At 46.3% G+C, this 57,671-nt stretch carries 61 protein-coding genes and 1 rRNA gene (1 of these 62 running past the window's edge); 23 read left to right on the forward strand and 39 right to left on the reverse strand.

Translation table 11 applies throughout. From position 1 onward, the window contains the following. Positions 1-725, reverse strand: a 16S ribosomal RNA gene (locus L4D09_RS16240); the annotation flags it as partial. A gap of 423 nt (positions 726-1,148) precedes the next feature. On the opposite strand from L4D09_RS16240, the gene L4D09_RS16245 reads away from it, so the two are divergent. Beyond that, positions 1,149-1,697 carry a gamma carbonic anhydrase family protein gene (locus tag L4D09_RS16245; protein WP_428458560.1) on the forward strand — a complete coding sequence of 183 codons (549 nt, stop codon included), beginning with the start codon at positions 1,149-1,151 and terminating at the stop codon, positions 1,695-1,697. Here the strand turns inward: L4D09_RS16245 and L4D09_RS16250 are convergent. The 4 genes from L4D09_RS16250 to tsaC form a co-directional block, all read right to left on the reverse strand. Further along, positions 1,694-1,963: a DUF1488 family protein gene (locus L4D09_RS16250; RefSeq protein WP_428458561.1), complete on the reverse strand. Its 270-nt coding sequence runs from the start codon at positions 1,961-1,963 to the stop codon at positions 1,694-1,696. The two genes, L4D09_RS16245 and L4D09_RS16250, sit on opposite strands and share 4 nt — an antisense overlap. A 12-nt stretch (positions 1,964-1,975) precedes the next feature. Beyond that, positions 1,976-2,797 (reverse strand): shikimate dehydrogenase, encoded by an 822-nt coding sequence (gene aroE / locus L4D09_RS16255; protein ID WP_428458562.1) that lies wholly within the window; start codon positions 2,795-2,797, stop codon positions 1,976-1,978. Between the two features lie 97 nt (positions 2,798-2,894). Continuing rightward, positions 2,895-3,800, reverse strand: coding sequence for an oxygen-dependent coproporphyrinogen oxidase (gene hemF, locus L4D09_RS16260; protein ID WP_428458634.1), 906 nt, complete (start codon positions 3,798-3,800; stop codon positions 2,895-2,897). Between the two features lie 6 nt (positions 3,801-3,806). Continuing rightward, a complete protein-coding gene (tsaC, locus tag L4D09_RS16265; RefSeq protein ID WP_428458563.1) occupies positions 3,807-4,364 on the reverse strand; it encodes an L-threonylcarbamoyladenylate synthase type 1 TsaC in 558 nt (185 codons plus the stop codon). A 204-nt stretch (positions 4,365-4,568) separates the two neighbouring features. Here tsaC and purE point away from each other — a divergent pair, with 204 nt between their 5' ends. Together purE and L4D09_RS16275 are read left to right on the forward strand one after the other, a co-directional pair. After that, positions 4,569-5,057 carry a 5-(carboxyamino)imidazole ribonucleotide mutase gene (purE, locus tag L4D09_RS16270; RefSeq protein WP_428458564.1) on the forward strand — a complete coding sequence of 163 codons (489 nt, stop codon included), beginning with the start codon at positions 4,569-4,571 and terminating at the stop codon, positions 5,055-5,057. Next, positions 5,057-6,172 (forward strand): 5-(carboxyamino)imidazole ribonucleotide synthase, encoded by a 1,116-nt coding sequence (locus tag L4D09_RS16275; RefSeq protein WP_428458565.1) that lies wholly within the window; start codon positions 5,057-5,059, stop codon positions 6,170-6,172. Before purE ends, L4D09_RS16275 begins: the two co-directional genes overlap by 1 nt. Before the next feature lie 70 nt (positions 6,173-6,242). Here L4D09_RS16275 and L4D09_RS16280 read toward each other — a convergent pair whose 3' ends face one another. Genes L4D09_RS16280 through L4D09_RS16295 form a run of 4 tightly spaced genes read right to left on the reverse strand, consistent with a single transcriptional unit; the run spans position 6,243 to position 9,461 of the window. Further along, the gene (locus L4D09_RS16280; protein WP_428458566.1) at positions 6,243-6,803 is read right to left on the reverse strand and encodes a DNA topoisomerase family protein; all 561 of its coding nucleotides are present in this window, start codon (positions 6,801-6,803) and stop codon (positions 6,243-6,245) included. Between the two features lie 36 nt (positions 6,804-6,839). Next, entirely contained in the window at positions 6,840-7,313 is a 474-nt protein-coding gene (locus tag L4D09_RS16285; protein WP_428458567.1) for a DUF494 family protein, read from the reverse strand. A gap of 2 nt (positions 7,314-7,315) precedes the next feature. Continuing rightward, complete coding sequence (gene dprA, locus L4D09_RS16290; protein ID WP_428458635.1) at positions 7,316-8,410, reverse strand: DNA-processing protein DprA; 1,095 nt, start codon at positions 8,408-8,410, stop codon at positions 7,316-7,318. Beyond that, complete coding sequence (locus tag L4D09_RS16295; RefSeq protein ID WP_428458568.1) at positions 8,403-9,461, reverse strand: LysM peptidoglycan-binding domain-containing protein; 1,059 nt, start codon at positions 9,459-9,461, stop codon at positions 8,403-8,405. The genes dprA and L4D09_RS16295 overlap by 8 nt, the downstream gene beginning before the upstream one ends. Before the next feature lie 294 nt (positions 9,462-9,755). Here L4D09_RS16295 and def point away from each other — a divergent pair, with 294 nt between their 5' ends. The 5 genes from def (at position 9,756) to L4D09_RS16320 (ending at position 15,624) form a co-directional block, all read left to right on the forward strand. Continuing rightward, complete coding sequence (gene def, locus L4D09_RS16300) at positions 9,756-10,265, forward strand: peptide deformylase (protein WP_428458569.1); 510 nt, start codon at positions 9,756-9,758, stop codon at positions 10,263-10,265. Between the two features lie 14 nt (positions 10,266-10,279). After that, positions 10,280-11,224 carry a methionyl-tRNA formyltransferase gene (fmt, locus tag L4D09_RS16305; protein ID WP_428458570.1) on the forward strand — a complete coding sequence of 315 codons (945 nt, stop codon included), beginning with the start codon at positions 10,280-10,282 and terminating at the stop codon, positions 11,222-11,224. Between the two features lie 107 nt (positions 11,225-11,331). Then, positions 11,332-12,612: a 16S rRNA (cytosine(967)-C(5))-methyltransferase RsmB gene (gene rsmB / locus L4D09_RS16310; RefSeq protein WP_428458571.1), complete on the forward strand. Its 1,281-nt coding sequence runs from the start codon at positions 11,332-11,334 to the stop codon at positions 12,610-12,612. A 184-nt stretch (positions 12,613-12,796) separates the two neighbouring features. Then, entirely contained in the window at positions 12,797-14,173 is a 1,377-nt protein-coding gene (gene trkA, locus L4D09_RS16315) for a Trk system potassium transporter TrkA (RefSeq protein ID WP_428458572.1), read from the forward strand. Between the two features lie 5 nt (positions 14,174-14,178). Beyond that, the gene (locus L4D09_RS16320) at positions 14,179-15,624 is read left to right on the forward strand and encodes a TrkH family potassium uptake protein (RefSeq protein WP_428458573.1); all 1,446 of its coding nucleotides are present in this window, start codon (positions 14,179-14,181) and stop codon (positions 15,622-15,624) included. Between the two features lie 85 nt (positions 15,625-15,709). Here the strand turns inward: L4D09_RS16320 and trhA are convergent, their stop codons facing one another. The 3 genes from trhA to L4D09_RS16335 all read right to left on the reverse strand — a co-directional run bounded on the left by trhA (position 15,710) and on the right by L4D09_RS16335 (position 18,120). Next, positions 15,710-16,369 carry a PAQR family membrane homeostasis protein TrhA gene (trhA, locus tag L4D09_RS16325; protein ID WP_428458574.1) on the reverse strand — a complete coding sequence of 220 codons (660 nt, stop codon included), beginning with the start codon at positions 16,367-16,369 and terminating at the stop codon, positions 15,710-15,712. A gap of 106 nt (positions 16,370-16,475) precedes the next feature. After that, a complete protein-coding gene (locus L4D09_RS16330; RefSeq protein ID WP_428458575.1) occupies positions 16,476-17,264 on the reverse strand; it encodes a sporulation protein in 789 nt (262 codons plus the stop codon). 178 nt (positions 17,265-17,442) lie between these two features. Then, entirely contained in the window at positions 17,443-18,120 is a 678-nt protein-coding gene (locus L4D09_RS16335; RefSeq protein WP_428458576.1) for a FadR/GntR family transcriptional regulator, read from the reverse strand. A gap of 342 nt (positions 18,121-18,462) precedes the next feature. On the opposite strand from L4D09_RS16335, the gene L4D09_RS16340 reads away from it, so the two are divergent. The 5 genes from L4D09_RS16340 to L4D09_RS16360 all read left to right on the forward strand — a co-directional run bounded on the left by L4D09_RS16340 (position 18,463) and on the right by L4D09_RS16360 (position 22,546). Further along, the gene (locus L4D09_RS16340; protein WP_428458577.1) at positions 18,463-18,648 is read left to right on the forward strand and encodes a hypothetical protein; all 186 of its coding nucleotides are present in this window, start codon (positions 18,463-18,465) and stop codon (positions 18,646-18,648) included. A 131-nt stretch (positions 18,649-18,779) separates the two neighbouring features. Next, positions 18,780-19,046: a YihD family protein gene (locus L4D09_RS16345; RefSeq protein ID WP_428458578.1), complete on the forward strand. Its 267-nt coding sequence runs from the start codon at positions 18,780-18,782 to the stop codon at positions 19,044-19,046. Between the two features lie 270 nt (positions 19,047-19,316). After that, on the forward strand, positions 19,317-20,738 hold the full coding sequence (gene ccoG, locus L4D09_RS16350) for a cytochrome c oxidase accessory protein CcoG (RefSeq protein WP_428458579.1): 1,422 nt from the start codon (positions 19,317-19,319) through the stop codon (positions 20,736-20,738). Between the two features lie 157 nt (positions 20,739-20,895). Further along, positions 20,896-21,885 carry a serine/threonine protein kinase gene (locus tag L4D09_RS16355; protein WP_428458580.1) on the forward strand — a complete coding sequence of 330 codons (990 nt, stop codon included), beginning with the start codon at positions 20,896-20,898 and terminating at the stop codon, positions 21,883-21,885. Positions 21,886-21,943: 58 nt separating this feature from the next. Beyond that, positions 21,944-22,546: a thiol:disulfide interchange protein DsbA/DsbL gene (locus L4D09_RS16360; protein ID WP_428458581.1), complete on the forward strand. Its 603-nt coding sequence runs from the start codon at positions 21,944-21,946 to the stop codon at positions 22,544-22,546. 58 nt (positions 22,547-22,604) lie between these two features. On the opposite strand, the gene cueR is transcribed toward L4D09_RS16360, so the two are convergent. Then, a complete protein-coding gene (cueR, locus tag L4D09_RS16365) occupies positions 22,605-23,009 on the reverse strand; it encodes a Cu(I)-responsive transcriptional regulator (RefSeq protein WP_428458582.1) in 405 nt (134 codons plus the stop codon). A 246-nt stretch (positions 23,010-23,255) separates the two neighbouring features. Here cueR and L4D09_RS16370 point away from each other — a divergent pair, with 246 nt between their 5' ends. Both L4D09_RS16370 and L4D09_RS16375 read left to right on the forward strand, forming a co-directional pair. Beyond that, a complete protein-coding gene (locus L4D09_RS16370; protein ID WP_428458583.1) occupies positions 23,256-23,450 on the forward strand; it encodes an SHOCT domain-containing protein in 195 nt (64 codons plus the stop codon). Between the two features lie 88 nt (positions 23,451-23,538). Beyond that, complete coding sequence (locus tag L4D09_RS16375) at positions 23,539-23,781, forward strand: DUF2933 domain-containing protein (protein ID WP_428458584.1); 243 nt, start codon at positions 23,539-23,541, stop codon at positions 23,779-23,781. A gap of 98 nt (positions 23,782-23,879) precedes the next feature. On the opposite strand, the gene L4D09_RS16380 is transcribed toward L4D09_RS16375, so the two are convergent. After that, complete coding sequence (locus tag L4D09_RS16380) at positions 23,880-25,412, reverse strand: YifB family Mg chelatase-like AAA ATPase (RefSeq protein WP_428458585.1); 1,533 nt, start codon at positions 25,410-25,412, stop codon at positions 23,880-23,882. Between the two features lie 399 nt (positions 25,413-25,811). On the opposite strand from L4D09_RS16380, the gene ilvG reads away from it, so the two are divergent. The 5 genes from ilvG to ilvA all read left to right on the forward strand — a co-directional run bounded on the left by ilvG (position 25,812) and on the right by ilvA (position 32,130). Then, complete coding sequence (gene ilvG, locus L4D09_RS16385; protein WP_428458586.1) at positions 25,812-27,458, forward strand: acetolactate synthase 2 catalytic subunit; 1,647 nt, start codon at positions 25,812-25,814, stop codon at positions 27,456-27,458. Further along, positions 27,458-27,706 carry an acetolactate synthase 2 small subunit gene (ilvM, locus tag L4D09_RS16390; protein ID WP_428458587.1) on the forward strand — a complete coding sequence of 83 codons (249 nt, stop codon included), beginning with the start codon at positions 27,458-27,460 and terminating at the stop codon, positions 27,704-27,706. Before ilvG ends, ilvM begins: the two co-directional genes overlap by 1 nt. A gap of 21 nt (positions 27,707-27,727) precedes the next feature. Next, positions 27,728-28,666, forward strand: a complete 939-nt coding sequence (locus L4D09_RS16395) for a branched-chain amino acid transaminase (RefSeq protein ID WP_428458588.1) — start codon at positions 27,728-27,730, stop codon at positions 28,664-28,666. Positions 28,667-28,728: 62 nt separating this feature from the next. After that, a complete protein-coding gene (gene ilvD, locus L4D09_RS16400) occupies positions 28,729-30,570 on the forward strand; it encodes a dihydroxy-acid dehydratase (protein ID WP_428458589.1) in 1,842 nt (613 codons plus the stop codon). 6 nt (positions 30,571-30,576) lie between these two features. Continuing rightward, a complete protein-coding gene (gene ilvA, locus L4D09_RS16405; protein ID WP_428458590.1) occupies positions 30,577-32,130 on the forward strand; it encodes a threonine ammonia-lyase, biosynthetic in 1,554 nt (517 codons plus the stop codon). A 52-nt stretch (positions 32,131-32,182) separates the two neighbouring features. Here ilvA and L4D09_RS16410 read toward each other — a convergent pair whose 3' ends face one another. From L4D09_RS16410 to L4D09_RS16530, 25 genes are all read right to left on the reverse strand, one after another. Next, positions 32,183-32,539, reverse strand: coding sequence for a helix-turn-helix transcriptional regulator (locus tag L4D09_RS16410; protein ID WP_428458591.1), 357 nt, complete (start codon positions 32,537-32,539; stop codon positions 32,183-32,185). Between the two features lie 234 nt (positions 32,540-32,773). After that, complete coding sequence (locus L4D09_RS16415; RefSeq protein WP_428458592.1) at positions 32,774-33,151, reverse strand: helix-turn-helix transcriptional regulator; 378 nt, start codon at positions 33,149-33,151, stop codon at positions 32,774-32,776. A 421-nt stretch (positions 33,152-33,572) separates the two neighbouring features. Then, positions 33,573-34,934 carry a bifunctional UDP-N-acetylglucosamine diphosphorylase/glucosamine-1-phosphate N-acetyltransferase GlmU gene (gene glmU / locus L4D09_RS16420; RefSeq protein ID WP_428458593.1) on the reverse strand — a complete coding sequence of 454 codons (1,362 nt, stop codon included), beginning with the start codon at positions 34,932-34,934 and terminating at the stop codon, positions 33,573-33,575. A 215-nt stretch (positions 34,935-35,149) separates the two neighbouring features. Further along, positions 35,150-35,572, reverse strand: coding sequence for a F0F1 ATP synthase subunit epsilon (locus tag L4D09_RS16425; RefSeq protein WP_428458594.1), 423 nt, complete (start codon positions 35,570-35,572; stop codon positions 35,150-35,152). Between the two features lie 17 nt (positions 35,573-35,589). Continuing rightward, positions 35,590-36,996: a F0F1 ATP synthase subunit beta gene (gene atpD / locus L4D09_RS16430; RefSeq protein ID WP_428458595.1), complete on the reverse strand. Its 1,407-nt coding sequence runs from the start codon at positions 36,994-36,996 to the stop codon at positions 35,590-35,592. 32 nt (positions 36,997-37,028) lie between these two features. Next, the gene (gene atpG / locus L4D09_RS16435) at positions 37,029-37,895 is read right to left on the reverse strand and encodes a F0F1 ATP synthase subunit gamma (RefSeq protein WP_428458596.1); all 867 of its coding nucleotides are present in this window, start codon (positions 37,893-37,895) and stop codon (positions 37,029-37,031) included. Positions 37,896-37,939: 44 nt separating this feature from the next. Continuing rightward, a complete protein-coding gene (gene atpA, locus L4D09_RS16440; protein WP_428458597.1) occupies positions 37,940-39,481 on the reverse strand; it encodes a F0F1 ATP synthase subunit alpha in 1,542 nt (513 codons plus the stop codon). Positions 39,482-39,497: 16 nt separating this feature from the next. Continuing rightward, entirely contained in the window at positions 39,498-40,031 is a 534-nt protein-coding gene (gene atpH / locus L4D09_RS16445) for a F0F1 ATP synthase subunit delta (protein WP_428458598.1), read from the reverse strand. 16 nt (positions 40,032-40,047) lie between these two features. Further along, positions 40,048-40,518, reverse strand: coding sequence for a F0F1 ATP synthase subunit B (atpF, locus tag L4D09_RS16450; RefSeq protein ID WP_428458599.1), 471 nt, complete (start codon positions 40,516-40,518; stop codon positions 40,048-40,050). A 48-nt stretch (positions 40,519-40,566) separates the two neighbouring features. After that, positions 40,567-40,824, reverse strand: a complete 258-nt coding sequence (gene atpE, locus L4D09_RS16455; RefSeq protein WP_005372317.1) for a F0F1 ATP synthase subunit C — start codon at positions 40,822-40,824, stop codon at positions 40,567-40,569. 67 nt (positions 40,825-40,891) lie between these two features. Then, entirely contained in the window at positions 40,892-41,680 is a 789-nt protein-coding gene (gene atpB / locus L4D09_RS16460; RefSeq protein ID WP_428458600.1) for a F0F1 ATP synthase subunit A, read from the reverse strand. Positions 41,681-41,688: 8 nt separating this feature from the next. Next, entirely contained in the window at positions 41,689-42,078 is a 390-nt protein-coding gene (locus L4D09_RS16465; RefSeq protein WP_428458601.1) for a F0F1 ATP synthase subunit I, read from the reverse strand. Positions 42,079-42,256: 178 nt separating this feature from the next. Beyond that, on the reverse strand, positions 42,257-43,144 hold the full coding sequence (locus L4D09_RS16470; protein WP_428458636.1) for a ParB/RepB/Spo0J family partition protein: 888 nt from the start codon (positions 43,142-43,144) through the stop codon (positions 42,257-42,259). A gap of 15 nt (positions 43,145-43,159) precedes the next feature. After that, the gene (locus tag L4D09_RS16475; protein WP_428458602.1) at positions 43,160-43,954 is read right to left on the reverse strand and encodes a ParA family protein; all 795 of its coding nucleotides are present in this window, start codon (positions 43,952-43,954) and stop codon (positions 43,160-43,162) included. Between the two features lie 16 nt (positions 43,955-43,970). After that, positions 43,971-44,591 carry a 16S rRNA (guanine(527)-N(7))-methyltransferase RsmG gene (gene rsmG / locus L4D09_RS16480; RefSeq protein WP_428458603.1) on the reverse strand — a complete coding sequence of 207 codons (621 nt, stop codon included), beginning with the start codon at positions 44,589-44,591 and terminating at the stop codon, positions 43,971-43,973. A gap of 9 nt (positions 44,592-44,600) precedes the next feature. Beyond that, positions 44,601-46,490, reverse strand: a complete 1,890-nt coding sequence (gene mnmG, locus L4D09_RS16485; RefSeq protein ID WP_428458604.1) for a tRNA uridine-5-carboxymethylaminomethyl(34) synthesis enzyme MnmG — start codon at positions 46,488-46,490, stop codon at positions 44,601-44,603. Positions 46,491-46,918: 428 nt separating this feature from the next. Next, entirely contained in the window at positions 46,919-47,365 is a 447-nt protein-coding gene (gene mioC, locus L4D09_RS16490; protein ID WP_428458605.1) for an FMN-binding protein MioC, read from the reverse strand. Positions 47,366-47,536: 171 nt separating this feature from the next. Then, positions 47,537-48,904 (reverse strand): tRNA uridine-5-carboxymethylaminomethyl(34) synthesis GTPase MnmE, encoded by a 1,368-nt coding sequence (gene mnmE / locus L4D09_RS16495; protein ID WP_428458606.1) that lies wholly within the window; start codon positions 48,902-48,904, stop codon positions 47,537-47,539. 143 nt (positions 48,905-49,047) lie between these two features. Continuing rightward, a complete protein-coding gene (yidC, locus tag L4D09_RS16500) occupies positions 49,048-50,661 on the reverse strand; it encodes a membrane protein insertase YidC (protein WP_428458607.1) in 1,614 nt (537 codons plus the stop codon). A 2-nt stretch (positions 50,662-50,663) separates the two neighbouring features. Beyond that, entirely contained in the window at positions 50,664-50,921 is a 258-nt protein-coding gene (gene yidD, locus L4D09_RS16505; protein ID WP_428458608.1) for a membrane protein insertion efficiency factor YidD, read from the reverse strand. Next, complete coding sequence (gene rnpA / locus L4D09_RS16510; protein ID WP_428458609.1) at positions 50,888-51,244, reverse strand: ribonuclease P protein component; 357 nt, start codon at positions 51,242-51,244, stop codon at positions 50,888-50,890. Before rnpA ends, yidD begins: the two co-directional genes overlap by 34 nt. Before the next feature lie 12 nt (positions 51,245-51,256). Next, on the reverse strand, positions 51,257-51,391 hold the full coding sequence (rpmH, locus tag L4D09_RS16515) for a 50S ribosomal protein L34 (protein ID WP_006233350.1): 135 nt from the start codon (positions 51,389-51,391) through the stop codon (positions 51,257-51,259). A gap of 186 nt (positions 51,392-51,577) precedes the next feature. Next, positions 51,578-52,315, reverse strand: coding sequence for an amino acid ABC transporter ATP-binding protein (locus L4D09_RS16520; RefSeq protein WP_428458610.1), 738 nt, complete (start codon positions 52,313-52,315; stop codon positions 51,578-51,580). Then, entirely contained in the window at positions 52,312-52,983 is a 672-nt protein-coding gene (locus L4D09_RS16525) for an amino acid ABC transporter permease (RefSeq protein WP_428458611.1), read from the reverse strand. The genes L4D09_RS16520 and L4D09_RS16525 overlap by 4 nt, the downstream gene beginning before the upstream one ends. A 97-nt stretch (positions 52,984-53,080) precedes the next feature. Beyond that, the gene (locus L4D09_RS16530; protein ID WP_428458612.1) at positions 53,081-53,836 is read right to left on the reverse strand and encodes an amino acid ABC transporter substrate-binding protein; all 756 of its coding nucleotides are present in this window, start codon (positions 53,834-53,836) and stop codon (positions 53,081-53,083) included. A 317-nt stretch (positions 53,837-54,153) separates the two neighbouring features. On the opposite strand from L4D09_RS16530, the gene dnaA reads away from it, so the two are divergent. The 3 genes in view from dnaA to recF are tightly spaced (at most 3 nt apart) and all read left to right on the forward strand, a layout consistent with a single transcriptional unit that may run on beyond the window. Then, on the forward strand, positions 54,154-55,566 hold the full coding sequence (gene dnaA, locus L4D09_RS16535; protein WP_428458613.1) for a chromosomal replication initiator protein DnaA: 1,413 nt from the start codon (positions 54,154-54,156) through the stop codon (positions 55,564-55,566). A 1-nt stretch (position 55,567) separates the two neighbouring features. Next, positions 55,568-56,668 (forward strand): DNA polymerase III subunit beta, encoded by a 1,101-nt coding sequence (dnaN, locus tag L4D09_RS16540; protein ID WP_428458614.1) that lies wholly within the window; start codon positions 55,568-55,570, stop codon positions 56,666-56,668. A gap of 3 nt (positions 56,669-56,671) precedes the next feature. After that, a protein-coding gene (recF, locus tag L4D09_RS16545) for a DNA replication/repair protein RecF (protein WP_428458615.1) crosses the window boundary here: on the forward strand, positions 56,672-57,671 show its 5' portion. 80 nt of this gene lie beyond the right edge of the window; only the first 1,000 of its 1,080 coding nucleotides appear in the window; its start codon is at positions 56,672-56,674; the stop codon falls past the right edge of the window.

Raw genomic sequence — 57,671 nt, forward strand, 5'->3', positions numbered from 1 at the left:
TCCTTCAGATCTCTACGCATTTCACCGCTACACCTGAAATTCTACCCCCCTCTACAAGACTCTAGTCTRCCAGTTCAAAATGCGGTTCCGAGGTTGAGCCCCGGGCTTTCACATCTTGCTTAACAGACCGCCTGCATGCGCTTTACGCCCAGTAATTCCGATTAACGCTCGCACCCTCCGTATTACCGCGGCTGCTGGCACGGAGTTAGCCGGTGCTTCTTCTGTCGCTAACGTCAAGGGCAGCCACTATTAATGACTACCCCTTCCTCACGACTGAAAGTACTTTACAACCCGAAGGCCTTCTTCATACACGCGGCATGGCTGCATCAGGGTTTCCCCCATTGTGCAATATTCCCCACTGCTGCCTCCCGTAGGAGTCTGGACCGTGTCTCAGTTCCAGTGTGGCTGATCATCCTCTCAAACCAGCTAGGGATCGTCGCCTTGGTGAGCCATTACCTCACCAACTAGCTAATCCCACCTGGGCTAATCTTAGCGCGAGAGGCCCGAAGGTCCCCCTCTTTGGTCCGAAGACATTATGCGGTATTAGCTATCGTTTCCAATAGTTATCCCCCACACTAAGGCATATTCCCAGGCATTACTCACCCGTCCGCCGCTCGCCGCCCAACAAATCATCCGAAGACTCAATGTTGTCGCTGCCGCTCGACTTGCATGTGTTAGGCCTGCCGCCAGCGTTCAATCTGAGCCATGATCAAACTCTTCAATTAGAATTTTTGTGGTCTCTCGACCGGCTCAACGAATACTGATTGAACATCAATAACTAGAAGCTAGTCATGACATTCGAATTGACTGTGCCAAAGTTTCGTTATCTACAAGARATAGCGTYACCTTGTATTGGTCACTCAGTTCATTGATAAATCTTTTGACTTAACTTTTTCACGAGTGCCCACACAGATTGCATGGTCAAATTGTTAAAGAACAAACTGATTGGTTAGCGGCTTAAGTTGCCGTGCTCCGTGTCAGTGAGGTCGCATTATAGAGACTTCGATCACGTTAGCAAGGGGCTTTTTTAAATAATTATGACATTTCTGTTTAAGCGCTCAACTATCACACAATAACGTCATTTTTAGGTATAAATCACACTGCTGGAAGGCTATTCTTTTTATTTTTATCACACAGTAGATTACGCCATGCCAAATTCCATACGCTCCTTTCAAGGAAAAGTCCCTCAATTAGGCATTAATACTTATATTGATGCATCTGCCGTTATGATTGGCGATATTACATTAGGTGACGAATCGAGCATTTGGCCTTTGGTTGCCGCGAGAGGGGATGTAAATCATATCATCATCGGCAAACGCTCCAATATTCAAGATGGTTCAGTGCTTCATGTAAGTCGCACTACAGATACGAACCCTAAAGGCCATCCCTTGATCATTGGTGATGATGTGACAGTTGGGCATAAAGCAATGCTTCATGGCTGCCAAGTAGGTAATCGTATATTAATAGGGATGGGAGCCATCATTTTAGATGGAGCCATCATTAATGATGACGTCATTATAGGGGCAGGGAGCTTGGTGCCTCCGGGAAAAGTTTTAGAGAGCGGCTTTCTATATATAGGTAGCCCCGTAAAACAAGCACGCCCACTTAACGAGAACGAGCGGGCATTTTTGCCCACATCGGCCAATAACTACGTTCAGCTTAAAAACGAGTATCTCGCAGAAGCGAAGATCACTTAATCGACATCAATAACGACATCGCCATTTTCGTTGAATGTTTCATCTTCAATGAGTGCTTCTGCCAACTCTTCGAGATCAAATCGGTTGGCAGTAAAGGCCGCTAAAATGTCGATTTCATTCGTTAATACAGCCGATGATTGCTGTTGCAACCAACCTAATGACACCCAACAAGTGATCAAAGCACCCGCCTGCTGTGCCGGAAAATTCACAGCTTGTTTTTTTTGATCCCACATTTGAAGATCTGCGAATAGAATATTTTGATTCATTGCCTTCTCTATCTATTGCTGTAACAACCGACGTAATTCATGCTGCACTTGTTTTGCCTCTGGGCGGATACCGCGCCAAAGCATGAAGCTTTCTGCAGCTTGACCGACCAACATCCCAAGACCATCTAACGTTTTACCCGCACCATGATCGTATGCCCATTGGTTAAATGCCGTAACTTGGGCACTATAGACCATGTCATAGCAAGTTATCTCTTGCTGGATAATGGTTTCAGGCAACGCAGGCAATTGCCCACTAAGTCCGGCAGATGTTGAATTAATGATGATGTCATATTCTGATTTTGATAAATCGTCCATGCTGATATGTGCAACAGGACCGTAAGGTGAAAAAAGGGATGCTAATTGCTCTGCTTTTTCTGCCGTACGGTTAGCGATTACCAGTGATTTAGGGTTTTGCGCCAATAACGGCAATACAACACCGCGAGCAGCTCCACCAGCCCCAACTAATAGAATCCGTTTACCTTCTATCTGAACTTGATTTTGGAGTAAGTCCTGCACCAGCCCCTCACCGTCAGTGTTATCACCAATTATGGCTCCATCATCTAACTTTTTTAATGTATTCACGGCACCAGCCAACTTGGCACGCTCTGTTAGCTGTGATGCAAACTGATAAGCATCTTCTTTAAAAGGCGCAGTCACATTACATCCGCGCCCACCAGAACTGAAAAAGGCCTCTGCAGCGACAGTAAAGCCATCGACCTCAACAAGTTGTGCCTCATAAACCATTTCTTGGGCAGTCTGCCGAGCAAATAGCGAGTGAATAAAAGGGGATTTACTTTGGCCAATAGGATTACCAAAGACAACATACTTATCCATGCAAAAATTCCATGTTATTTCAGCGTATCGAAATAGGATAGGGGCTTAATCATTGCCCCTCGGTAAAATCTATTTCATCTATATAAAGGAGGCAGTATTACCATTCACGCGGTTTGAGGTAATCCTCATAGAGTGCCGCTTCTGCAGATCCTGGCTGTGGTGTGTAGCTGTATTCCCAACGGGCTAGAGGTGGCATCGACATTAAAATCGATTCAGTACGACCACCACTTTGTAAGCCAAATAATGTGCCTCGGTCATAAACTAAGTTAAATTCAACGTAACGACCACGGCGGTAAAGTTGGAACTGTCGCTCACGCTCGCCATAAGCAAGCCCTTGTCGCTTTTCAACAATCGGTAAATAGGCATCGAGATAACCATTACCAACAGCCTGCATATAAGCAAAGCTTTGCTCAAATCCCCATTGATTCAGATCGTCAAAAAACAGACCACCGACACCACGGGTTTCATCACGATGCGGTAAAAAGAAGTATTTATCACACCACGCTTTATGATCAGGGTAAACCGTATTGCCAAACGGTGCACAGATTTGCTTAGCCGTATCATGCCAGTGTTGGCAATCATCTTCGAACGGATAAAACGGCGTTAAATCGAATCCACCACCAAACCACCATACTGGTGATTCACCTTCTTTTTCTGCAATAAAGAAACGAACATTAGCATGTGATGTTGGTACGTATGGATTACGGGGGTGGATCACTAACGATACCCCCATGGCTTCGAAACTACGGCCAGCTAACTCTGGCCTGTGAGCGGTTGCAGATGCAGGCATTTTAGTACCAAACACATGTGAAAAATTCACCCCAGCCTGTTCAAACACCTGCCCGTCACGTAAAACTCGACTACGGCCGCCGCCACCTTGTTCACGTTGCCATTCATCTTGTTCGAAGGCCACACTGTCATCTTGCTGCTCTATGGCTTGGCAAATACGCTCTTGAAGATCTAACAAGAAAGCTTTTACTGCTTCTTTATTTACATCTTGCATCATCATTTATCCTTGTCGGAAAACATTGCCTGTTATCGCATCCCTAATTTCAGATGGATTTTCACGACCACCAGTATCACCTTTCAAAATCGCAGCAAGGTGATCGCCTAACTGTTGCTCAACGTCAGTAGCTGTGCGACCTGGTTCTAGTCCACTCAAATTAGCACTTGTCGATGTAATTGGCTTACCAAACGCCAAGCACAATGCTTGAACCTGAGGGTGATCACTAACACGTACCGCAATCGTGTCGTACTGCCCAGTCAAAAAGTGGGGAACACTCGCTTTTTTAGGCATAACCCAAGTAACAGCTCCAGGCCAAGACGCGAGGATCAGTCGTTTTTGTTCATCACTCAGCAGACTATCGTCAATATAAGGCAACAACTGCTCATAATTAGCAGCAATTAAAATAAGCCCTTTTTCGATAGGTCGCATCTTTAATGCGAGCAATTGATGAACAGCTTGCTCATTATCAGGATCACATCCCACGCCAAACACAGCTTCTGTTGGGTAGGCAATGACTTTTCCTTGCTGCAAAGCGGCTACAACTTGTTTTAGGTTTTCCACATCACCCTCATTCTTGATTCTGGCCTAGACCGTTTTGTAACTTTCTATTTACCTATATTACCGACTCCTTAACCACAACTCCATGATCCCCTTTGATTGTTTCATTTTCACCGACGCAAACGTTTTCCTTCACAAAAAATCTCCGTATAATGCAGCCAAACGCATCTATAAACTTCACTATTTAGTTACCCAAAGGAGATCGGGATGAAAGTTGGAATCATCATGGGCTCAAAGTCTGACTGGCCAACCATGCAACATGCCGCTGAAATGCTAGATCGCTTCAATATTGCTTATGAAACGAAAGTTGTTTCGGCTCACCGTACTCCTCATCTGCTAGCTGAATATGCAGAACAAGCCCATGACCGAGGTATCAAGGTCATTATCGCTGGCGCAGGTGGCGCTGCTCATTTACCTGGAATGACAGCCGCTTTTACCAGTCTTCCTGTATTAGGGGTGCCTGTACAATCTCGAGCACTAAAAGGAATGGACTCACTCCTTTCCATCGTACAAATGCCTAAAGGTATCGCCGTCGGTACTTTAGCGATTGGTGAAGCTGGTGCAGCAAACGCAGGTTTACTCGCGGCACAAATAATTGGTACTCAAGACAGCAATGTAATGGCGGCTGTTGATAGCTTCCGCAAAGAGCAAACCGATACAGTGTTAAGCAACCCAAATCCTGCAGAGGATGCATAATGAAAGTTTTGGTTCTTGGTGCCGGTCAATTGGCTCGAATGATGGCATTGGCTGGAGCTCCATTAAACATCGAAGTGTTTGCCTACGATGTTAGTACTGGTAACGTTGTTCACCCTTTAACCCAGCACCTAATGTTAAAGGGCTTAGATACCGCGATCACCTATGCGGATGTGATCACCGCAGAGTTTGAACACGTTCCTCACGAAGTTCTCGACATTTGCCAAGCCAGCGGAAAGTTCAAGCCAACAGCAGAAGCTATTAAAGCAGGTGGCGATCGCCGCTTAGAAAAAGCATTACTTGATACCGCCAATGTTGCAAATGCCAAATACCATCTTGTTAGCAGCTTTGATGAACTTCAAACCGCAATTGAACATGTTGGCATACCTATGGTGCTAAAAAGTGCACTTGGAGGCTACGATGGAAAAGGGCAGTGGCGCCTTAAAACGCTAAATGATGTCGAACCAGTTTGGGCTGAAATTACACAATTCCTTGCCGACTCCCCAGATCAAGCTATTGTCGCTGAAGAGTTCGTTGCTTTTGACCGTGAAGTTTCATTGGTTGGCGCTCGTGATATAAACGGTAACATTGCGGTTTATCCACTTGCCGAAAATATTCATACTGATGGTGTTCTGAGCCTGTCAACCGCTCTCCCTGATAGCGATGCATTGCAGGCACAAGCCGAAGCTATGTTTCATTCACTCGCACAATCGATGGATTATGTCGGCGTGTTAGCCATTGAGTTTTTTGATGTAAATGGCACGCTACTGGTTAATGAGATAGCCCCACGAGTTCATAACTCAGGTCACTGGACCCAACAAGGCGCAGAAACTTGCCAGTTTGAAAACCATTTGCGTGCCGTTACAGGCCTTCCTCTTGGTAGCACAGCTTTATTGCGCCCAACAGCAATGTTGAACATTCTTGGTGAAAACAAACTACCAGCAGCTATATTGGCAGCACCACAGTGCCATGTTCATTGGTATGGAAAAGAAAAACGCCCAGGTAGAAAAATGGGGCATATCAATATTTGCGCCGAAACAACTCAGGCATTACAAACAGTATTGGAAGAGTTAGCCGCAGAGCTCAACGCTGAAACTTTCCCAGTGCTTCACCACTAAGAAGCATTAGATACAGATAAAAAAGCCAGCATTCTATGCTGGCTTTCTTATATCTGGCTTAACAAACCGCTTATGTTTGATAAGCATGACATTTACGGTCGGCACACTGCAGTTTATTTCCACTCGCTAACTTTTTCTCAAGTAACAGAGCAAACCCGCATGTCTGGCATTCACCCGCGACGGGTTTATGGTTAATCGCAAATCGGCAAGCTGGGAACTGGTCGCAGGCATAAAAGACTTTGCCATAACGAGATTTACGTTCGATCAAGCTTCCCTTACTGCACTCAGGGCAAGTTAAATGTGTACTTTCCGTATTTTTCTTTTCTGGTGATTCAATATGCTGGCACTCAGGGTAACCACTGCAGCCAATGAACATGCCATAGCGTCCTTGGCGTAACAGTAACTCTTCACCACAGTCTGGGCAAGGCTGACCAAGGTATTTTACGATGTGTCCATCATTTTGATTTAGCGGCTTTATATAGTCACATTCAGGGTAGCTTGTACAACCAAGAAAAGGCCCGCGCTTACTGTTTCGGATCACCAGTTCAGCTCCGCAACTTGGACACTCTTTTGGGTGTACCAAGGCATGCTCATGGGCAGAAAAGAGTTGCTCGTTTATTTTACCAGACATACAGCTCGACTATCTTCAACGGCCAAGGCCTGTTAATTAATGGATATACCCGTCTTCAATACCATAAAGCAGCTCTTCCATTTGGCTATACGCACTTTCATTTCCGGGTGCATTGAATAGTACCATCAGGATAATCCATTTCAGATCATCCAAAGAAAAGTCCGCAGTATCAAGCTCCATGACACGATCAATCACCATTTCTCGTGTATCGGCACCAAGTACGTGAATTTGTTCTAGGTATGTCAAAAAGCCACGACAGGTTATATCTAAACGAGTCATTTCTTGCTCAGTATAGATACGAACCGATGTCATGGCACTGGTATTCATATAAGGTGTGGTTTCAGTTTCTTGTAATGCAGCTAGTTTTTCAAGCCATGATAACGCTTTATAGATATCTTCCTGATGAAACCCTGCACGCAGTAATTCTTCAGAAAGCTCGTCTTGATCAACCATCAATTCAGCATCACTCTGAATATAAGTTTCAAACAGGTACATGAGAACATCCATCATAACTAGCCCCTCCTCGTTTTGATATAGCCACCTGGTACCGAAGTGACAACCCCGAGCAACTCTAATTCGAGTAACTGTATCATGACCTCATGAATGGGTTGTCCACAACGTTCAGCAACTACATCTACGGGTGTTGCCTCACTGCCTACGTTAGCCAACAGCGCTGGAAATGGCAATTCTTCATTTTCAGGTTGTGGCAACTGCAAGTCTAACTGATTACTTTTCACACACTCTGTCAGTACACCGACCTCTTCAAAGATATCGACCGGCGTTTCTACCAATTTAGCACCGTTTTTTATTAACGCATTACCACCTCGACTACCAGGGTGACGAATAGAGCCTGGTAAGGCGAAAACTTCTCGCCCTTGTTCAAGCGCATAATTAGCGGTAATTAAAGATCCACTTTTTTGTGCCGCCTCTACCACTAATACGCCAACTGACAATCCGCTGATCACTCGGTTACGCCGAGGGAAATTTTGTGGCCTTGGTGATTCATCAGGCCAAAATTCAGAAACTAAAGCACCTTGTTCTGGGATCAGCTTAGCAAGATCTCGGTGACGAGCCGGATAAACTTTATCTAACCCAGAGCCCAGTACCGCAATCGTCGCCCCGCCATTTTTCAAAGCTCCAAAATGTGCCTGCCCATCAATACCGAGCGCAAGCCCACTCGTTACAACATAATTAGCCGCAGCCAGTGATGCGGCGAACTCATAAGCCGACTCACGACCATCAATACTGGCACTACGGCTGCCAATGACGGCTAACTGAGGTTCTGAAAGCCAGTGAGGCTCACCTCGAATAAATAAAACCGGGGGCGGTGACGCGATTTCTTTCAGTAAAGAAGGGTAAGCAAGGCTATTCATCGTCAAGATATGTTGATTCATTTGCTCAGCCCAACGCAAAGCTTGAGCGATTCGAGCTTTATTGGGGTGCAACAGTCGCTCAGCCTGTCGAGCTGTCACACCAAGAGCAAGAAGTTCAGGTAATGGCATTCGACATATCTCAACAGCGGTCGCCTGCTGAAGTAAACGACGGATCCTACCACCACCCAACGAAGGGACACTCGCAAGTTGTAGCCAAGCTTCAAGTTCAGTCATTTGATGAGGGGGGTAATGCCATGACACCAGCAGCGAAAGGTTCAATTGCTTTGGTAACAACCGCAAGGCTAAAACGCTCATAAGGACGAACCACGACAATCTCGCCAATCGGAACGTTACGTAGTGAATAGGTTGTTTTACTGTTTAGCGCCTGATAATGATAGTCTCCTTTTTTCCCTGATACGTCGGCACCTTCTCGATGAAGTTGGAATACATTACCAGCTTCTACGCCATCTAAATGCCCTAAATCAATCACCACCGCATCGTAAGTCGCAATATAATTCATATGGCTAAGGTGGCCTAAAACAACAGCCTTACTTGATGGAGGGGGAGAGGATGGATAAAAGCTCATATCCAGTATTTCACTGGCTAAAGGGGCAGGCAACAAAACATCATTTTGCCTTACTTCACGATGAAAAGACGTCAGCTCAATCGCACTCTGGCCTTCGGTGTATTCAACTACGGTTCCTTTAGCAATCTCTTTCAAAGCAATAACACGGCTGACGCCTTCACTTTCAATATCACGACGAAATGATTTATCTGGACGGTAAACCCACCACTCTTCACCTTGCTCTAATTCGGTATCAACCCATAAGGTATCCCCTTTTTCCATATAGCCTTTTGCTCGGCTTTCGCCCGTAATTTGCGGCAGGCGAGCTAAGCTTTCTGGCGTGAGAAGCTTATCATGAGCCAAATAAGGCAACATCAAGGTCGATTGGATGGTTGTGATTGGCGCGCGGATCACCCGAATTTCAGGTGACAGCTTGACTGTCTTTTTCAATCGCAACTGAGGATGGCCATTGACCCAAACCAAATGTATTTGATCGCCGGGATAAATGAGGTGAGGGTTTTTAATATAGCTATTAGCCTGCCAAAGTTGAGGCCATAGCCAGGGGCTTGACAAAAAATAGGATGAAATATCCCATAAAGTATCGCCTTTTTTAACTGTGTAGACCGATGGCGCGCCATCTATAACCTTAAGTTGTTGGCCCATCGCTCCACCGATAAAACTGAAGCAAGCCAATATCAACACCAAGACACGCAACAGCATGTTCTCCATCCTTTATTATTCAACACATTTCCCAATTGATTCAGGCTGTCACTGCTAATAGCGGCTGTCTAGCGCCAGTGATTATCAAGTAGCAAGTTTTCGGCAGATCTCTCCTTTCATATATTGCTGTTGCATTATTCACGTAATTGCCCGTTTAATACGAGAGGGAAATAAAAAATCCACCAGTGATTAACAAGGAAGCTATCGAGTACTGTTCTTTGACCGCTAAAATGACTAGAATTAGAGCAACTAAGTGACCCCTGTTATCAGTACTGTCTTTTAAAACGAGTAACTATGTCTTTATTGCAAGTATTAACATTCCCTGACGAGCGCCTACGTACCGTTGCTAAACCCGTTGAAGCTGTCACCCCTGAGATCCAGAAAATTGTCGATGACATGCTAGAAACCATGTACGACGAAGAAGGTATCGGCCTTGCAGCAACTCAGGTGGACATCCACCAGCGTATCGTGGTGATCGACCTGTCGGAAGAGCGCAATGAACCGATGGTACTGATTAACCCTGAAATCACTGAAAAACGTGGTGAAGACGGTATTGAAGAAGGTTGTCTATCCGTACCAGGCGCCCGCGCCCTCGTGCCTCGCGCAGCAGAGGTTTCGGTGAAAGCCCTTGACCGTGATGGTAACGCGTTCACTTTCGAAGCCGATGATCTACTGGCAATTTGTGTTCAGCATGAGCTTGATCACCTTGCAGGCAAGCTATTTGTTGACTACCTATCACCGCTTAAACGCCAGCGTATCAAGCAAAAGCTTGAAAAAATTCAGCGTTTTAACGAAAAAAACTAGTCATAGAGGCCTCCTTGAGCAAATCACTACGTATTGTTTTTGCTGGTACGCCAGACTTCGCCGCCCGTCATCTGGCGGCGTTGTTGTCTTCACAGCATGAAGTTATCGCCGTTTATACTCAACCCGACCGCCCTGCGGGCCGTGGTAAAAAATTAACTGCAAGCCCAGTTAAAAACATTGCCGTTGAGCATAACATTCCAGTTTATCAGCCAGCCTCTCTACGCAATGAAGACGCACAGCAGGAGCTTGCTGCTCTTAATGCTGACATCATGGTTGTTGTTGCTTATGGTCTGCTGCTACCGACAGAAGTACTAGAAACGCCGAAACTAGGTTGTATCAATGTCCATGGCTCAATCTTACCTCGCTGGCGTGGTGCCGCCCCAATCCAACGTTCAATTTGGGCAGGGGATACCGAAACTGGCGTTACTATCATGCAGATGGACGAAGGGCTAGACACTGGCGACATGCTGAGCATAGCCACCTTGCCAATCGAAGCGACTGACACCAGTGCAACGATGTATGAAAAGCTAGCAGGTCTAGGCCCTGATGCGCTTATCGCATGTCTTGCTGATATCGCATCGGGCAGTGCCGTTGCTGTTAAGCAAGATGATGAACAAGCTAACTACGCCAAGAAACTCAGTAAAGAAGAAGCCAAGATTGATTGGAACATGGATGCAACCGCTATTGAGCGCTGTGTTCGTGCATTCAATCCGTGGCCAATGAGCTATTTCACCGTGGCCGAACAGAATGTCAAAGTATGGCAGGTGGCCGTTGTCGACGGTGAGCATGGTAAAGCCCCTGGCACCATTATCTCTGCCGACAAACAAGGTATTATTGTTGCAACAGGTAAGGGGGCACTTCGCCTTATCGAAATTCAACCACCAGGTAAAAAAGCGATGCAAACACAAGATTTGCTTAACTCGCGCCGAGAGTGGTTTGAACCAGGCACTATCTTATAAGCACCGCCAAGGCCAGTGCAAACACTGGCCTTCTTTTTACTACCGAATACGACACCTAGCCAATACGCTGCCAGTAAAGGGTGGGTCGAGAACATCAGGAAAACCGCATGAATGTAAGAGCCGCAGCGGCCAAAGTTATCTATCAGGTTGTTGATCAGGGTCAGTCCCTATCAAATGCGCTTCCTGCTGCCCAGCAAGACATAAAAGAACGCGATCACGCCCTATTACAAGAAATATGCTACGGCGTACTTCGCTGGCTGCCTCGCCTAGAGTCGGTTACTAACCAGTTGATGGATAAGCCACTCAAAGGCAAGCAACGGGTTTTCCACCACTTAATTTTGGTTGGCCTCTATCAGCTAGGCTATATGCGCATTCCTGCTCACGCAGCGGTGGCAGAAACCGTTAACGCCACTAAAAACTTGAAAAAGCCTCAACTTCGCGGCTTGATCAATGCCATCTTGCGTAATTACCAGCGCCAGCAAGACACACTCGACCAACAAGCGATTAGCCATGATGCAGGCCGTTACGGCCACCCAAGCTGGCTACTTAAGCTATTAAAGAGCAGCTACCCAGAGCAGCTGGAAGCGATTGTTGAAGCAAACAATACCAAAGCACCGATGTGGTTACGGGTAAACCGTCAGCACCACGGCCGTGACAGCTACCGTGCGCTACTGACGGCAGAAGGTATCGAGACCGATATTCACCCTGAAGCGCCTGATGCGCTGAAGCTACATAAGCCTTGTGATGTTACCCTATTACCCGGTTTTGCCGACGGTTGGGTTTCAGTACAAGATGCTGCGGCTCAGTTATCGGTTGAATACCTTCAACCTCAAGCGGGAGAGCTGATCCTTGATTGCTGCGCCGCTCCAGGTGGCAAAACAGCCCACATAATGGAACGCCAGCCAACGACCCAAGTTGTTGCGATTGATTGCGATGACAATCGCCTGAAGCGCGTGCACGAAAACCTTCAGCGTTTGAAGCTGGATGCCAAAGTACTCTGTGCTGACGCTCGCTACCCAGAAGAATGGTGGCAAGGTGAGAAATTCGACCGTATTTTGCTTGACGCCCCTTGCTCGGCAACCGGTGTTATTCGCCGTCACCCTGATATTAAATGGCTACGTCGTGCAGATGATATTGAAGCACTCGCGCAATTACAGTCTGAAATTGTTGACGCCATGTGGCACCAGCTAAAGCCTGGTGGCACCTTGGTATACGCCACTTGCTCTATCACACCACAAGAAAACAGCGAGCAGGTAAAAGCATTCCTTGAACGTACATCTGGTGCTGAACTTGTTGGCAGCGACCGTAACAATCCTGGCCGCCAAATCCTACCGGGTGAGCATGATATGGATGGGTTTTACTACGCTGTTATAAAAAAAGTAGTCTAAATTAGCTCGCAATAAAAAGCGGAACTTGGTGACCAAGTTCCGCTTTTTTGCCATAAGAATCAATTAAAACATCACTATTTACCGCAACAGTGAAAACTAAGTTACTCTAAATGGGAGGTGTTCTGAATGATCCCTACCCAGAAGCGTAGTAATCTACAACGACTCAATTAATCAGGCATATGCTATGAAAATTATCATTCTCGGGGCTGGTCAGGTCGGTGGCACATTAGCCGAAAACCTGGTTGGCGAGAACAACGATATTACTATCGTCGATAAGGATCCAGAGCGCTTACGCGAACTACAAGACAAATACGATCTTCGTGTCGTTCAAGGGTTTGCAAGCCACCCTCGCACTTTACGTGAAGCTGGGGCACAAGATGCTGATATGTTGGTATCGGTCACCAATTCCGATGAAACCAATATGATCGCTTGTCAGATCGCGTTTACTCTATTTAATACTCCAAACAGAGTTGCACGTATTCGTTCTCCTGAATACCTCAAAGAAAAAGAGTTTCTGTTCCAATCAGATGCCGTGCCTGTTGATCACCTGATTGCACCTGAAGAGCTCGTTACGGGCTACATTGAGCGCCTCATTGAGTACCCGGGAGCGTTACAGGTTGTCGGCTTTGCAGAAGATAAAGTCGGCCTTGTTGCCGTCAAAGCTTATTATGGTGGCCCACTGGTAGGTAATGCGCTTTCGGCACTGCGTGAACACATGCCACACATTGATACCCGCGTTGCGGCCATTTTCCGCCAAGGCCAACCTATTCGCCCGCGTGGTACCACGATTATCGAGGCTGATGACGAGGTATTCTTTGTCGCGGCAAGTAACCATATTCGCTCGGTAATGAGTGAACTACAACGCCTCGAAAAACCTTATAAGCGCTTGATGATAGTCGGCGGGGGTAATATCGGGGCAGGCCTTGCTCGACGTCTCGAGCAAAACTACAGTGTAAAGCTCATCGAACGTAACTCAGATCGCGCTGAAAGCCTGTCGGAAATGCTCGAAAACACCATAGTTTTCTGCGGGGATGCATCCGATCAAGAACTGCTGAGTGAAGAACATATCGAGCAAATTGACGTTTTCATTGCCGTTACCAATGACGATGAAGCCAACATCATGTCCGCGATGCTTGCCAAGCGCATGGGCGCCAAGAAAGTCATGGTACTGATCCAACGCGGCGCATATGTCGACTTAGTCCAAGGCGGTACAATCGATATTGCGATATCTCCTCAACAAGCGACAATATCAGCATTACTGACCCACGTACGTAAAGCCGATATCGTTAATGTTTCATCGTTGCGTCGCGGTGCTGCCGAAGCTATCGAAGCCATTGCTCATGGTGACTCCAGCACATCTAAAGTCGTCGGGAAAGCAGTGGGAGAGATCAAGCTGCCACCAGGCACAACCATTGGTGCCGTTGTCAGAGGAGAGGAGGTGCTTATCGCCCATGACCGAACGGTTATCGAACAAAATGACCATGTCGTGATGTTTTTGGTCGACAAAAAGTACATCCCAGACGTTGAACGTCTATTCCAGCCAAGTCCATTCTTCCTATAAATACTATGGTCAACTATCGTCCTATTTTGTTCGTGATCGGGCTGGTCTTATCCAAGATAGCCCTGTTCATGTACGTCCCCACGCTAGTGGCTTTTGTCACTGGCACTGAGGGGTTTATCGACTTTGCCACTGCCGTGCTAATTACCCATGCAGTCGCGTTCATGTGCCTTACCTTTGGCCGAACAAGTGAATTTAAACTCGGCGTGCGAGACATGTTCCTGATCACCACCTTAGTGTGGAGTATCGCCAGTGCATTCGCCGCTCTGCCATTTGTGTTTATCAACCACATCAGTTTTACCGATGCTTACTTTGAAACCATGTCGGGGATCACCACCACAGGCTCAACCGTACTCAGTGGCCTCGATACCATGGCACCAAGTATTCTGCTGTGGCGCTCAACACTGCAATGGCTCGGCGGTATAGGGTTTATTGTTATGGGGGTTGCGATTTTACCTATGCTCAATGTCGGGGGGATGCGTCTATTCCAAACAGAATCATCCGATTGGTCAGATAAAAGCTCACCTCGAACCAAAAGCGTGGCGAAGAATATCGTCAATGTGTATCTCAGCCTGACAGGGCTGTGCTTTCTTGGTTACTTATTTACGGGAATGAATACATTCGATGCGATAAACCACGCTTTTACCACGCTATCAACTGGAGGCTACTCGACGTCAGATGGTTCGATGAATCATTTTTCTAACAGCGCCCACTGGGTAGCGATTGCCTTCATGTTTGCGGGTGGTCTGCCATTCCTTTTGTTTGTCCAAGCCATACGTAAGAAAGACACACGTTCAATTCTGGAAGATGCCCAAGTAAGAGGCTTTACCTTATTGGTTTTCAGTGCTGGCTTAGCCGTTGCTTTATGGCTTACATGGCAGCAAGACTACACCTTTATTGACGCGTTCAGGGTATCGCTATTCAATATTATTTCAGTGGTGACCACTACGGGGTTTGGTTTAGATGACTTTACTGCATGGGGGCCATTTCCAACGATCATCTTTGCTTTCATTATGCTGGTTGGTGGCTGCTCGGGCTCGACCTCTGGTGGGATCAAAATCTTCCGTTTTCAGGTGGCTTTTGCTTTACTGCGCAAGCAGATGATGCAGTTGATCCACCCTTCGGGGGTATTTATCCAGCGCTACAATGGCCGACCAGTGACGGATGGTATTGTCCGCTCAGTGGTCGCTTTCGCCCTCACGTTTATCCTCACCATTGTGGTTGTCGCGGCAATTTTAGGCATGCTGGGGCTTGATGCCGTCACCAGTATTACTGGCGCAGCGACGGCGGTTGCCAATGTAGGGCCTGGGATGGGCAATATTATTGGCCCGACGGGAAATTTCGCCTCCCTGCCTGATTTGGCAAAGTGGACGCTCAGCTTCGGTATGCTGATGGGCAGACTAGAGATCCTTACCGTATTGGTCGTGTTCTTTCCTGCATTTTGGCGTGACTAGTTGCAGGGGCAGCGAAGTAAGTAACCGCTAACTTAATCACAACAAAAAAGAGAGCCTCGGCTCTCTTTTTCAATGAACTCATAAATTAGATAGGTTTGACATAAAAGTAGATGGCAAAGAAATGGCAAACGGTGCCACCTAGAACAAACAAGTGCCAAATGGCATGGTTATAAGGAATCCGCTTATTCACATAAAACACGACACCCAAGGAATAAATAATCCCCCCAAGCCCGAGTAATACCAAGCCTCCCGTCGAGAGCGAAAGCGCTAGCTGATAAACAGCAATTAATGATAACCACCCCATGGTTAGGTAAGTCACCAAAGACAAGCGCTTAAAGCGATAGACAAAGACAATTTTCAGGGCAATACCGATAAATGCAATCCCCCAAATCACCGCCATCAGTGTCATCGCCAGCGGCGTGCGTAGGGTGATTAGAAGAAAAGGGGTATAAGTACCAGCGATCAAAAGATAGATCGCGCAGTGGTCAAAGGTTTTCAGTGCTCGCTTTGCGCGCTCAAAAGGAATTGCATGATATAGCGTCGAAGCAAGGTACAGCACAATCATGCTTACGCCATAAATGCTCAAACTGGCAATACTCAGCATATCGGCATTCGCCTGAGTCGCCTGAATTAATAGCAACACCAAGCCAACAATACCAAAAACCATGCCCAGCCCATGACTTATGCTGTTAGCTACTTCCTCTTTAATCGAATAGCTCGAACTTGCAGCTTGCTGCTTATCCATTTGTTTAATCCCATAAATAGAGTTAAAGCTCAATAGATAAGCAGTATGTCACAGTTTAGCTTACATGTGTACGCTGAGATTGTTTTTGTTTTAACCGGTAGCTGGTTTAGGTTACCTGATCTAAATACGCTATTACTTGCTCACCCGCTTGCTGGGGGTGTAAATCCGCAGGGAGTACACAATGGCGCTTCAGCTCCCCCCGACCTAATAAACCCGCTAACATGCCAGATAAGCCCTGTTGACGTCGGTCGACTTCAAACCATAACTGCAGCTTATCTTCATCCCGGTAAGCAACCACTTCAAGTTCACGCCAGCGACCATGATAAGGCCCAGACACGGGGACAAATTCAAATTCTTGAACAAAGGGGAGAGCAAAGCCATCAGCCGCTTCACATTCAACTTGGCGGATGCGCAAGCCCGCCAATTCTAATGCCGTAAAAACACCATCCATTAGTGGATCAGGGCGGACAGTTAAGCTATCCCTGTCTTTAGGATCGATAGCCATTGGTATATCAAGTTGAGTTTCTAGCCACACCTTGGTATCACCAATAGTGATAGGGGTATTAAAAGGTAACGACAGCGCCACCTCAAAGTGCCGCTCTTCCTCAGCCGAAATGGTGATGGCATAAGGCAAAGACCACTCTGCTAGGGTACATGTTTGACTAACTTTTTCTTTACGGTGCTGGCTCTCGCCACGGCTAACCTCAACCTCTTCTTCATAACAGCAGCAAAGGCGAAGATGTATATTATCAATGTTCTGCTCAACCTTTCCGCCATACACTTGAACATCGACATTAAGAATATCACCAGGGATCAGTACATCATGCTGCACTACGGCATCAACACGTGCAGCACCAACCCCAACACTGGCTAGGCTTTTCCGAAACAATGACATTTAAAGCATCTCCTTTGCTTAGCTACGCAGCCCATATAGCTGTCATACTAAAAAGATATGAAAGTTAATTAATATCTCAGACAATCGACCATTGCTGCAACTACTTCCTATGCGATATATCACAGATATAAAAAAACGAAGCAATGGCTTCGTTTTTCACGGTTCGGCTAAGGGCAAACTACTTTAGTAATTCAATCGTTGCCTGGCGAGCAACATCAGGGTTTCGCTCCATGATGCCGTCAACTATCCGCTGATGTATATCAAGCTTTAATAATCGTTCACGGGTAATGATCCGGAAGTAACTTTCAAATACAGCTTTAAACAGATTACCAAACGGGCTAATAAAGTGATTCCCCGAAGCAAAATAGATTAATTGATGAAAACGGGTATCGACCTCAATCCAACGTTCTTGATCAAAGTGCTGCCCCAGAGCATGCATTTCTTCCATCAATGCACATAACTCTTCTCGATCTTCATCACTTGCATTCACCGCGGTCAAAGCTGCCGCTTCCGGCTCGAGTGAAATACGTACACTCTGAAACTCACTGACCAAATCTTCATGCTGGTCGAAGTTCAACCAAGCTAATAAGTCCTGATCCAAATAATTCCAGTTACGTTTTGGTAGTACCCGAGTACCAATGCGGGGCCGTGGCAATACCATCCCTTTAGCCGCCAACATTTTTATCGCTTCTCGTATGGCAGTTCGACTTACCCCATACATTTCCCCGAGCTCCACTTCACCAGGCAGAATCTCCCCAGGTGCTGTCTCACCACGTAGAATTTGCTGCCCAATGGACTCAGCTAATTTGTAAGACAGGTTACGGCTGGTTACCAAACGCGGTTGATTCTGTTCCATCATTCCCTCCAAGGCTGTAGTTATTGTTCTGCCAAGTTTCGTTCCAAGCAGACATTTATTGCCAGCAAGGCTGCATTAGACCATAAAGTACAAAGCGATAAACAACTAATCTTCACAGATGAGTAGCTCGCTAACATTTATCCTTTTTATCATTTTAAAAACAGAATAAATCACCCCATAAAACGGTCAATAAACCCTCGACTTGAGAATAGCTTATTGCTATTCTCGCGGCGAAAAAACAACCCATCAGTATTCCCGTATAGGATCGGCATTGCCAACAATCAGCAAGCGGGAACTGTGTTATTAACTTTGGCCATGGAAGTGCCTGACTATAGGTGAATCATGCGCCCAGCCTCTTTTGTCAGGACCTGCGCTCCTCGCAGCCCTTCACGTTTACGTACTACCTCTCATGCTCCGGTTTTCAAAGCAAAAAAAACAACGGCTTCCGTTGAAGTGCTCTCGACAAACCCGGTCAAAAAGACACTGACCCCATCAACCCGACTCTGTGGTGATGAGCAGGCAGCGTAAGGCATAAAGGCAGCCAGACAAGGCTGCCTTTTATTTGTATCGCGATCCGGTTTGTTATACCGTTACCCCTACAAAAATTATGATTATAGAATCCCAGAGATTCACTCAGCCTTTATTTTGTGGAGTAGATAATGAAAACCCACCGCGTTAACGAATTAATAGAGCTTTTACACCCTGAATGGCAAAAAGACCCTGATCTTAATCTCGTCGAATTCCTGCTAAAACTCGCACAAGAAGCTCAGTACCAAGGTAAGCTTGAAGCATTAACCGATGATGTATTGATTTATCACCTTAAAATGCGAAATAGCGACAAACAGGAAATGATCCCTGGCATTGCGAAAGATTGCGAAGATGATTTCAAAACCGCCATTTTACGTGCTCGTGGCATCATCAAATAGTATAACTTAGATATAAATGCGAGCAGGTTGCTCAGCCTGCTTGTATTATCTTTTAGCAATTCCCACGCGTCCCTGCCTCATAATTACCCCGCTTAATACAACCAGCAGCCCAAACTATGACCTTGCTAGAGTAATCTCACTGGCGGCTACGTTATACTCTATTGGTAACATTTATTTACCAATTACAACTTAACGATTACAACACATAGCCGGCAACGTACCGGTGACAGCTCCCATGAATCCCCGTGGGAGGCCAAGGAAAGTAATGTCATGAGCCAAGAAAAGATCAAAATAAAGGATGTCACCCCGCAAACCTATAATCCCAAAACCCACAAAGGTAACGGCGATCGATTCAATCCAAGCAATCGGATTTACGTGCGTGCCGTCAAAGGGATATATCAACAGTTACGCCAAAAAATGGGCTGGTTTTTGATGCTGTTGTTCATGGGGATCCCTTGGATACCCTATGGTGATCGCCAAGCCATCTTATTAGATATTGGCCAACAGCAATTTAACTTTTTTAGTACCACCTTATGGCCACAAGATCTCACCTTGTTAGCTGTCTTATTTATCGTTGCCGCTTTTGCTCTTTTCTTTATTACCACTTTTCTAGGGCGAGTTTGGTGTGGTTACTTATGCCCACAAACCGTTTGGACCTTCATTTACATCTGGTTCGAAGAAAAGCTCGAAGGCTCTGCCAATAAGCGACGCAAGCAAGATACATTAGCACCAACAGGAAAACTGCTATTTCGTAAAACGCTTAAACATCTCGCTTGGATAGCCGTCGCGCTACTGACCGGATTGACCTTCGTCGGCTATTTCTTGCCGATTAAAACATTGGTGGTAGAGTTCTTTACCTTCAGTACGAGCTTCTGGGCTGCATTTTGGGTGGTATTCTTTACACTTTGTACCTATGCCAATGCAGGGTGGATGCGCTCCATTGTGTGTATCCACATGTGCCCTTATGCACGCTTTCAATCAGCCATGTTTGATAAGGACACCTACATTGTAGGCTACGATGTAAACCGTGGAGAATCACGCGGCCCTCGTTCCCGTAAGCAAGATCCCAAAGCGCTTGGCCTTGGTGACTGTATCGACTGTAATCTATGTGTCCAAGTCTGCCCAACCGGCATTGATATTCGCGATGGCCTGCAATATGAATGCATTAACTGCGGCGCCTGTGTGGATGCCTGTGACGCAACCATGGATAGAATGGGGTATGAAAAGCAGTTGATCAGCTATACCACCGAGCACAAGCTTGAAGGCCATCGCACCAGCATTATGCGCCCGAAGCTACTTGGCTATGGGGCTGTGATGGTCGCAATGATAGGGTTATTCATTTACTTATTCGCTTCCATACAGCCGATGGGGCTGGATGTCTTACGTGATCGTAACCAGCTGTATCGTATCAATAACGAAGGGCTGATCGAGAATACCTATACCCTAAAAATCCTCAATAAGACCCAACAACCAGCCACCTTTACATTATCGGTTTCTGGCCTTGAAGAGATAGAGTGGTATGGACGGCAAACCGTTAAAGTAAAAGCTGGAGAAGTCTTTACTTTACCTGTCAGCCTTGGGGTTGATCCATACGTTCTGCAAGCACCTATCGCTGATATTACCTTTACCCTAACCCGTGGTGATAATACTCAACTGAGTACTGAGAGTCGGTTTATCGGTGAATTGCGCTAGCACGTGAGTTACGCAAACTAATGTAAAGATAGGGCCGGAAACGGCCCTTTTTGATTATGCTATACCCACTAAGAAATTCTCGTAGAACAAACACCTTGAACTCACTTGGGTATATACTCGACAACAATTGATATAATTTTATTGCGGAACCAGTCTCATGACACAACATAACGGCTTTAGCTTCGCAGACCTCAGCCCTGACTTACTCCTCGACGCCCTTGATACCACAGGGATCCGCGCCGAATCAGGGTTATTGGCACTGAATAGCTACGAGAATCGAGTTTACCAATTTACCGCCGAAGACGGTGCCCGCTATGTCACCAAATTCTACCGCCCTCAACGCTGGACTGATGCCCAGATAGCAGAAGAACACCAGTTCACTTTAGAGTTAGCAGAACAAGAGATCCCCGTTGCTGCCCCCATCATTATCGATGGTCAAACCCTGCATCACTACAATGGGCATCGTTTTGCGCTATTTCCAAGCCTTGGCGGTCGCCAGTTCGAAGTGGATAACTTTGACCAGCTTGAATGGGTTGGACGCTTTCTCGGCCGAATTCACCGCGCAAGCCAGAAAGAAACCTTTAAAAATAGGCCGACTATCGGGCTTGATGAATACCTATATCAACCTCGCCAAACGCTAGAGCACTCGGACTTAATTCCCGATCATTTGAAAACAGTCTTCTTTTCAGACTTGGATTTACTAATCAAAGAGCTAGAGCAACACTGGAATACCAACTGGCAACCCATTCGCCTTCACGGCGATTGTCATCCAAGTAATATCTTATGGCGTGATGGCCCATTATTTGTCGATCTTGATGATGCCCGTAATGGGCCAGCCATTCAGGATTTATGGATGCTGCTGAATGGGGATCGGCACGACCAGATTGCTCAACTGGACATTATTTTAGAAGCTTATTCAGAATTTGCCGATTTTGACCAATCACAATTGAAACTGATTGAGCCTTTACGCGGTCTTAGAATGGTGTACTACATGGCCTGGCTTGCTCGACGTTGGCAAGACCCAGCCTTTCCGTTGGCTTTTCCGTGGTTTGCAGATCCAAAATACTGGGAAGGGCAAGTGCTGTCATTTAAAGAACAACTGGCGGCGTTACATGAACCATCACTGCAGCTAATGCCGCAGTGGTAAGTAAACCAAATATAAATAAACCCATATATTAGATTTTTATCAGGGAGTTAATCGAAACATGTTTAAGAAAATTTTGGCGTTTGTAAGCGTCGCTTTATTGTCTGTTTCTGTACAGGCAGCTAAATTCAACGAAGGCGATCACTATAAAGTCTTGGATTTGCCGCAAAGCAGCAGCCCTATTGTGACCGAATTTTTCTCATTTTATTGCCCACACTGTAATAGTTTTGAACCAATGATCCAGCAGTTGAAAAAGACCCTGCCAGACAATGCAAAACTACAGAAAAGCCATGTTTCATTCATGGGTGGTTCAATGGGTAAATCAATGAGCAAGGCATACGCAACCTCTGTGGCGCTCAATATTGATGATAAAATGACACCCGTGTTGTTTGCTCGTATCCACGACATGCAAAAGCCACCTCGCAATGATCAAGAGCTTCGCCAGATCTTCATTGATGAAGGTGTGAGTGCTGAGGATTTTGATGGTGCATTCAATAGCTTTGCAGTGAACTCAATGGTGAACCGCTTTAACAAAGCCTTCCAAGACAGTGGCCTGACTGGCGTACCAGCGGTTGTAGTTAACAACAAGTACCTTGTGCAAACGGGTAAAGTGCGCTCTGCCGATGAATACTTTGAACTGGTTAATTTCCTGCTAACGAAATAACACCAGCGACAACACCATAAATAGAAAAGGGCCAAATGGCCCTTTTTTAATCTGCGATTCACTCACGAACACTCTTATCCGCCAGCGAGTCGATAATAGAACAATCAGGTGATTCTCCACCAGGGCATTTATCCGCTAAACCTTTCAATAGTGTCAGCATTGAATTTAGCTGTGCAATCCGCTCTTCAACCTCGGATATTTTATGCAACGTGAGTGCTTTAACATCACCGCTAATGCGGTCCTCTGCTCGTTGCAAATCCAGTAACTGCTTTGATTCTTCTAAGTTAAAACCAGCTTGCTTTGCTTTTACTATGAATTTCAGCTCATCCATAATTTTTTGATTAAAAAAACGATATCCATTCTCGGCACGTGGCGGTGTGCTAATTAGCCCAATACTTTCATAATATCGAATTGTCTTGCTCGACAGCCCAGTTTGTTTTGATACCTGACTGATGTTAAACATGCTTACCTCTCTAATATCTAAAACTTAAAAATTTTAGCCGTATCATTGCTAAAGCACCGATCACTACTGTGGCTGCACACGCAGCGTCTATTTTCAGTTTATCGGTGTCGATACCTCAACCAGCTTTTAATGCCCATCAGTTTTTTGTAATTAATTGAAAAACAACCTTGACCTTACAGTTAGGGGAAACCTCAAGATTCATTCCACTTACTCAGGAACAATCATTAAATTTATTGAGGTCACACAATGCACGGTTTTCATGAATTCAGTTGGTTTATGCCAATCTCAATGGCGCTATTTTTTGGAGGGATTATTTATCTGGCTTTCTCTGGGACACGACCGCCAGCAGCAGCTGAATCGGCTCTCGATATCGCTAAAAAACGATTTGCCAGAGGCGAAATCACCGCAGATGAACTTGATGAAATAAAGCAAAAGCTGTAGTCCAAAATTTTAGCCAAATTAGGTTTACCTTACAGTAAAGGTAAACATTACTATATAAAACATATTAAGAAAGCAAGGTCGTATCAACATGAACAGCAACACTAAGAAACTATGTAAAATTATCTGTGCACTATGTTTAGGCTTACCGTTAGCTTACTTTCTGCTAGTAGGTAACTTTACGCTGGCAGCTGTTAGTGGCATCACAATTCAACTGCTTTTCTGTGGTGTTATGATGTTCATGATGATGAAAATGATGGGTTGTAACGACAAAAAAGACAAAGGCCACGAAGAAAGTCACACAGCAGAAGATAATAATCAAAACAAAGATTAATCCGCACACAGGCTAACCCGATAATGCTCCCCCGCAGCTATTTCAAATAGCTTAGGGGGAAGCCTAAATGGTTATCAAACTTTTTAATCGTTACGCCATCAGATCACCTGCGCCGAAAGCTGTTTTAGCAACCGATCCATCGCTCGATATCCTAATGCTTCCGCTAAATGCCCGCGCTCAATCTGCTCTTTCCCTGCGAGGTCGGCAATCGTTCTCGCCACTTTTATTATGCGGTGATAAGCACGAATAGAGAGCCCTAACTGATGTAAGGCCGTTTCAAGAAACTCCGCATCGGACTTATCCAGCTCACAGTAAAGATCGAGTTCACGGGTCGACAATAATGCATTAATTTTATCGCCTCGCGCTAACATAGTCGTACGGGCTTGATGTACACGCTGACGGATCACCGTGCTTGGCTCACCGCGCTCACCACCTTCCGCCAATGTCCCCCGAGGCAAAGCCGGAATTTCAATCGACATATCAAAGCGGTCTAACAGAGGGCCAGACAACCGGCTAAGATAACGTAAAATGGCCTGAGGGTTAGTGCGTGATTGGCTTCCTTCATAATAGCCGGTGGGGCTTGGGTTCAGCGCTCCTATGAGCTGAAAGCGGGCAGGGAAGTTGGTTTTGCTGGTGGCTCGGGAGATCACAATCTCTCCGGACTCCAACGGCTCACGCAATGAGTCGAGCACCTTACGCTCAAACTCTGGCATTTCATCTAAAAATAGAATGCCGTTATGGGCTAATGATATTTCGCCAGGGCGCGGGGTTGATCCCCCTCCGACTAACGCCGCCATCGAACTTGAATGGTGAGGAGTCCGAAATGGCCGCTGTCGCCAATTACCCTCGTGGATAGATTGTGTGGTCAATGAGGCAACGGCTGCCGTTTCCATTGCCTCGGACACACTCATCTCAGGTAACAAGTCACGCAACCTAGAAGCTAACATTGTTTTCCCCGTTCCTGGCGGACCAAGAAACAATACGTTATGTCCACCAGCCGCAGCAATTTCGAGGGCACGCTTACCTTGTTGCTGACCAATAATATCTTGCATATCTCGGGCGAAAAACTGCGGTTCTTCAGCTACGTCTTCATGATGTCGAAAATGTAACGCTAATTGTTGTTGGCCACTCAAATGCGCACAGACCGCAAGAAGATCCGCCGCTGACTTATGGCGCTCTTTTGCCACCAGCGCAACTTGTTCACCATTATCATCAGGTACGATTAAGCAACGTCCAGATTCTTTCGCTGCTAACGCTGCAGGTAAGGCTCCTTTCACCGGCCTCAGCTCACCGGATAAAGCCAGCTCCCCTAAAAATTCATAATCTTGCAGCTTATTTGCAGGAATTTGCCCTGATGCGGCAAGAATGCCAAGTGCAATCGGCAAGTCAAACCGCCCCCCTTCTTTAGGGAGATCAGCCGGTGCGAGATTGACGGTAATACGGCGGGAGGGAAACTCGAAATTGGCATTAACAATTGCACTGCGAACGCGATCTTTTGCCTCTTTAACACTGGTTTCAGGTAAGCCAACAAGCGCAAGAGCTGGCATCCCATTACTAATATGCACTTCAACAGTGACCGCTGGCGCACTCACCCCAACGCAAGCACGGCTATGGACAATCGCAAGACTCATGATTAATCACCCTGGTGATACTTTGACCGAATAAGTTAATAGAAATAGTAAATTACGTTTCATCAATAGCCTATTTATGCAGTAAGTTTGCAAAATAATTTATAGTTTTTTCTTGTCATGCGAGCGACATCTGTGTTACCACTTAGGTAAAGCAAAACATAAACAATAAAACTGGACAGACAGTCGATGCAATTTACTGCCAAAGCACTCATGCTCATTATTAACGTCATCGTGGTGATTATTTCACCGCGACAGGGGCTGGTAGGCGTAAATTAGCAACAAACACAACTACGCAGAAAAGCCCCCGCACCCAACCGGTTCGGGGGCTTTTTTTTAACACAGATAGGAACATGCTGATCACAATATCAGCAATCGCAAGCAAGGAACGGGAGAGCAGCGATGACAGGAGCAGAGTTAGTCGTACATGCGCTGCAACAGCAGGGGATCAAAACCATATTTGGCTATCCGGGTGGGGCTATCATGCCTATCTACGATGCCCTATATGATGGTGGCGTCGAGCACATCTTGTGCCGTCACGAACAAGGGGCAGTCATGGCAGCTATCGGCATGGCAAGAGCAACACAAGAAGTGGCTGTGTGTATGGCAACATCGGGCCCTGGCGCGACTAACCTCGTCACAGGCCTTGCCGATGCCTTTCTTGATTCAGTGCCACTAGTGGCCATTACTGGACAAGTTGCGAGTTCACATATAGGTACTGATGCGTTTCAGGAGATGGATGTGATCGGGATGTCGCTGTCTTGCACCAAGCACAGTTATCTCGTCACCGATATCAATGAACTCGCACCAACCCTTGCGGAAGCATTCGTTGTCGCCAATACGGGACGACCAGGTCCTGTTATTGTCGATATTGCCAAAGATGTACAACTCGCCCAAGCGCCAACAGCGCTCTTACCGGCGATTACACCACCAGCGATCCCTGTAGCCTCAGCTGATGCTGTTACTGTCGCTCAAACCGTTTTATCGCAAAGCCAACGCCCTGTTATGTATGTCGGTGGCGGCGTGCAAATAGCCAAAGCAACAGACACGGTTCGTGGCTTTCTTAGCATGAACCCGATGCCATCGGTAAGTACCTTAAAAGGGCTTGGCAGTATTGAGCGTCACGACCCACACTACTTGGGAATGCTCGGCATGCATGGAACCAAGGCTGCCAACCTAATCGTCCAAGAGTGTGATTTGCTGATTGTTGTTGGGGCTCGTTTTGATGATCGAGTAACCGGTAAATTAGATACCTTCGCCCCGCATGCCAAAGTGATCCACATTGATATTGATGCGGCTGAATTCAACAAGCTGCGTCATGCCGATGCACCTTTACGAGGTGACATTAACGTCATTCTCCCACAGTTAGAGCTTGCACAAGATATTACCCCTTGGGTTGAATACAGCGAAACACTACGCCGTGATGGCAAGTGGCGCTACGATCACCCTGGCGATCTGATCTATGCTCCGTTACTGCTAAAGCAGCTGTCGGACATGATGCCCGACAGTAGCATGGTTTCAACTGACGTCGGTCAGCATCAAATGTGGGCCGCTCAGCACATTCAGCCTCGAGCACCGCAGAACTACATCACCTCGGCTGGACTTGGCACCATGGGGTTTGGTCTACCTGCAGCGATGGGCGCCAAAGTTGCTCGTCCTGATGACGAATCAATCCTGATTACCGGTGATGGTTCATTTATGATGAACATTCAAGAGCTTGGCACGCTAAAGCGTCGTCAAATTCCAGTTAAGATAGTATTAATCAATAACCAGCGTCTTGGTATGGTACGCCAATGGCAGTCACTGTTCTTTGATGGTCGCCACAGTGAAACCATTCTTGATGATAATCCTGATTTCATTAAATTGGCCGAAGCCTTTGATATTCCAGGTAAGACAATTACGACCAAAGAAGAAGTTGATCCAGCACTCCAAGAAATGTTGGCCAGTAAGACGTCATATTTATTGCATGTACTGATCTCGGAAGAAGAAAACGTGTGGCCACTTGTCCCACCAGGCGCTGCAAACCAAGATATGCTGGAGAATACCTAATGGAACGATATTTACTCGACATCAAGGCCGATGATAAGCCAGTATTACTTGAACGAATTTTGCGCGTTATTCGCCACCGTGGTTTTATTATCAAAAAGGTAGATGCAACACAAAACCATGAGAGCAAGATAGCCAGTATCCATATTATCGTAGATAGTGATCGTCCTATCACCACGCTTATCAACCAAATCGAAAAGCTTTGGGATATTCGTACCGTCAACACCACACTATTAGAAAACCAAGACTAGTTTTTAAGGAAGGAACAAAACATGGCAAATACAGCGGATTTTATTTGGTTCAATGGTGAAATGGTTCCTTGGGCAGAGGCCAATGTCCATGTACTTACTCATGCGATGCATTACGGTACCTCCGTCTTCGAAGGCATCCGTTGTTATAACACACCAAATGGCCCAGCAGTGTTCCGTCATAAAGAGCACATGGACCGTTTGAAAAACTCAGCCAAGATCTACCGTTTTCCGATTCCTTATAGCTCAGAAGAGCTAATGGAGTTTTGCCGTGAAACCATTCGCGCCAACAAACTAGAATCCGCCTATATCCGTCCACTTGGTTATGTTGGCAATGTCGGTTTGGGCGTTTGTCCGCCAACAGACACCGAAATGGAGCTGATCATCGCCGCCTTCCCTTGGGGTTCGTATTTAGGTGAAGAAGCCCTTGAAAGCGGTGTTGATGCGATGATTTCGAGCTGGAACCGTGCAGCCCCAAATACCATTCCAACCGCTGCAAAAGCGGGTGGTAATTACCTATCATCCCTGCTGGTTGGCAGTGAAGCGCGTCGCCATGGCTACGCTGAAGGTATCGCACTCAGTGTTGATGGTTACCTGTCTGAAGGGGCAGGGGAAAATATCTTTGTCGTTCGTAACGGCGTATTGTCCACGCCTCCTGCTACCAGCGCGATTCTGCCGGGAATTACGCGCGATACAATCATGATCCTAGCCAAAGAAATGGGTTATGAAATCCGTGAAGAAAACATTGCCCGTGAAGCACTTTACCTAGCAGATGAAGTGTTTATGACCGGAACAGCCGCTGAAATCGTGCCCGTTCGCAGTGTTGATCAGATCGCAGTTGGTGAAGGCAAGCGTGGGCCAATTACCAAAGCGGTACAAGAAGCCTATTTCGGTTTGTTCAATGGCACAACCGAAGACAAGTGGGGTTGGTTAGACCTAATCTACCCATCAGACGTTAAGTAAAAACATAAGCCTGCCTGCGTCAGCGCGGGCAGACTGCAACAAAGCAAAAGGATTTTTTTGTTATGCCCAAGTACCGTTCCGCTACTACTACTCACGGCCGCAATATGGCTGGTGCCCGTGCCCTTTGGCGCGCTACAGGCGTTAAAGATGAAGATTTCGGTAAACCAATCATTGCCGTGGTTAACTCTTTCACCCAATTTGTTCCCGGCCATGTCCACCTTAAAGATCTCGGCCAGCTAGTCGCCCGTGAAATTGAAGAGGCTGGTGGTATTGCCAAAGAGTTCAATACGATTGCTGTTGATGATGGTATCGCCATGGGTCATGGCGGCATGCTTTACTCTTTGCCATCACGAGAGCTGATTGCCGACTCGGTTGAGTATATGGTGAATGCCCACTGTGCTGATGCCATGGTGTGTATATCAAACTGTGACAAAATCACCCCCGGGATGCTGATGGCATCGTTACGCCTGAATATTCCAGTGATTTTTGTTTCAGGCGGTCCGATGGAAGCCGGTAAAACCAAATTATCAGACCAGATCCTAAAACTTGACCTGGTTGACGCCATGATCCAAGGTGCCGATCCAACGGTCTCTGATGAACAAAGCGAGCAGATCGAGCGCTCAGCTTGCCCAACTTGTGGATCATGCTCAGGCATGTTTACCGCAAACTCAATGAATTGCCTAACTGAAGCCTTAGGATTAAGTCAGCCTGGTAACGGTTCAATGCTCGCTACCCATGCTGATCGTGAGCAACTATTTGTTAATGCCGGTAAGCGTGTGGTTGAGCTGACCAAACGTTACTACGAGCAAGATGACGAAAGTGCATTGCCACGCAATATCGCCTCCAAGAAGGCTTTTGAAAATGCGATGGCATTGGATATTGCGATGGGCGGCTCCACCAACACCGTGCTTCACCTACTAGCCGCAGCGCAAGAAGGCGAAATTGACTTCACCATGGAAGATATCGATAAGATGTCTCGTCGTGTACCGCAATTATGTAAAGTTGCACCATCGACACCCAAATACCACATGGAAGATGTTCACCGCGCGGGTGGGGTATACAGCATTTTAGCCGAGCTCGATCGCGCTGGCCTGTTCCACAATGACTGCTATAACATTCTTGGTGAACAATTTTCAGAAAGCTTCAAACACTACGATATCGTGCAGACAAAATCAGAGGACGTGAAATCCTTCTTCCGAGCGGGTCCTGCCGGGATCCGTACCACGAAAGCATTTTCACAAGATTGCCGTTGGGATAGCCTAGATGATGATCGTGAGAATGGCTGTATCCGTAATAAAGAACATGCCTTTAGCCAAGAAGGCGGCTTAGCCGTTCTGTCTGGCAACATGGCACTCGACGGGTGCATTGTAAAAACAGCTGGGGTTGACGAAAGCTGCCTAACCTTTACAGGCCCTGCGGTAGTCTTTGAAAGCCAAGAAAGTACCGTTGAAGCGATTTTGGGTGGGAAAGTGAAAGCGGGTGATGTGGTGGTGATCCGCTACGAAGGCCCGAAAGGTGGCCCTGGTATGCAAGAGATGCTGTACCCAACCACTTACCTTAAATCGATGGGCTTGGGCAAAGAGTGCGCGTTAATCACTGACGGTCGCTTCTCTGGCGGCACATCCGGCTTATCAATTGGCCATGTATCACCAGAAGCCGCTAACGGTGGCACCATAGGTTTAATCCAAAATGGCGATACCATTGCGATAGATATTCCCAATCGTAACATCGACCTCCAGATAACAGAATCTGAGCTTGCTAGCCGACGCCTTACAGCTAATCAGCAAGGCTGGAAACCTGTTGACCGTCAGCGCGAAGTATCATTTGCCCTGCGTGCCTATGCCAACCTCGCAACCAGTGCCGATAAAGGGGCTGTACGTGATATATCGAAGCTAGAAGGATAAAACATAATGAGCGAAGTAACCCAGGCCAAGGATGTAGAGCTGTTAAGCGGAGCCGATTACCTTCGCGATATTCTCCGTGCACCAGTGTATGAGGTGGCGCAAGTCACCCCACTACAAACGATGGATCGTCTGGCAGCGCGGATAGGCAACCACGTACAACTTAAGCGGGAAGACCGTCAGCCAGTTCACTCGTTTAAGCTACGCGGGGCTTACAACATGATGACCCAACTGACACCTAGCCAGCGCCAAGCTGGGGTGATCGCCGCTTCAGCGGGTAATCATGCCCAGGGGTTAGCCATGTCAGGCAAGCACCTTGGCGTGTCAGCCACCATTGTGATGCCACGCACTACACCGGACATCAAAGTCGATGCTGTACGCAGTTTTGGCGGCACTGTCGTCTTACATGGCAGTAACTTTGATGAAGCGAAAGCCCAAGCTGAAATACTGGCAGCACAACATGGCTATACCTTTATTCCGCCTTTCGATCATCCCGCAGTCATTGCAGGCCAGGGAACGATAGGGGTCGAGCTAGTTCAGCAAAATGGTCACCTCGACTATATTTTCTTACCAGTCGGAGGTGGCGGTTTAGCCGCAGGTGTCGCGGTACTGATTAAACAGCTCATGCCACAAATTAAAGTGATTGGTGTTGAGGCCGAGGATTCAGCGTGTCTTCATGCTGCATTAGATGCAGGCCAGCCCGTGACGTTAGATCAGGTCGGTATGTTCGCGGATGGGGTTGCTGTTAAACGTATTGGCGAGGAAACGTTCCGGTTATGCCAGCAATACCTTGATGACTCAATCACGGTAAGCAGCGATGAGATCTGCTCTGCGGTGAAAGATATTTTTGAAGATACCCGCGCCATTGCCGAGCCTTCTGGCGCACTGGCACTGGCAGGATTGAAAAAATATGCTGATATCCATCAGCTAAAAGACAAACAACTTGCCGCTGTACTATCTGGCGCAAACCTGAATTTCCATGGTTTACGCTATGTTTCAGAACGCTGTGAACTCGGTGAAAAAAGGGAAGGTCTACTCGCTGTTACCATTCCTGAACGACCTGGTGCATTCCTTGATTTCTGCCATATATTGGGGGGGCGAGCGGTCACAGAGTTTAACTATCGCCACAATGATGACACTCTCGCGAATGTCTTTGTCGGGGTACGCCTACTACAAGGACAAGAAGAGCTAGATAGCATCATCCAAGATCTACGCAAAGGTGGCTATCCGGTTGTCGATCTATCTGATGATGAAATGGCAAAAGTACACGTGCGCTATATGATCGGCGGTCGCCCAGCCAAACCACTCAGTGAACGCCTGTACAGTTTTGAATTTCCAGAATACCCAGGGGCACTCATAAAGTTCCTCAATACATTGGGGACACACTGGAATATCAGTCTATTTAACTATCGTAATCATGGGGCAGATTACGGACGTGTTTTATGTGGTTTTGAATTAGAGGACAAAGATCTACTCTCTTTCACTAGTCACTTAAGAGAACTTGGCTATCAATGGAAGGATGAGACAGGCAATCCAGCCTATCAATTTTTCCTCGCACAATAGCCTCTAGTAGCATAACGATATAAAAGCAGCCTAAGGCTGCTTTTTATTTCCGTCATTTCGACGCTGAAATATGATCAATACAAGCCTGCACTTGCGATAAATGCGATTTTAGCATGGCTGTTTTTAAAGGCTCTGGCAACTTGATATACAAACCTGACAATTCACGCCAATAGTCATCCCCACCGCCTTGTTCAGCAGAGATATCACCAATAAACCACTCAATAGGGTGATCGGTTAATTGCGCAATCTTGAGTAACGCTGTGATCCTTGGCTCTGTTTTACCAGATTCAAGATCTAAATAGGTTTGCCTCGCAATATCGAGCTTTTTAGCCATTACAACCTGAGACAGATCCTTCCATTCGCGTGCTTCACGAATCTTGGATGCAATTTGTAATTTCGCGAACTCCACTAGGCTACCCTCTGTTAGTTAATCACCTTTTTCGCTGATTGTGCCACCGAGAGTAAAACTACCTTGGTATGCCATAACATTGAAAAAGCAGCAAATTATCTAACAGAGTCGCCATAATTCACGGAAAATGAGCATAAAACGTGAATCCATACATTACTTGTCTATCAAAAAAGGCAGTAAAGCTTGATGTTTGCATTGTAATGCATACAAGCAATCCGTACATCATTTTGAAAACTATTTATCTTTTTGAGTCAGGGCTCGCGTATACTCCGCCATAAAGCCAGCAAGATTAATGCTTTGCTGTAAAATAACATTTCTTGCCGAGTGAGGAAGTCGACTAAAATATTGCAATAGTCGATCGATTTCTTCTTTGTATTCACTTTCCAAAATTTCTATACCTTCATCACCATATACAAACCAAGTTAGTGGCCGCTCAGTAATTTCAGATATTTCAGATAGCATACGTACCTTCGGCTCGGTCTTTCCCGTTTCTAAATCTAGATACGTTTGTCGTGCAACTTTAAGTTGCTGAGCCATATGAACTTGAGTCAGCCCTTTCCACTCTCGAGCTTCTTTAATTCGGGCTGCCATTTGCGCTTTAGGATCTGTCATGTCTTACCTCCAATACACCAAAATGAATGACGTCTAGCTTTCATTACTGGATTGCACAACATAAGCCAACTTGACAAAAACACTGACAACAAGCAAAAACAACAATTTACAAACATCGTTCCAATATGAGTTTTATTTTGATTCGCATATCGTCATTGCAGTGCCTAGGTTTTCTATTTCGCAAAAAATCTATCACTCCTGTCTAGATAGTAGACCTCTCGCTTCATACCATAAAAAAAAGGCACCGTTCAGGATGCCTTTTCTTAATTATGAGAATCTTTTTAAAACTGAGACAAAAAGACGTCACTATTCAGCCTGCAACTTTAACCAATATCAGGATAGGGCCCAGACTTGAACGACAGATAAAGAAAAAGGCAAGGGGGAGCCCTTGCCTTGAAAACCGTACGTTCAGTAAAAAATATTACTTTTGCTTTTCTGGGCGCTTCCAACCTTTAATCGTGCGTGCTGGCGCGCGAGTAATGACTAACTCACCTTCGCCAATATTGCGGTTAATCGTTGCACCAGCCCCAATAGTAGCGCCTTTAGCAATTTTCACCGGCGCAATCAGCTGGGTATCTGATCCCACAAACACATCATCGCCGATTTCGGTTTTGAATTTATTCGCACCATCGTAGTTACAGGTAATGGTACCAGCACCAATATTCACACGTTCACCAATGTCAGCATCACCCAAATACGTAAGATGATTGGCCTTAGAACCTTTGCCTAAACGCGCTTTTTTCATTTCAACAAAGTTACCCACATGCGAATCACCCACCAGCTCAGCACCAGGGCGTAAACGGGTGAACGGGCCGACAGTACAGTCTTCACCAACCGTGGCTCCTTCAATGACACTGTATGGACGGATAATGGTGTTATCGTCGATCTCACAGTCTTTCAGCACACAACCCGCGCCGATTACCACATTGTTGCCAATCGAGACACTACCTTCGATGATCACGTTAACATCAATTTCGATATCAGTGCCGCATTGCAGCTCGCCACGTAGGTCAAAGCGGGCAGGATCGCGTAGCATTACGCCTTGCTCAAGCAAGCGTTCCGCTTGCATACTCTGAAAAGCACGTTCAAGTTTCGCCAGCTGAATTCGGTTATTAACCCCTTCCACTTCAATGGCACGAACAGGGTGCACCGCTTCAACAGCACGGCCTTCGTTATGGGCGATCTCAATAATGTCCGTAAGGTAATATTCACCTTGCGCATTTTCGTTTTTCAGTTCACTCAACCAACGCTTAAGATCACCGCCATTGGCAACCATTACACCCGTGTTAATTTCTTTAATCAGCTTCTGCTCTTCTGAAGCATCTTTCTGCTCAACGATAGCGACAACAGGGCCATTGCGACGCACGATACGGCCATAACCAGTAGGGTCATCCAGTACAACGGTGAGTAGTGCAATACCACCTCTGGGTTGGGCGTCCAATAGGTTTTCTAAGGTTTGAGCGCTGATAAGTGGTACATCACCATATAAGATCAGTACCTTGTCATCATCAGACAAATCAGGACACGCCTGGTTCACCGCGTGACCCGTACCTAGCTGTTCGGCCTGCAATACCCAGTTAACAGGCTCAGCCTGCAATACAGATTGCATTTGCTCGCCACCATGGCCGTAGACGAGGTGGATCTGATTAGCACCAAGTCCTGCGCATGTATCAATGACATGCTTAGCCATTGGCTTGCCTGCCAAAGTATGAAGCACTTTTGGCAGGTTGGAGTACATACGGGTTCCTTTTCCCGCCGCTAAAATCACAGCACTGAAGCTCATGATAGGTTATCCCTCTTGATGCATAATAAAAATAAAACTACACGCATTGTATCGACTCTCTAATGTACGGTTAAGCAAAATAGATAGTTTTTTGTGCGTAATAACCTTAAAACATAGAATAAAACGGAAAAAACAGATAACCGTCGGGGAAGGTCAGAAAAATAGAGATATAAAAAAAGCGACCCTTAGGTCGCCTTTTTACATCATGCGCCTACTTAGCGCGCTTTTTTCGTCAACTCGATAACTCGAAGCTGAGCGATAGCTTTAGCTAGGTCACTGGCCGCTTGAGCAAAGTCGATATCGCCATGCTGATTATGGATTCGTTCCTCAGCCTGACGTTTCGCTTCTTCCGCTTTCGCTGAATCCAAATCTTGACCGCGAATAGCGGTATCAGCTAATACAGTGACTGCATTAGGCTGAACTTCCAACATACCACCAGAAAGATAAATAACCTCTTCCTCGCCATGTTGTTTAGTGATCCGAATCATGCCCGGCGTAATAGCGGTCAGCAGCGGAGTGTGTCCTGCGTGAATACCCAGTTCACCTTCGCTACCGGTCACCTGAATGTCTTCAGCTCGACCAGAGAATAATTTTTTCTCTGCGCTTACTACGTCCAGATGGAAGGTTATCGCTGCCATGTCGCCTCCTACTCAGCTTAAAGCTTCTTCGCGTTTTCCAATACGTCTTCAATCGCACCACAGTACATAAATGCCTGCTCTGGGATATCGTCGTATTCACCCGCTAAAATGCCTTTGAAACTACGTAGCGTCTCTTTCAGAGATACGTAGATACCAGGGTCACCAGTAAAGACTTCTGCAACGTGGTAAGGCTGAGTTAGGAAACGTTCAATCTTACGCGCACGAGATACAGCTTGCTTATCTTCTTCAGATAGCTCATCCATACCAAGAATTGCAATGATGTCTTTCAGCTCTTTATAACGCTGTAGCAAGCTCTGAACGCCACGCGCAATGTCGTAGTGCTCTTGGCCAACCACTAGAGGATCAAGCATACGAGATGTTGAATCTAGTGGGTCGATCGCAGGGTATAGACCAAGCGATGCGATTTGACGAGAAAGTACAACCGTTGCATCCAAGTGAGCAAACGTCGTTGCTGGCGATGGATCCGTCAAGTCATCCGCAGGTACGTATACCGCCTGAACAGAGGTGATAGAACCGCTCTTCGTTGACGTGATACGCTCCTGAAGTACACCCATCTCTTCTGCAAGTGTTGGCTGGTAACCTACCGCAGATGGCATACGACCTAGAAGTGCCGATACCTCTGTACCCGCAAGGGTATAACGGTAAATGTTATCGATGAACAATAGTACATCACGGCCTTCATCACGGAAGCGCTCTGCCATTGTTAGACCAGTCAGAGCAACACGTAGACGGTTACCAGGTGGCTCGTTCATCTGACCGTAAACCATCGCTACTTTTGATTCTTCAGGGTTTTCGATGTTAACAACACCCGCTTCCTGCATCTCAAAGTAGAAATCGTTACCTTCACGAGTACGCTCACCAACACCGGCAAATACAGATAGGCCAGAGTGCTGTAGGGCGATGTTATTGATAAGCTCCATCATGTTGACGGTTTTACCAACACCAGCACCACCGAATAGACCGATTTTACCACCCTTAGCGAATGGACAAATCAAGTCGATAACTTTAACGCCAGTCTCTAGAAGTGCGGTTTCGTTCGATTGCTCTTCATAGCTTGGTGCTTCACGGTGGATAGAGTAACGCTCTTTCTCACCGATCTCACCACATTCATCAATTGGCTGACCCAGAACGTTCATGATACGTCCTAGTGTTGCAGTACCAACTGGAACTTCAATTGGGCGGCCTGTATTTTCAACAGACAAACCGCGACGTAAGCCATCAGAAGTACCCATAGCGATACCACGAACAACACCACCGCCAAGCTGCTGCTGAACTTCCAGTACTAGCGTACCGTTTTCTTTCGCATCAACGTGTAGGGCGTCGTATACCTGTGGTACAGAGCTCTGTGGAAACTCTACGTCGACTACCGCACCGATGATCTGTACGATCTTACCTGTAGCCATCGTTAATCCTCTAAACTTATTAATTCTTTGCCTTAAACAGCAGATGCACCAGAAACGATTTCTGACAGTTCTTGTGTAATCGCCGCCTGACGGGCTTTGTTATACACAAGCTGCAGTTCATCAATCAGATCTCCTGCATTATCTGTTGCTGCTTTCATCGCAACCATTCGAGCCGCTTGCTCACTGGCAAGGTTTTCGACAACACCCTGATAAGCTTGTGATTCAACATAACGAATCAACAAGGTATCGAGTAGGGCTTTAGGCTCAGGCTCATAAATATAATCCCAAGAGTGGTTGCGCTGCATATCTTCATCTTCCGACTTAGGCAAAGGCAGCAATTGATCGATCACTGGTTCCTGAACCATGGTGTTTACAAACTTGTTGTACACCAAGTACAGGCGATCCAGTTGGCCTTCATCATATTTCTTCAGCATGACACCAACAGTACCAATCAACTCATCAACCGATGGGTTATCACCCAGACCGGAAACTTGAGCTAAAACGTTACCGCCGTAGCTGTTAAAAAATCCAGTAGCCTTAGCACCAACCAGCGCTAAGTCAATATCTGCACCTTTATCTGACCAGTCTTTAATATCTGTCATCGCTTGCTTGAACAGGTTAATGTTCAAACCGCCACACAGACCACGGTCAGTTGAAATAATGATGTAACCCACGCGCTTGGCTTCACGCTCCTCGAGATAAGGATGCTTATACTCAAGGCTACCAAGGGCGATATGACCGATCACTTTGCGCATAGTTTGTGCGTATGGACGTGATGATTCCATCGCTTCTTGCGTTTTACGCATTTTTGAAGCGGCAACCATCTCCATCGCTTTAGTGATCTTCTGAGTGTTTTTAACACTACCGATCTTGTTACGAATCTCTTTTGCGCCGGCCATCGTTACTCTCCGTTAGTAGGTGATCGCAAGCGACCACCAACCAATTACCAAGTCTGGGTCGCTTTGAAATCTTCAACCAGTTTTACAAACTGAGCTTCGATTTCACCGTTCCACGCACCCGTTTCATCAACCTGAGATACAAGCTCAGCAAATTGACCTTTGGCATATGAAAGCAACGCAGCTTCGAAATCTGCAAGCTTAGGCAGCTCAACATCATTCAAATAGCCTTTTTCCGCAGCAAAGATAACCACAGCCTGTTCAAATACAGACATCGGTGAGTACTGCTTCTGCTTCATCAGTTCAGTTACTTTCTGACCATGATCAAGCTGTTTCTTAGTTGCTTCATCAAGGTCAGACGAGAACTGAGCAAATGCTGCTAGTTCACGGTACTGTGCAAGTGCGGTACGAATACCACCTGACAGCTTCTTGATGACTTTAGTCTGAGCAGAACCACCAACACGTGATACAGAGATACCTGGATCAACCGCTGGACGAATACCAGCATTGAACAGTTCTGTTTGTAGGAAGATCTGGCCATCGGTAATCGAGATTACGTTGGTCGGTACGAATGCAGATACGTCACCAGCTTGCGTTTCGATAATTGGAAGCGCAGTTAGTGAACCTGTACGACCTTTCACTTCACCATTAGTGAATTTTTCTACGTAGTGCTCACTTACGCGAGATGCACGCTCTAGAAGACGAGAGTGTAAGTAGAAAACATCACCAGGGAATGCTTCACGGCCAGGTGGACGCTTAAGCAATAGTGAAATCTGACGGTATGCAACAGCCTGCTTAGATAGGTCATCGTATACGATCAGCGCATCTTCACCACGGTCACGGAAGTATTCACCCATAGCACAACCTGCGTATGGCGCAAGGTACTGCAGTGCTGCTGATTCAGAAGCTGAAGCAACAACGATAATGGTGTTTTCCAGTGCGCCGTGTTCTTCCAGCTTACGTACTACGTTTGCGATAGTAGAAGCTTTCTGACCGATAGCGACATAAACAGAGTAAATACCAGAGTTTTTCTGGTTGATGATGGCATCGATCGCCATTGCGGTTTTACCCGTCTGGCGGTCACCGATGATCAGCTCACGCTGGCCACGGCCGATTGGGATCATCGAGTCAACTGCTTTATAACCAGTCTGAACTGGCTGATCAACAGATTTACGGTCGATAACACCCGGCGCAATCACTTCAACAGGAGAGAATGTCTCTGTTTCGATTGGGCCTTTACCATCAATAGGCTCACCTAGTGTATTCACTACGCGACCTAAAAGCGCAGGGCCTACTGGTACTTCAAGAATACGACCAGTACCCGTTACTTTCATGCCTTCCTGAAGGTTAGCATATGGGCCCATTACAACCGCACCAACCGAGTCTCGCTCAAGGTTAAGTGCTAGTGCATAACGGCCACCAGGTAATTCAATCATTTCACCTTGCATTACATCTGCAAGGCCATGGATACGAATGATGCCATCGCTTACTGATACGATAGTACCTTCGTTACGAGCTTCACTAACAACGTTGAAATTTTCAATACGCTGCTTGATTAGTTCGCTAATTTCCGTGGAATTAAGTTGCATGCTCCAATTCCCCAAATCAAGACTGCAAAGTATCGCTCAGGCGGTCTAACTTGCCGCGTACTGAGTTATCGATGACCAAGTCTCCAGCTCTAATTACAACCCCAGCTATCAGGGTCTCGTCTACACTGCAATTCAGCTTAACCTTACGGTCAAGGCGCTGTGCTAGCTTCGTGCTAATTGCGTCAAGTTGGCTATCGTCAAGGGCAACCGCAGAGGTCACCTCAGCATCGATAGTTTTTTCATGATTACTTTTCAGTAACATGAACTCGTCACATACAGCAGGAAGTGCTTTCAGGCGCCCATTTTCAGCCATCACCTTTAATAGGTTTTGACCGAATTCGTTGAGTTGCTCACCACACACCGAAACAAAGATTTCAGTGAGCTTTTCAGCAGCGTAACCACTGTCCAGGATATCCTGAACCGTTTCGTTATTCGCTACTTCGGCAGCAAAGGTAAGCATTTCAGCCCATTGGGCTGTCTCACCTTGCTCAACCGCAAGATCAAAAGCTGCTTTAGCGTAGGGGCGTGCGATAGTAGTCATATCCGACATGTGCTTGCCCCTTTAATTACAGTTCTGCAGTGACTTTGTTAAGAAGATCGGCATGGGCGTCTTTATCAATCGAACGCTCAATAATCTTCTCAGCACCAATCACGGCCAGAGTTGCAACTTGTTTTCTTAATTCATCGCGAGCGCGGTTACGTTCTGCTTCAATCTCAGCAAGGCCTTGAGACAGAATATTTTCACGCTCAGCAAGGGCTTCAGCCTTCGCTTCATCGACGATTTGAGCTTTACGCTTGTTAGCTTGCTCAATAATCTCAGTTGCAGTGCGTTTTGCTTCTTTCAGTTGATCAGAAGCATTTGCCTGCGCTAGGTTCAGGTCTTTAGCAGCGCGATCTGCCGCTGCTAAACCGTCAGCAATTTTCTTCTGACGTTCTTCAATCGCTTCCATGATTGGTGGCCATACATATTTCATGCAGAACACGACAAACATAAAGAAGGCAATTGCCTGACCCAGCAAGGTTGCATTCATATTCACAACGCATCTCCTTAAAAAGGGTTGCTATGGGTCCAATCGTTTATTCTATTAACCAGCTAGTTGGCCAACGAATGGGTTTGCGAATGTGAATAGTAGAGCGATTACGATACCGATCATTGGAACCGCATCAAGCAGACCCGCAATGATGAACATCTTAACTTGCAGCATTGGTGCCATTTCAGGCTGACGAGCAGCACCTTCAAGGAATTTACCACCTAGAAGTGCGAAGCCGATCGCTGTACCAAGGGAAGCAAGACCTACAATGATGCCCACGGCAATTGCAGAAAAGCTTAGTAAAGTTTCCATCACTATCTCCAGTTTATAGTTGTCGGCTAAAGTGCCAGTAAAAATTAAAAATATTTACAAATAATCGTTAATGATTGTCTTCATGTGCCTGAGACAGGTACACAATAGTCAACATCATAAACACGAATGCTTGAATTGTAATGACTAGGACGTGGAAAATTGCCCACGGTACCGAGCCTAGCCATTGTGCCCACCACGGCATCAATGCCGCGATTAGGATAAACACCACCTCACCTGCGAACATGTTACCGAACAAACGCATCCCCAGTGAAATCGGCTTCGCAAGTAGCGAAACAATTTCAAGAAGCAGGTTGAACGGAATCATAACCGGGTGATTGAACGGGTGAAGAGCCAGTTCTTTAGCAAAACCGCCAAGACCTTTCACTTTGATGCTGTAGTAGATCATCAATGCGAACACGCCTAACGCCATTGCCATGGTGATGTTAACATCTGCAGTTGGTACAACCTTAAGATAAGGAATACCTAAACCATGTTCTGCGGCATACGGAAGAAAATCAATTGGCACTAAGTCCATGACGTTCATCAGTAAGATCCAGCAAAAAATAGTCAATGCCAAGGGAGCGATGAGTGGGTTGCGGCCATGAAAGGTATCTTTAACGTTGCTATCAACGAATTCAACCACCATTTCCACAAAACACTGTAGCTTACTTGGAACCCCTGATGTCGCCTTTTTCGCTACTGAACGGAATAGCCACAAGAAGGCTATACCCGTAAGAGCAGAGAAAAACAGGCTATCTATATGCACCGTCCAGAAGCCACCATCACCCACTGACAAATTAGTCAGGTGGTGAGTAATGTAACCTGACGGCGTTAGCGCTTCACCTGGCGCAGCCATAACTCATCCTATTTGTTGTTGTTAATGAATAAAACCGGCCCAAAGATATTAATTCCAAGAGCCAGCAAATAGGTCAGTTTGAGGGGAACAAGTTCCACCTCTATATACAGGTAAACAAAGGCAAATAGGATGACTGTGATGAGTATCTTTAATACTTCACCACCAAAGAAGGATGCCATTACTAGTCGTGCCTTGCGGGCACCACTGAATAAAAAGGCACAGGCTGCAAATGCAGTATTGGCAATTACAAAAATGCCACCACCGATCAAAGCCGAGATTCCCCAGTCAACGCTGACAGCAAACACTGCCATGATTGCCGTTATCAACACGACGCCAGATTGTAGCAAGAGTAACCGCTTCGCCAATTGGCGTCCTGGTTTAACTAGCGCCGATACCATGTATTCGTTCCTCGAGTCCTTTCCACTGCACATACGACGTGCTGGGATAACTGCGAAAATTATACGGCTCATTAGATTGAATGCAATCTAATCGCAGCAAAAAAAACTGTTATATTTTACAACACAATAACCTGATCACGTCATTGTAATTTTTGCAACAAAATAAGCACGTTTTACATCACACTTTATGTTCAAGCATTGCAATAAGTTGCTCTAACTTGTTGGCTTGATCAAAGCTGATAACGATCTTTCCTTTGCCACTTTTTTGTTGATTAATCGCCACTTGGGTGCCAAAACGCTCAGATAGCTGATTTTCTACCGCTTCAAGTTGTACGTTAACTGGTGCAACTTTAGGCTCTGGAGAGGGGGCTAACATTTTTTTCACTAAACGTTCAGCATCACGAACGGTTAACATTTTGGTTACGATAATTTGAGCAGCTTCTAACTGCAACTCTTCAGGCAACGCGAGCAACGCGCGAGCATGTCCCATATCGAGCAATTTTTGTTCAACCATTCGCTTGACCGGTGCCTCGAGCTGATTCAAACGCAGTAGGTTTGAAACTGCAGCCCGTGACTTACCAACCGCTTCGGCGACTTGCTGATGAGTAAGCGAGAACTCATTTTGCAGCCTTTCTAGTGCTTGTGCTTCTTCGATGGCATTAAGATCTTCACGCTGAATGTTTTCAATCAGTGCTATCGCGACAGTGGCTCTGTCGTTCACATTCTTAATGATACAAGGCACTTTCTGAAGCCCTGCTTGACGCGATGCACGCCACCGGCGTTCGCCAGCGATGATTTCATACTGCTGCGCTGCGATTTCACGCACCACAATTGGCTGAATGACACCTTGTGCACGAATCGACTCAGCCAACTCAGCCAATGCCTCATCTGACATATCTTTTCGAGGCTGGTAGCGACCTGGCTGCAGCTGACCGATGGCTAATTCTTGTAATGCGCCATCGGCAGATAATGTTTGTGCCTGTTCGGCTTTATGTTGTTTTGCTTGTGCAACAGAGCTTGTTGCTAACAATGCATCAAGGCCTTTACCTAGGCCTCGTTTATTCATGTTCATGGTTGACCCTTACGCGTCGACCGTGCCGGCCTGTTGTGCCAGCTCGTCACGACGAATGATTTCACCCGCCAAAGCTAAATAAGCCTTAGCACCACTGGAATATTTGTCGTAATACATCGCAGGACGACCGTGACTTGGCGCTTCAGCCAAGCGAACATTACGCGGGATCACGGTACGGTAGACTTTATCGCCAAAGTGTTTCTTTAATTGCTGAGACACTTCATTGGCCAGTCGATTACGCGGATCATACATCGTACGTAATAAACCTTCGATTTTTAAGTCACTGTTGACGACCGCGGTGAGCTTACTGATGGTGTCCATCAATGCCGTGAGTCCCTCCAATGCAAAGTATTCACATTGCATTGGAACAAGAACAGAATCTGACGCTGTCATGGCATTGATTGTAAGAAGGTTTAATGCGGGAGGACAATCAATAAAGATGAAATCATAGTTATCACGAACTGCCTCTAAGGCATTTCGCAACCGCACTTCACGCGCAAACACTTCCATCAGCTTGATTTCAGCTGCCGTTACATCGCCATTGGCAGCTATCAAATGATAGCTACCCGTGGTCTCAGTAATTACGACATCATTAAATGGGGTCTCTTCGACAAGAAGATCATATGCCGTGGCATCAACTTGGTACTTATCGACACCACTCGCCATCGTGGCATTCCCTTGTGGATCCAGGTCGATGACCAGGACCCGACGCTGTGTCGCAGCCAATGACGCTGCCAAGTTAACACACGTTGTGGTTTTACCCACGCCTCCCTTTTGGTTGGCTACTGCTATGACTCTTCCCACAAAAAAACCTCATCCATTAACCCTTTGCTTCCAAGACTACTAGATGGCGCTCGCCATCTAACTCTGGAACTTGCAAAGATATGACTTCTGTCACAGAACACCATTCAGGCAATTCTGCCACTTCCTGTTGATTAAATTGCCCTTTCAAAGCAAGAAAATGTCCGCTTTTAGCCGGAAGGTGATGGCACCAAGATACCATATCATTCATCGACGCGAAGGCACGGCTCAAGACCACATCAAACCCAACCTCTGGTTGGAATTCTTCAACGCGACTTTGTACCGGTGTTACGTTACTAATATTCAGCTCGTGGATCACTTGGCGAATGAAGCGGATACGTTTACCAAGACTATCAAGCAGGGTAAACGATTTGTTAGGATTCATTATCGCCAATGGGATACCTGGTAAACCAGGGCCCGTCCCGACATCAATAAACCGCTCACCCTGAAGGTGAGGGCTTACCATTATACTATCCATAATATGTTTCACTAACATCTCTTGCGGATCACGAACTGATGTTAGGTTATACGCTTTATTCCATTTATGTAGCATGGCGACATAACCCACTAACAGATCAATTTGCTGTTCAGTGACCGTTAAATCAGTTTGTGCGATCAATTGAGTTAAACGTTGTTTCACAGATGACTCCTATTCGCCTCTTTTCAGCATGCCGTGTTTTTTCAAGTACACCAGTAACAATGAGATTGCGGCTGGTGTGATACCTGAAATACGCGATGCCATACCAACAGTTTCAGGCTTAGCATCATTCAGCTTGCTGATCACTTCGTTCGATAACCCTTTGACTAGGCTGTAATCTAACTCGAACGGTAGTTTGGTTTTTTCATGACGTAAGGATTTTTCAACTTCGTCTTTCTGGCGATCGATATAGCCTTGGTACTTCACCTGGATCTCAACCTGTTCACTTGCCTGAGTATCATCATGAGCAGGGCCAAACATATCGATATTTGTTAGTTGTTCATAGGTCACTTCAGGGCGACGTAATAAATCTTCACCGCTGGCTTCTCGCGCTATTGGTGTTTTTAAGATTGCGTTAACATCTGCGACGCGTTCTGAGGTTGGCGTGATCCACAACCCTTTCAGGCGCTGACGTTCTTGTTCCATGTTTTCCATTTTTTGATTAAAGCGAGCCCAACGCTCATCATCAACCAAACCAAATTCACGACCAGCTTCGGTTAAGCGCAAATCTGCATTGTCTTCACGTAATAACAAACGGTATTCCGCGCGCGACGTAAACATACGGTACGGTTCTTTCGTACCCATGGTTGATAGATCATCAATCAATACGCCCATATAAGCTTGGTCACGACGTGGGCTCCAGCCCTCTTTTCCTTGTGACTGTAGCGCTGCATTCATACCTGCCAATAGGCCTTGAGCTGCTGCTTCTTCGTAACCTGTTGTGCCGTTAATCTGGCCAGCAAAGAACAAACCATCAATAAATTTCGTTTCAAAGGTTTGTTTTAAATCACGTGGATCGAAGAAATCATACTCAATAGCATAACCAGGGCGAACAATCGCCGCATTCTCAAACCCCTGCATTGAACGTACTATTTGAATCTGTACATCAAATGGCAGACTTGTCGAGATACCGTTAGGATACAACTCATGTGTCGTTAGCCCTTCCGGCTCGATAAAAATTTGGTGACTATTTTTATCCGCAAAACGCATCACTTTATCTTCGATCGACGGACAGTAACGTGGGCCGATCCCTTCGATCACACCTGAATACATTGGGCTACGATCCAAGTTATTGCGGATCACATCATGCGTTTTCTCATTGGTATGCGTAATAAAACAAGGTACTTGGCGTGGATGATCTGATGCTTTGCCCATAAATGAGAAAAGCGGCGTCGGGTTATCACCGTGCTGTACCTGCAACTGGCTAAAGTCCACAGTGCGTGCATCAATGCGCGGTGGTGTTCCCGTTTTTAAACGATCAACACGAAATGGCAGTTCACGCAAACGCGTAGCCAGTGCAATTGATGGTGGATCGCCCGCACGGCCGCCATGATAATTTTCTAAGCCAATATGAATTTTCCCGCCAAGGAAAGTACCTACCGTTAATACGACTGTTTTTGCCCGAAACTTAAGACCCATTTCGGTTACCACACCCACAGCACGTTCATTTTCAACAATCAAATCATCAACAGATTGCTGAAATAACATTAGGTTAGGTTGGTTTTCCAATTTTTCGCGGACTGCGGCTTTGTACAATGCGCGGTCGGCTTGAGCTCGAGTGGCGCGAACCGCAGGCCCTTTCGAGGAATTTAAGGTACGAAATTGAATTCCGCCCTTATCAATTGCCTGGGCCATTAAACCACCCAGGGCATCAACTTCTTTAACCAGGTGTCCTTTCCCGATCCCGCCGATTGCTGGGTTACAAGACATCTGCCCCAGTGTATCGATGTTGTGCGTTAGCAATAGGGTTTTTTGTCCCATACGAGCAGCTGCCAATGCGGCTTCTGTGCCTGCATGACCGCCACCTACGACGATGACATCAAAATTGTCCTGGTAAAACATGAAACTACCTCGGGTAATCAAAATTGCCAGTGGGTTATCTTTGAGCAAAGGAGGAGCATTCTATCCTGTTTCGTGAAAAGAGAGAATCTTTCCTGAAGATCATTTGATCATCGAAAGCGAGCTTCTTAAATATATATAAGATCTTTTAAAGAGATCTTCTATTAGATCTATTATATAGATCGCCCGATCGTGTGGATAACCGATAATTGATCCTAATGATCATGATGTTAGAGAGGATCATTTGCTGTGGAGTAGCATGGATCAACATAAGGATTAGCTGGGATCAAAATGGCTACTTATCAACAGGGGTGTAGTGCCTATAAAGTTATTAAATGGATAACTATGGGTTGATCACCGTTTAGATCCATAGTTATCCACAGAAAAAAGTTTAAAATTACCTCTTTTATGGGGTAATTATTGTCCTTTTTTTATCCACAAAGTGATGTTTTCCAGGTTTGAAGCCATGCTTCTGCGGGATCTTCTGGGATTGGATCTTGTGAAACATCGATGTCTAACCGTTTTCCAAGACGTGTTCCACCTAATGATGTTAGCAGTTGATCGACACTTTTTGCGGCGGCACAGAATGTGTCATAGCTGCTATCTCCGAGGCCAATAACACCATATTGAAGATCGTTAAGTCTTGGTTGCTGCGCTTCTAGTTGTTGTACAAATAGCAGGAAATTATCTGGGTATTCTCCTGCGCCATGGGTTGAGCAAACGATCAGCCAAATACCTTGCATGTTTAATGCTGACAGCTCGGCTTGATTGACGATCTCGGTACTGTGGCCGTCTTGTTCGAGTAGCTCTGAGAGGTGATCGGCAACGTATTCGGCCCCACCAAGGGTGCTGCCTGTAATTAGCGTGATATGGCTCATAATATCTCTATAGTTTGGAGTAAAGGGGTGTAAGAGGGATTGTACTGCTTGTGGCGTGAGAGAAAAACGTCAAAAAATGCGGGGGTGTATGTGGGTCATAAGAGGGGAAAGAATCCACAGCACAAAAAACAGGCGTTTGTGCTGCGGACAGGATCGTGTTGCTGGGATCGTTTATTTGCCGATACAGAACGACGTGAAGATCCGGCCTAGAAGATCGTCTGAAGAAAATTCACCAGTGATCTCACTTAGGTGCTGCTGCGCTAAACGTAACTCTTCAGCAAGGATCTCACCGGCCATGTAGCCTTCTAGCTGTTCTTTACCGATTTGTAAGTGACTAGCGGCTTGTTCTAAGGCTTCTAGATGACGGCGGCGGGCCATAAAGCCTCCTTCTGTTGTACCAGAGAAGCCCATGCACTCTTTAAGGTGATCACGTAGGTTATCAACGCCATCGCCTGTACGGGCTGATAGGCGTATGAGAGTGGGGTTATTAACGTGGCAGATCCCAGCATCTTCGCCAGTTAACTCAACCTTGTTGCGGATCACCGTGATGCCAAGGTTTTTAGGTAGTCGTTCGACAAAGTCAGGCCAAATTTCGGCAGGGTCGGTGGCCTCTGTGGTGGTGCCATCCACCATAAATAAGACCCGGTCAGCGTGTTCAATTTCTTCCCACGCCCGTTCAATCCCGATACGCTCTACTTCGTCAGAGGCTTCGCGTAGGCCTGCGGTGTCAATTATGTGCAGCGGCATGCCATCGATGTGGATATGTTCACGCAAGACATCTCGGGTCGTCCCTGCAATGTCGGTCACAATGGCGGAGTCTTTGCCGGATAGGGCGTTCAACAGGCTTGATTTACCAGCGTTAGGACGGCCAGCAATAACCACTTTCATCCCTTCACGCATGATTGCGCCTTGATTGGCTTCACGTCGTACGGCTTCTAAACGGTCAATAATGCCATATAGATCACCGGTGACTTTACCATCAGATAAGAAATCTATTTCTTCTTCAGGGAAATCAATGGCGGCTTCAACGTAGATCCGCAAGTGGATAAGGGCTTCAACCAGTTCATTGATGCGAGTCGAAAACGCGCCCTGAAGCGATTTAAAGGCACTTTTAGCGGCTTCTTCTGAACTAGCATCGATTAAGTCTGCAATCGCCTCAGCTTGCGCGAGATCGAGTTTATCGTTCATAAATGCACGTTCTGAGAACTCGCCAGGGCGGGCAGCACGGATACCAGTGATTTTTAGGATACGTTTGATCATCATATCCATAAGAACGGGGCCGCCATGGCCTTGCAGTTCGAGTACATCTTCACCCGTGAAGGAATTAGGTCCTTTGAAAAACAAGGCAATACCTTGATCAAGCGACGTACCATCTTCATTTTTAAAGGGTAAGTATTCTGCGTAGCGTGTTTTTAGCTCACGGCCTGCAACAGCAAGCGCCACTTCTTTGGCTTTCGGGCCTGAAACGCGGATGATGCCAACACCCCCGCGTCCTGGCGGTGTTGCTTGGGCAACAATGGTATCTGTATGTTCGATCATAATTTTGGCTTAGCTTGGTAAATACGCTGCAATTGTAAACAGACTAGCTGTGAATGCCCAGTGGTAGCAAACTGTAGCAGGCAATAAAGGGAAATAAAAAAGGCGACCAACAGGCCGCCTTTTCTCATTGTTGGATTACAAACTTATTTAGAATGTAGGCCTTTCTTTTCCAACGCACGGTAAATTAGCGTTTGCTGGATAAGCGTTACAATGTTAGATACTAGCCAGTAAAGTACTAGGCCAGATGGGAAGAACAGGAAGAAGAAAGTAAACATAACCGGCATAAAGGTCATGATCTTCTGCTGCATAGGGTCAGTAACGGTTGTCGGGCTCATCTTCTGGATCATGAACATACTTGCACCCATCAGAAGAGGAAGTACGTAGTACGGGTCCTGTGCTGATAAGTCAGTGATCCAACCGAAGAATGGCGTATGACGTAGCTCAACCGATTCCATCAGCGCCCAGTAAAGCGAGATGAAAATAGGCATCTGTAGCAAGATTGGTAGACAGCCACCCAGTGGGTTCACTTTCTCTTTCTTGTACAGCTCCATCATTTCTTGGCTCATACGCTGGCGGTCATCGCCTAAACGCTCACGCATTGCAGTCAGCTGAGGCTGAAGCATGCGCATTTTTGCCATTGACGTGTATTGTGCTTTCGTTAGCGGGTACATTGCACCACGAACGATGAAGGTTAGCACGATGATTGCTAGACCCCAGTTAACCACGATACCCTGAATGAACGATAGCAAGCTATGTAGTGGACTCGCAATGAACCATAACCAACCGTAATCCACGGTTAGGTTTAGGTTAGGTGCGGTTGCTGCCATTTGGTCTTGAAGCTTAGGACCAACCCATAGCGTTGCTGTTAGTGTTTGCTCACTACCCGGTGCAACAGTTGTTGCTGGCATACGAACACCGATATAGCCCTGGCCATTGCTGGTACGGGTGTACAGGTTCGTTACATCATCAGTACGCGGGATCCAAGCTGATACGAAGTAGTGCTGCATCATTGCAGCCCAACCTTGATCTGCGATAGACAGGTTCAAGTTTTTGTCCTGCATATCATCAAAGCTGTATTTCTTGTATTTCACGCTGTCTGCTGAGTATGCGCCACCACGGTAGGTAGGCATGGTCAGGCTGCCGCCATCATCCATCAGATTTTGTTTTAGCTGTGCGTACATTTGTACGTTTGCTGCCGCTTCTGATTGGTTGTTAACGCTGTATTCAACATCAACAGCATAGCTGCCGCGTTTTAGAATGAACGTTTTCACGTAGCTGATGCCGTTTTCTTCATACGTCATCGGTACACGAATTTCATCTGAACCGTCATCTAGGGTGAAAGTATCACCGTCGACAGTTAACAGTGCACGACCTGCTGCGGTGTCGATGCCTTGAGCACCAATCAGACCTGATTGAGCGGTAAAGCTGTGACCAGGGTCATTTCTTAGCAGTAAAAATGGGTCTTCCGAATCCATTTCGTTATCGTAAGCAAGTAGTTTAGCTTCGAGAATATCGCCACCAAGCGTATCGACAGTTAGCGCCAGTACATCTGTATTGATGGTGATAAGGTTATTGGAAGTGTTTTGGTCAGTAATTGGCTGGCCATCACTTGTATGTGAAGGAACATCACCACTGTTTAATTGTTGCTCTACACCCTGGCTTTGAGGCTGAGGGCTGTTGTCCGTGTTCCACTGTTGAAAGAGCAGAAAAGAGACAAACAGTAGGGCAATTAACAGAATATTGCGTTGGGAATCCATCGTTAATGATCTCTGTCGTTATGCTTGGTTGGCGGAACGGGGTCATAACCACCGTCGTTTAAAGGATGACATCTTAATAGACGTTTCGCTGCGAACCAACCACCTTTTATCGCTCCATGCGCTTTTATTGCTTCAATTGCGTACTGAGAACATGTAGGGGTAAAGCGACAACGAGGCCCAATAAGCGGACTTATTGCCAGTTGGTAAAAGCGGACTAGTCCTAAGACTAGCCACGCGAAGGGCGAGACAGGCGATGCCATAATTTATCTAGCAACTTAAAAAGTTCTTCATTGCTCAACTCATTGGCACTTTTCTTGGCAATCACAACAAAATCTTTGGCTGGCAGATCGGCTTGCTTTAGACGAAAGCTTTCACGCGTGATGCGTTTAAACCTATTACGGTCAGGAGCGGTTTTGATCTGTTTTTTGGGAACAGCTAAGCCAAGACGAGGATGGTCAAGGTTGTTGGAACGAGCAAGAATGGTTAAATGAGGAGAGCCAGCACGATGAGCTTGCTGGAAGACTTTTTTATAATCTTCGGGAGTTAACAGACGTAACTCCCGAGAAAAAGCGAACTTATTCAAAATAATCAAAGATTACTTAGAAAGACGCTTACGGCCTTTAGCGCGACGAGCGTTGATTGTAGCGCGGCCGTTTTTAGTAGCCATGCGAGCACGGAAACCGTGGCTACGCTTGCGCTTTAGAACAGAAGGTTGAAAAGTGCGTTTCATGGGTTTTACCTTAAATTAACTGATCAGTTTTTAAGTTTTGCTTGAGTATCCCGACTGTGAACAATCGGTGCCTCTAAAGCAAAGAGGCGGAATTGTAATCACTGACCCTTAAATAGTCAATAATTATACCAACAGTAAACTGCGGGCGCTGAATTATACTTCCTATATGGCGGAGTGCAAGGATCCTTAACGGATCCCGACCTTATTTAGGAATTTTTTTAATCTGGGATCCTGAGCATGATAGAAGATCTGTTCAGGCGTGCCTTGTTCCACGAACTCGCCATCAGCCATAAAGATCACCCTATCAGCGACTTCGCGAGCAAATTGCATCTCATGCGTGACCACCAGCATGGTTTGGTGCCGAGTGGCTAATTTTTGCATTAATTGAAGTACTTCACCGACCCACTCAGGATCGAGAGCCGATGTGGGTTCGTCGAAAAGGAGCAAATCAGCATCGAGTGCCATCGCGCGGCCTATGCCGACACGTTGCTGCTGTCCACCAGATAATGCGGCAGGGTAGTGATCCCCTTTATCGCCGAGGCCAATATCATCGAGGATCTGTTGTGCGCGTTGATGAGCGTCTGCTTTTTTCCATTTTTTTACCGTAATTAGCCCTTCTGCGATATTTTGTCTAGCTGTAAGGTGTGAAAAAAGAGCATAATTTTGAAAGACGAAGCCTGTTTTTCGACGCAGAGCCAGCACATCATTAGGCGTTGCTTGCTGGGTGTCGACAGAAACATCCCCCAGCGTGATATGGCCTTCATTCGCTGTTTCGAGGAAGTTGACACATCGCAATAGGGTTGATTTTCCGGTGCCTGATGGGCCGATAACCACCACGATCTCGCCTTTACTAATGGTTAAATCCAAGCCTGAAAAAATGGTACTTTCGCCAAAGCGCTTGGTGAGTTTTTCAATTTTTATCATCGTGTATAGGCCTTATTGAGTTTTACTTCTGCCCAATTTTGAACGCGCGTGAGAATGACCACCATGCCCCAATAAATCAGGGCGACAGCCATGAAAGCTTCGAAAAATTTAAAGCTCGATGACGCTTCCATTTGTGCTACTGCCATGATTTCGGCTACCCCAAGGGTGAAGGCCAGTGAGGTGGATTTGATCATATCAATGAAATAATTCATTAATGACGGCAAGGCTACCCGCGTTGCCTGAGGCAGAATAATACGGCGCATAGCTTGTAGCTCAGTCATACCTATGGATAAGCTGGCTTCACGCTGACTACGATCAATGCCGATAATCGCGGCACGAATACTTTCAGCTTTATAAGCGGCGAAATGCAGACTCAAGCCTATGACAGAAGCGGAAAAGGCATCCAAACCTACAAAGACAGGAAAGACTTGCGGTAAACCGTAATACAGCAAGAAGAGCTGAACAAGAAGAGGAGTGCCGCGGAAAAAGCTGATATAGAGCTGGCTCAATTGGTCGAAGACGGGGATCCGGTAAACTCGCACGAGTGCCAGCACCAGGGCAATAATAAGGGAAAAGAGTAATCCCCAAAGTGCCATTCCCAACGTGGTACCGAGATAGTTAAATAATATCGGTAGCAGTGAGATCATATAATCAAAATCAAAACCCATAACGGATACATCTTCTGTGAGTGATTAGTGTGATAAAGCGCGAAAGACCCACCTTGCGGTGAGCCTTTAAGTATATGAAGGAATTTGTAGGGTCGTATTACTGGGTAATATCGGCCTCAAACCATTTGATTGAAATATCTTTGAGCGTGCCATCGTCGCGCATCGCATCAAGTGCCTGGTTGACGTCATTACGCAGCTTTTCGCCTTTTTCACCTTTAACAAACGGCCATGCGTTTTCGATTTTCTCGAACGGTTCGCCAGCTAATTGAAGCGGCAAGTTGGCTTTCTTGATTAGCTCAAGTGACGATAGGCGATCCATGACAAATGCATCGGTACGGCCTAGGGCCACATCATGCTCAATCCCAGCGTCGTAGGTCTTGATATTGATTTGGCTACTATTATCCAGTTGGCGTAATAGCTGCTCGTAGTTTGAACCAAGGTTAACCCCAACCGTTTTATCCGCTAGATCTGCAGTACTGGTAATTTTGTCATTGCCTTTACGTACAACGAGTTGCGCACCATCAATCACATAAGGTTGTGAGAATAAGTACTTAGCCTGACGTTCAGCCGTCATTGTTATTTGATTCGAGATAGTGTCGATACGGCCGGTTTCTAGTAAACCGAATAAGCCCGAAAAGCTCGCCGTGACAAATTCAACGTTATAATCGTTACGTTTCGCGATTTCATTCCACAGATCGACTTCAAAACCTTGTAGTTGATCTTGCTTCACAAAGGTAAAAGGGAAGTAGCGTCCTGACATACCCACTTTCACATCAGTCGCGGCCATTACGCTCTGGCTTGCAGCAAGTGTAAAGGCGACGGCCGTAAATGTTGTTTTTACCCAGCTTTTCATCCTGTTTACTCCTCAGGTGGCTGTAACGATATGCTGTTTTAAACATCCTATCTGGTTATATAAGGTTTATTTAAATAACTTGGAGTCATTTAAAATAACTTTTAGTTAGGTGAAGTGACTAAAAGCTATTAGTGATGTTCATAAAATTGTGGGTAATACGGGGGGAATTTGTGCTGATCTCAAGGTTTTCTGTGCGATCCATGTGAATAAGTCTGATCTTATTCATCGGATCTGCGATCTCTTTGCTGGCGCTTCAGGTCTATGAGGTATAAAATTGCATCCCTTTTTGTGTTTAGTTATTCAGTGTGGAGTCGAGCTTGTCATCTTCGCTTTGGTTGCAGTGCCTTCAACGCCTTCAAGAAGAACTCCCTGCAACAGAATTTAGTATGTGGCTTCGACCTCTTCAGGCCGAGCTTAACGATAATACGCTGACCTTGTTTGCGCCGAACCGTTTTGTGCTTGATTGGGTTAGGGATAAGTACCTTAATAACATCAACCGCTTGTTAAACGAGTTTTGCGGCAATGATGTTCCGATCCTGCGTTTTGAAGTCGGCAGCTTACCCGTGTCTGCACCACCACCAGTGCCGAAACCGATAGCGCCAACGAGAGTGATAGAGCCTGTAGCTCCGCTTATTATTGAAGACGCACCGTCACGCACGTGGGAGCCTGCGCCATCACCTGTGCAGCCTGAATCGCAATCGACGGGTTACCGCTCGAATGTTAACCCTAAGCACAACTTCAATAACTTTGTTGAAGGTAAGTCGAATCAGCTAGGTCTTGCGGCGTGTCGTCAGGTGGCTGATAACCCAGGTGCTGCTTATAACCCCTTGTTTCTCTATGGTGGAACAGGCTTGGGTAAAACACACTTATTGCATGCAGTCGGTAATGCCATTGCTGATCGAAAGCCAAATGCAAAAGTGGTGTACATGCATTCTGAACGGTTTGTTCAGGACATGGTTAAAGCTCTACAGAACAATGCCATTGAAGAGTTTAAGCGTTATTACCGCAGTGTTGATGCGCTACTGATCGATGACATTCAATTTTTTGCCAATAAAGAACGTTCGCAAGAAGAGTTCTTCCATACCTTTAATGCGCTACTTGAAGGCAATCAGCAAATTATTTTGACCTCAGACCGCTACCCAAGAGAGATCAATGGCGTAGAAGATCGCCTTAAATCTCGTTTTGGCTGGGGACTGACCGTGGCAATTGAGCCACCTGAGTTGGAAACCCGCGTTGCGATTCTGATGAAAAAAGCAGAAAACCACAATATTCGCCTTGCCGATGAAGTGGCGTTTTTTATTGCGAAGCGCTTACGTTCAAATGTACGTGAGTTAGAAGGGGCATTAAACCGCGTGATCGCGAATGCCAACTTTACTGGACGTGCGATTACCATTGATTTTGTGCGTGAGGCGTTACGCGATTTGCTCGCGCTTCAAGAAAAATTGGTCACGATTGATAATATTCAAAAGACCGTGGCTGAATACTATAAAATAAAAATGGCAGATATGCTGTCTAAGCGGCGTTCTCGTTCTGTTGCTCGTCCTCGTCAAATGGCGATGGCATTGGCAAAAGAGCTAACGAACCACAGCTTACCTGAAATAGGTGATGCATTTGGTGGCCGAGACCATACAACGGTACTTCATGCCTGCCGGAAAATAGTACAGCTACGTGAAGAAAGCCATGATATCAAAGAAGATTACTCTAACCTGATAAGAACACTGTCATCATAATATGAAATTTACTGTTGCACGCGAACATTTATTAAAACCGCTACAGCAAGTTGCTGGTGCGCTAGGTAGCCGCCCATCATTGCCAATTCTTGGCAATATTTTGTTGCAGGTTGAAGATGGTTGTCTGTCGATGACAGGGACCGATTTGGAAGTTGAACTGATTGCTAAGTTGGCGCTTGAGGCCGATTTTGAGCCGGGTTCAATTACCGTACCTTCTCGTAAGTTTCTTGATATCTGTCGAGGCTTACCGGATACCGCGAATATTGCCGTGACCCTTGAGGGCGATCGAGTGATTATCCGCTCAGGCCGTAGCCGATACTCATTATCATGTTTACCTGCGGTTGATTTTCCGAATATTGAAGATTGGCAGAGTGACGTTGAAGTAACCTTGCCACAAGGTCAGATGCGTCAGCTTATTGATAGCACCCAGTTCTCAATGGCACATCAAGATGTACGTTATTACCTTAATGGTATGTTGTTTGAGACGGATGAAAAGCGTCTTCGCTCTGTTGCAACAGATGGTCACCGCATGGCGGTATGTGCCATTGAACTCGAGCAGGAACTACCATCAAAGCAGATCATCGTGCCACGTAAAGGGGTGATGGAGTTAATGCGTTTGCTCGACAGCCCTGAGTCACCGGTTACGATTCAGATCGGCCAGTCGAATATTCGTGCTGCGGTTAATAACTATGTCTTTACCTCGAAGCTGGTTGATGGACGTTTTCCTGATTACCGACGCGTCATGCCGCAAAATAGCACTAAGTATGTTGAAGCAAGCTGTGATGAATTGCGTAAAGCGTTCTCACGTGCTGCTATTTTGTCGAATGAAAAATTCCGAGGTGTACGTGTAAACTTGTCGAATGGGGAAATGCGCATTACCGCCAATAACCCTGAACAAGAAGAGGCTGAAGAGTTCTTGGATGTTGATTATGAAGGCGAAGCCTTGGAAATCGGATTCAATGTTAGCTATGTACTTGATGTTCTTAATACCCTGAAGTGTGATCAGGTACGTTGGTCATTATCAGATGCAAATGCCAGTGCGTTACTGGAAGACAGTGCAAATGGTGATGCCATGTATGTGGTAATGCCTATCAGGCTGTAGGGAATGGCACTTACCCGTCTTATTGTAAAAGACTTCCGTAATATTGAAGCTTGCGACTTATCGTTGTCGGCAAGCTTTAATTTTCTTGTGGGAGCGAATGGCAGTGGCAAAACCAGCGTGCTGGAGGCCATTCACTTTCTTGGTCATGGCCGCTCATTTCGGAGTCACTTAACCGGCCGGGTGATCCGCCATGAGCAACAAGAGTTGTTCGTGCATGGCCGCCTTCAGTCTGATTCTGCGTTTGAGTTGCCAGTTGGCATCAACAAGAAACGTGATGGAACCACAGAGCTGAAAATTGGTGGAGAGACAAGCCAAAAGCTTGCACAGCTTGCACGTATTCTACCGCTACAGTTAATTACGCCTGAAGGGTTTGAATTGTTAATTGGAGGCCCTAAATACCGCCGGTCATTCATTGATTGGGGGGTGTTCCATGTGGAGCCTCAATTTTATCATGCCTGGAGCAGGGTAAAGCGATTAACGAAACAGCGTAATGCCTTACTCAAAACAGCAAAAAGCTACCGCGAGTTGAGCTATTGGGATCAAGAGCTTGCCGTCTTGTCTGAAAGTATTAGCCAATGGCGCAGTGATTACCTGGATGCTGTAAAACAGAAAGCCAATGAAATCTGCCAAAGCTTTCTACCTGAATTTGATATCCAACTCGGCTATTACCGTGGTTGGGAGAAAGAAACCCCCTATGCTGAGCTGCTACAACGCAATTTTGAGCGTGACAGCCAACTAGGTTATACCGTCGGTGGGCCTCATAAAGCTGACTTACGGATTAAAGTTGCCGGAACCCCTGTTGAAGACGTGTTGTCCCGAGGTCAGCTAAAGCTGATGATGTGTGCATTACGATTAGCACAAGGGCTGCATTTATCTGAAACGACTGGCAAGCAGTGTATATATTTAATTGATGATTTTGCTTCCGAGCTGGATAGCCATCGGCGTGCGCTGTTAGCGCAACGGTTAAAGGAAACCAACGCCCAAGTATTCATTAGTGCCATTA

Source organism: Photobacterium makurazakiensis, assembly GCF_050336715.1.
GTDB classification, from domain to species: domain Bacteria; phylum Pseudomonadota; class Gammaproteobacteria; order Enterobacterales; family Vibrionaceae; genus Photobacterium; species Photobacterium makurazakiensis.

Bases quoted from the DNA above. Each gene is read 5' to 3' on its own strand.
- rpmH (WP_006233350.1), bottom strand. From the start codon at position 51,391: ATGAAACGCACTTTTCAACCTTCTGTTCTAAAGCGCAAGCGTAGCCAC.
- L4D09_RS16360 (WP_428458581.1), top strand. From the start codon at position 21,944: ATGTTTAAGAAAATTTTGGCGTTTGTAAGCGTCGCTTTATTGTCTGTT.
- L4D09_RS16295 (WP_428458568.1), bottom strand. From the start codon at position 9,461: ATGCTGTTGCGTGTCTTGGTGTTGATATTGGCTTGCTTCAGTTTTATC.
- L4D09_RS16340 (WP_428458577.1), top strand. From the start codon at position 18,463: ATGCGCCCAGCCTCTTTTGTCAGGACCTGCGCTCCTCGCAGCCCTTCA.
- ilvM (WP_428458587.1), top strand. From the start codon at position 27,458: ATGGAACGATATTTACTCGACATCAAGGCCGATGATAAGCCAGTATTA.
- L4D09_RS16370 (WP_428458583.1), top strand. From the start codon at position 23,256: ATGCACGGTTTTCATGAATTCAGTTGGTTTATGCCAATCTCAATGGCG.
- ilvG (WP_428458586.1), top strand. From the start codon at position 25,812: ATGACAGGAGCAGAGTTAGTCGTACATGCGCTGCAACAGCAGGGGATC.
- L4D09_RS16245 (WP_428458560.1), top strand. From the start codon at position 1,149: ATGCCAAATTCCATACGCTCCTTTCAAGGAAAAGTCCCTCAATTAGGC.
- atpA (WP_428458597.1), bottom strand. From the start codon at position 39,481: ATGCAACTTAATTCCACGGAAATTAGCGAACTAATCAAGCAGCGTATT.
- def (WP_428458569.1), top strand. From the start codon at position 9,756: ATGTCTTTATTGCAAGTATTAACATTCCCTGACGAGCGCCTACGTACC.
- cueR (WP_428458582.1), bottom strand. From the start codon at position 23,009: ATGTTTAACATCAGTCAGGTATCAAAACAAACTGGGCTGTCGAGCAAG.
- rsmB (WP_428458571.1), top strand. From the start codon at position 11,332: ATGAATGTAAGAGCCGCAGCGGCCAAAGTTATCTATCAGGTTGTTGAT.
- L4D09_RS16380 (WP_428458585.1), bottom strand. From the start codon at position 25,412: ATGAGTCTTGCGATTGTCCATAGCCGTGCTTGCGTTGGGGTGAGTGCG.
- trkA (WP_428458572.1), top strand. From the start codon at position 12,797: ATGAAAATTATCATTCTCGGGGCTGGTCAGGTCGGTGGCACATTAGCC.
- atpD (WP_428458595.1), bottom strand. From the start codon at position 36,996: ATGGCTACAGGTAAGATCGTACAGATCATCGGTGCGGTAGTCGACGTA.
- L4D09_RS16355 (WP_428458580.1), top strand. From the start codon at position 20,896: ATGACACAACATAACGGCTTTAGCTTCGCAGACCTCAGCCCTGACTTA.
- hemF (WP_428458634.1), bottom strand. From the start codon at position 3,800: ATGCAAGATGTAAATAAAGAAGCAGTAAAAGCTTTCTTGTTAGATCTT.
- L4D09_RS16320 (WP_428458573.1), top strand. From the start codon at position 14,179: ATGGTCAACTATCGTCCTATTTTGTTCGTGATCGGGCTGGTCTTATCC.
- glmU (WP_428458593.1), bottom strand. From the start codon at position 34,934: ATGAGCTTCAGTGCTGTGATTTTAGCGGCGGGAAAAGGAACCCGTATG.
- dnaN (WP_428458614.1), top strand. From the start codon at position 55,568: ATGAAATTTACTGTTGCACGCGAACATTTATTAAAACCGCTACAGCAA.
- L4D09_RS16345 (WP_428458578.1), top strand. From the start codon at position 18,780: ATGAAAACCCACCGCGTTAACGAATTAATAGAGCTTTTACACCCTGAA.
- ccoG (WP_428458579.1), top strand. From the start codon at position 19,317: ATGAGCCAAGAAAAGATCAAAATAAAGGATGTCACCCCGCAAACCTAT.
- dprA (WP_428458635.1), bottom strand. From the start codon at position 8,410: ATGACTGAACTTGAAGCTTGGCTACAACTTGCGAGTGTCCCTTCGTTG.
- L4D09_RS16415 (WP_428458592.1), bottom strand. From the start codon at position 33,151: ATGACAGATCCTAAAGCGCAAATGGCAGCCCGAATTAAAGAAGCTCGA.
- L4D09_RS16285 (WP_428458567.1), bottom strand. From the start codon at position 7,313: ATGATGGATGTTCTCATGTACCTGTTTGAAACTTATATTCAGAGTGAT.
- aroE (WP_428458562.1), bottom strand. From the start codon at position 2,797: ATGGATAAGTATGTTGTCTTTGGTAATCCTATTGGCCAAAGTAAATCC.
- ilvA (WP_428458590.1), top strand. From the start codon at position 30,577: ATGAGCGAAGTAACCCAGGCCAAGGATGTAGAGCTGTTAAGCGGAGCC.
- L4D09_RS16465 (WP_428458601.1), bottom strand. From the start codon at position 42,078: ATGGTATCGGCGCTAGTTAAACCAGGACGCCAATTGGCGAAGCGGTTA.
- L4D09_RS16280 (WP_428458566.1), bottom strand. From the start codon at position 6,803: ATGTCTGGTAAAATAAACGAGCAACTCTTTTCTGCCCATGAGCATGCC.
- mioC (WP_428458605.1), bottom strand. From the start codon at position 47,365: ATGAGCCATATCACGCTAATTACAGGCAGCACCCTTGGTGGGGCCGAA.
- L4D09_RS16425 (WP_428458594.1), bottom strand. From the start codon at position 35,572: ATGGCAGCGATAACCTTCCATCTGGACGTAGTAAGCGCAGAGAAAAAA.
- L4D09_RS16470 (WP_428458636.1), bottom strand. From the start codon at position 43,144: ATGAATAAACGAGGCCTAGGTAAAGGCCTTGATGCATTGTTAGCAACA.
- atpG (WP_428458596.1), bottom strand. From the start codon at position 37,895: ATGGCCGGCGCAAAAGAGATTCGTAACAAGATCGGTAGTGTTAAAAAC.
- L4D09_RS16275 (WP_428458565.1), top strand. From the start codon at position 5,057: ATGAAAGTTTTGGTTCTTGGTGCCGGTCAATTGGCTCGAATGATGGCA.
- L4D09_RS16525 (WP_428458611.1), bottom strand. From the start codon at position 52,983: ATGGGTTTTGATTTTGATTATATGATCTCACTGCTACCGATATTATTT.
- L4D09_RS16330 (WP_428458575.1), bottom strand. From the start codon at position 17,264: ATGTCATTGTTTCGGAAAAGCCTAGCCAGTGTTGGGGTTGGTGCTGCA.
- mnmG (WP_428458604.1), bottom strand. From the start codon at position 46,490: ATGTTTTACCAGGACAATTTTGATGTCATCGTCGTAGGTGGCGGTCAT.
- ilvD (WP_428458589.1), top strand. From the start codon at position 28,729: ATGCCCAAGTACCGTTCCGCTACTACTACTCACGGCCGCAATATGGCT.
- L4D09_RS16250 (WP_428458561.1), bottom strand. From the start codon at position 1,963: ATGAATCAAAATATTCTATTCGCAGATCTTCAAATGTGGGATCAAAAA.
- yidC (WP_428458607.1), bottom strand. From the start codon at position 50,661: ATGGATTCCCAACGCAATATTCTGTTAATTGCCCTACTGTTTGTCTCT.
- trhA (WP_428458574.1), bottom strand. From the start codon at position 16,369: ATGGATAAGCAGCAAGCTGCAAGTTCGAGCTATTCGATTAAAGAGGAA.
- atpE (WP_005372317.1), bottom strand. From the start codon at position 40,824: ATGGAAACTTTACTAAGCTTTTCTGCAATTGCCGTGGGCATCATTGTA.
- yidD (WP_428458608.1), bottom strand. From the start codon at position 50,921: ATGGCATCGCCTGTCTCGCCCTTCGCGTGGCTAGTCTTAGGACTAGTC.
- L4D09_RS16395 (WP_428458588.1), top strand. From the start codon at position 27,728: ATGGCAAATACAGCGGATTTTATTTGGTTCAATGGTGAAATGGTTCCT.
- L4D09_RS16530 (WP_428458612.1), bottom strand. From the start codon at position 53,836: ATGAAAAGCTGGGTAAAAACAACATTTACGGCCGTCGCCTTTACACTT.
- atpB (WP_428458600.1), bottom strand. From the start codon at position 41,680: ATGGCTGCGCCAGGTGAAGCGCTAACGCCGTCAGGTTACATTACTCAC.
- atpH (WP_428458598.1), bottom strand. From the start codon at position 40,031: ATGTCGGATATGACTACTATCGCACGCCCCTACGCTAAAGCAGCTTTT.
- purE (WP_428458564.1), top strand. From the start codon at position 4,569: ATGAAAGTTGGAATCATCATGGGCTCAAAGTCTGACTGGCCAACCATG.
- mnmE (WP_428458606.1), bottom strand. From the start codon at position 48,904: ATGATCGAACATACAGATACCATTGTTGCCCAAGCAACACCGCCAGGA.
- L4D09_RS16520 (WP_428458610.1), bottom strand. From the start codon at position 52,315: ATGATAAAAATTGAAAAACTCACCAAGCGCTTTGGCGAAAGTACCATT.
- L4D09_RS16335 (WP_428458576.1), bottom strand. From the start codon at position 18,120: ATGGAACAGAATCAACCGCGTTTGGTAACCAGCCGTAACCTGTCTTAC.
- L4D09_RS16375 (WP_428458584.1), top strand. From the start codon at position 23,539: ATGAACAGCAACACTAAGAAACTATGTAAAATTATCTGTGCACTATGT.